Below are 56390 nucleotides of genomic sequence, written 5' to 3' on the forward strand. Positions count from 1 at the left end.
CTCGGCAAGACCACGCTGGCCCTGCACCTCGGGCACGCGCTGCGCGAGGCGCACCCCGACGGCCAGCTGTTCGCGGAGCTGCGCGGCTCCACCGTCCCCGCCGACCCCGCCGAGGTGCTGGCGGAGTTCCTGCGCGCGCTGGCCACGCCCGAGGAGGACATCCCGGCGACGCTGGACGAGCGGGCCGCGCTGTTCCGGTCCGCGTGCGCGCATCGCCGGCTGCTGGTGGTGCTCGACGACGCCCGCGACGCCGCGCAGGTGACGCCGCTGCTACCGGGCGCCGGCGGCTGCAGCGTGCTGGTGACCAGCCGGCCGCAGCTGAGCATGATCCCGGCCGATGTGCAGATCGACCTCGCGCTGTTCTCCGACGACGACGCCTACGAGCTGCTCGAGTCGATGGTCGGCAGCGATCGCCTGGCCGCGGAGCCCGAGGCGACCGCACTGGTCGTGAGCGCCTGCAAGGGCTCGCCGCTGGCGTTGCGGATCGCCGGTGGGCGGCTGGTCACCCGCCCGGCCTGGCCGATCGACCACTTCGCGGAGCGGCTGCTCGCCAGCCGGCTCGACGAGCTGGAGATGGGCGACCTCAGCGTGCGGTCCATGCTGACCGCGTCGGTGCAGGGCCTCGACCCCGCCATCGCGTTCCGGTTCCGGCTGCTCGCGGCCGTGCCCGGTCCCGCCGTCGACGTCGAGACCGCGGCCGCCACCTGGGACGTCTCCGCCGACGACGCCCGCGGTGTGCTCGAGCACCTGGTCGACGTGCGGCTGATCGACTCCGCCGCGCCCGACGAGTACCGCTGGCACGACCTCGTCGACGACCACCTGCGCGCCGTCGCCGACTCCCACCGCGTCACCGCGGCCCGGCGCCGCCTCGTCCGGTACTACTTGCGCTGCCTGCACAACCTGTGGCCGGTGCTGCGGCCGGGCGGCACGGCGGTCGAGCCCGGGGCCTGGTTCCCGCACGAGGTCACCGGGCGGTCGTTCGCCGACCGCGCCGAGATCCACGCCTGGCTGCACCCGCACACCGCGCTCATGACCTCGCTCGGCCTGGCCGGCCTGCACTCCGACCGGCAGGACGTCGTCGACGAGTCCGCCGCGCTGCTGCTGGCGCTGGCCCGGGCCCGGTACGAGTGCTGCCGCGAGGCGCACACCGAGGACCTCTCGCGCGCGGTCCTCGACGTCCCGCCCAAGCTCGGCGACCCGGTACTGACGGCGCGCGCCTGGCACGCGCTGGCGCTGTCGCTTGGTGCGCAGAGCCGGCGCGACGAGGCGCTGGAGGCCGGCGCCCGCGGCCTGGCGGTCCGCCGCGAGCTGGGCGACCGGTACGGCGAAGTGATCATGCTGCACAACATGGCGGTCTGGCACGAGCTGGACGGACGGTACGACGAGGCCGCCGAGCTGTTCGAGCGGTGTGCCGACTCCGACGACGTCCTCTCGCCGGAGGTCCGGCGACGCTGCCGGCGTAACCTCGCCGACGTGCAGATCAGCCTGGGCCGCTACGACGACGCCCGGCGCAACCTGGAGCTGACCGGCGAGGGGCTCGGTGACGAGCCCGGCATCGAGCTGTTCGACCAGCTGCTGGCACTCGGGCACCTCGCGCTCGAGACCGGTGCCGCGGGCGACGCGGTGGCCGGGTTCGAGCGCGCCGTCGCGGTCGCCGTCGAGCTGGGTTCGGTGCCGCTGCAGGCCACCGGCCTGGTCAAGGAGGCCAACGCGCTGCGCCGCGCCGGTCGCGACGGCGGCGGGCCGGCCGCGCGCGCGGCGGCGCTGGCCCGCGAGGGTCATCTCGCCGACGTCGAGGCCGAGGCGCTGGCCGAGCTCGGCCACAGCCGCTCGGGCGACGGCGACGACGAGACCGCCCGGGCGCACTGGGCGGCGGCGCTGCGCATCTTCGAGTCACTCGGCTCCCCGCGCGCCGACGAGTTGCGTGACCTGGTGGCGGAGCGGCGGTGACCCGCACCCCGGACCTCGACGTCGGGCCGCGCAGCGGTCCGGCCGAGGTCGCGGGGCCGGAGGTGGGGCTGGACGTCCGGCTGCTCGGCGCGGTCGAGGTCCGCCGCGACGGAGTCCCGGTGCCGGTGCCCTCCGGGCGGCCGGCGGTCATCCTGGCCGCTCTGGCGCTGCGTCCCGGCGGCGTCGTCTCGCATGGCACGCTGGCCCGGCTGCTGTGGACCGACGCCCAGCCCGAGCATCCGCGGGCGGCGCTGCAGACCCACGTGGCCCGGGTTCGCGCGGTGCTCGGCCGGTCCGCGGTCGGGTCGACCGCCGACGGCTACCGGCTCGTCCTGCCGCCCGACGTCGTCGACGTCACGCGGTTCCGCGGGCTGTCCGCGGCGGCGCGCGCCATGGACGACCTGCCCGGGCGGCTCACGCTGCTGGACCGGGCGCTGGTCCTGTGGCGGGGCAACCCGCTGGCCGGCCTCTGGCCCGACGTCCTGACCCGCCAGAGCGCGCCGTCCCTGCTCGACGAGGTGCTGACGGTGGCCGAGCGGGCGCACGAGCTCCGGCTGATGCTGCACGGTCCCGGCGACGGCGTGATCCGGGAGCTACGCGAGCTGGTGACGGCGTACCCGGAGCGTGAGGGCGCCGCCGGGCAGCTGATGATCGCCCTCTACCGCGAGGGCCGCCAGGGCGACGCCCTCGGCGTCTTCCACGACACCGTCCGCGCCCTGCGCGCCGCCGGCCGGCGTCCCGGGCCGAAGCTGGCCGCCGTCCACGCCCGCCTGCTCAGCGGCGGTGAGCTCAGCACCGACGACCCCGATGGCGACCCGGCCGCGACGGGCGCGACCGGCACTTTCCCGGCCCCACCCGCGCCCGTCGCAGCGGCCGCCTCGGCCGCACCCGCTGCCGCGGGGCCGGGCACGCGACCCGCGCAGCTGCCGTCCCGGCCGCGGTCCTTCGTGGGGCGGGCCGCGGAGGTCGCGACCCTCACGGCCGCTCTTCGCGACGGCCGCGGGCCCGTGGGCCGCTGCCGGACCGTGCTCGTGTCCGGACCCGGCGGCACCGGCAAGACGACGCTGGCGCTGCGCGTGGCGCACGAGGTCCGCGACCGCTATCCCGACGGCCAGCTCTTCGCCGATCTGCGCACCAGCACCGACGCCGCCGCACAGTCCCATTCCCCTCGTGGGACTCGCCGCCGCCTGGGACCTCGCGGTCAGCCTTGGCACAAGGGCACCGACGCGCTGGCCGGGCTGCTCCGCGCGCTCGGCGTCGGAGGCCCGGACCTGCCGCCGCGCCCGCGGGAACGGGCCGAGCTGTTCCGCCGCCTGTGCACCGGCCGCCGGCTGCTGGTGCTCATGGACGACGCCGATCCGGACACCGTGGCGTCGCTGCTGCCGGCGGAGCCGGAGTGCGCCGTCATCGTCACCAGCCGGCGCCGGATCCCCGGCCCGCCGGTCGACGCACGTGTCGACCTCGGCATGTTCTCCGAGCCGGAGGCCCGCGAGCTGTTGGCGTCCGTCGTCGGCGCGGACCGGCTGGCCGCCGAGCCCGACGCCACCACCGTCGTCCTGGACCGGTGCGCCGGGTCGCCGCTGGCGGTGCGGATCGCCGCCGGGCGGCTGGCCACCCGGCCGGCCTGGCCGATCGGGCACTTCGCCGGGCGGCTGCGCGACGGCGACCGGCTGGGCGAGCTGCGGGCCGGCGGGCTGGCCGTCCACGCGATGCTCGACGCCACCTACGTGAGCCTGCAGCGGGTGCAGGCGCAGCGGTACCGGTTGCTCGCGGCGCTGACCGGCACCACCGTCGACGCCGAGACCGCCGCCGTCGTGTGGGAGGTCGACGTCGACGAGGCGCGGCGGCTGCTGGACCGGCTGGCCGACATCCGGCTGCTCGAGCCGGACGGCGACGGCGGCTTCGGCTGGCACGACCTCGTCGACGACCACATCCGCGCGGTGTGCGACCCGGTGACGGCACGGGCGGCGCGCCGGCGCCTGCTCGGCCACCTGTTGCTGACGCTGCGCAACGCCCGGCTGCGGCTGCGGCCCGTCGACCGCGTGCCCGGCGTGGTGCGGCTGCCGGAGGGCTGTCCGCCCGGGCGGCCGTTCGCCGACCGGGGCGAGATCCACGCCTGGCTGCACCCGCGCCGTACGCAGCTGATCGCGATGGCCCGCGCCGAGCTGGCCACCGGCGAGTACCCGGCCGTGGACCACGCGGCCGGTCTGCTGGTCCTGCTCGACGCCGTCGCACGCGAGTGCTGCGACAGCGGCGACGACGAGGAGACGGCACGGACGGTGCTGGGCGCGGCCACGCCGCCGTCCGAACCCGCCATCAGCGCGGCCGCGTGGACCAACCTCACGCTGACCCTGGCCGCGCAGCACCGGCTCGACGAAGCACTCGTGGCGGCCGATCACGCCGTCGAGCTCCGCCGCGCCCTCGGCGATCGGTACGGCGAGCTGATCATGTTCGAGAACCAGGCCTGCATCCACATCGAGGCCGGCCGGTATCAGGAGGCGGTAGAGGTCATCGCCCCGTGCGTTGCCGACCGTGAGTTCCTGTCGCCGCAGGTCCGCGCCCGGTGCCTGCGGACCCGCGCGCGGGCGTACGCCGGCCTCGGCCGGGCCGCCGCGGCCCGCGCCGACCTCGCCGCCGCGGACGCCGTCGAGACGCCGGCCCCGGTGTCGTACGACGCGCACTACGCGGCCTCGGTGACGGCGGCCGTGCACCGGGCCGCCGGCGACCGGGCCGAGGCGCTGCGCTCCTGCCGTCACGCGGTCGACATCGCCGTCGCGCTCGGCTCGACCTGGATGCGGGCGCTGTCGCTGCTCGACACGGCGCGGACGCTGCGGCATTTCGGTGCCGACGGGAGCGCGGCCGCCGCTGACGCCGTCGCCGTCGCCGTCGAGAACCGGCACGTCCGGCTGGCCGAGGAGGCCCGCTCGGAGCTCACCCTGGCCACGGCCGGACGCTGATCCCGGTCTTTGTCCGGATTTGAACGGACAAGCGTATCTCATCGATTCTTCGGCAGAAATGTTCCCGGAATTCGGCGTGACCACTTGGCGATGGCGCTGTCACGTCGCAGTCGACTTGTGTAACGTGATCTCGCCCGGGTTTCCGCACGTCAGATGCCAGATTCCGGCTGAATGGGTGATTCGGGCAACGCCATGTCAAATGGAGTATTTGGAGAATTTGTGAGCGCAATGCTGCCGCGTCGGCGAAACGCGGCACGGTTCGCCGGGGTGCTCGTCGCCTCGGCCGTGGTGAGCGGGGGCGTCTTCGCCTCCAGCACCGCGGCCCAGGCCGACGAACAGATCCCGGTCACCGTGCCGTCCTTCGCCGCCGACGACTTCATCGAGCTGGCGGCGCAGCTGCCGGCCACTTTGCGGGAGGCGATCGAGCGCGATCTCGGCGTCGCTCCCGAGCAGTACCTGGCCAACGCGGAGCGGGCACGCGCCGCCTCCGACGCTGCCACGGTGCTGCGCGACCAGGGCGTCGAGGTGCTCGGTGCCTCGATCGACGGCCAGGACGTCACCATCAACGTCGCCAGCGAGGCCGACGCCGCCGCTGTCGAGGCCAGCGGCGCCCGTGTCGTCGTCGGCCCGCTGGACGCTCTGAACAGCGAGCGTGAGGTCCAGCCGGCCCGCGACCACAAGGGCGGCTACGGCTACGCCTACCAGATCAGCGAGCCGGACGAGACCGGAGCGTTCGACCTGAGCCGCTGCTCCGTCGGGTTCAGCGGCTACGACCCCGACGGCAACTCGCGCTTTCTGACCGCCGGCCACTGCGGCGTCAGCGAGGAGACCGGCGAGCAGTTCACCTACCCGGTGCACCACATCGAGCTGGATGGCCCGATCTGGGCCACCGAAGACTGGGCGGCGCAGTTCCCCGGCCCCGACCTCGGCGAGTTCGTCCCGGGCTCGTTCCACTACGGCGAGGAGCACGATGGCGGCCTCGTCGACATCACCGACCCGGAGTGGACCGCGGTGCCGCAGGTCGCCGGCTGGGGCGGCGGCGCGGGCGCGCCCGACGACGCCTCCGTCACCATCCGCGGCCCGATCGACGCCGTCGCCGGCGCCCAGGCCTGCAAGTCCGGCGCCACCTCGGGCTGGACCTGCGGCGAGATCCTGGTGCCGGTGCAGAGCACGCCGGTCGGTGAGCAGGCCGTCACCGGCTTCATCTTCAACGCCTGCATGCTCGGCGGCGACAGCGGCGGCTCGGTCGTCGTCGGCAACTACGCGGTGGGCGTGAACTCCGGCTCGACGCACGACGGCCGGACCGACTGCGACAGCTGGAACCCGGCACAGTCGCCCGACACCGGTGACGCCGACTTCAGCATCGGCTACTCGCTGGCGACCGGCCAGTACAACGCGCTGACGCTGCTGGGCAGCGACTGGGAGCTGGCGGTCGCCATCAGCACCCCGGTGGTCACGTCGCCCGAGGACGGCGGCGAGACCGGCCCGCGGCCGACCTTCACCGGCACCGTCGAGGCGGCCCGGTCGACCCACAAGGTCAGCCTGGTCATCGACGGCGAGCAGACCTACGAGGGCACCGTCACCGACGACGGCGCCTTCTCGGTGGCCGTCACCGAGGACCTCGCCCCGGGTGAGCACACCTACGAGATCACCGCGTCGTACGGCCACTTCTCCCGGTCCGCGCCGGCGGAGGGCACCTTCACCTCGACCGAGGTGCAGGCCGAGGAGCTGACGGTCTCGTCGCCCAGCGACGGCCAAACGACCGGCAACGCCCGGCCCAGCTTCACCGGCACCGGCCAGCCCGGCGCCACCGTGACGTTGACCGTCGGCGACGAGGTGCTCGGCGAGGCCACCGTCGGCGACGACGGCAGCTGGACCATCACCCCGTCGGCGGACCTGCCGGTCGGCGAGCGGTTCGACGCCACCGTCATGCAGGAGTTCGAGGGCGACAGCCAGGCCGTCACGGTGGCCGACCTCGGCATCACGGTGCCGCCGGTCACCATCACCGAGCCGGAGGACGGCGCGACCGTCGCCGGTGACGTCGTCTTCGGCGGCACGGTCTACCCGGGCGCCACGCTGACGCTGGCGATCGAGGGCACCGTCACCGAGTCGTCGGAGCGTGTCCAGACCGCCGCCGACGAGTGGCCAGGCGAGCTCGAGATCGCTGAGGACGGCACCTGGACGTTCACCCCCGACGAGGCGCTGGAGAACGGCGAGTACACGCTCACCGCCTCCGCGGCCGTCGAGGGCGGCGACCCGGAGTTGACCGCGTCGGAGACCTCGGTCTCGTTCACCGTCGCCTCCGAGGGTGACGACGACGGCGACGAGCTGCCCGACACCGGTTCGTCGAACGTCTGGATGATCGTGGTCGGCGTCGCGCTGCTCGCCCTGGGCGGCGTTGCGATCGCGATCCGCGCCCGGCGCAACGGCACGACGGCCTGAGGCGCGTCGTACTGGTACTGACACCGGCGGCCCCGGGCCCTGCGATGTTGGCGGGGACCGGGGCCGTTGTCGTGCCCAGACCGGCCGTCTCCGCGCCCTTCGAGTGTCGTCGGGCCGGGCATGGCTCCAGGTATGGTCACCTTGGCTCGGCGCCTTGCACCGACGATGTCGAGGAGACCTCCGGCCCCCTCTCATCGCCGGTCTGCCCGGCCCTCCTAAGTGCTGACCAGCAGTGAATGCGCGATGAAAGCGATCTGAAAGCGGGCCTGCCTAGTGTTTGAGCCAGCGCAGGACACGAGGAAGTCCTCCACCGCCTCGATCCCGCGCTCGCCAACGGGCGCTTCCACGGGGGAGCTGTCCCGGATATAGACCGGCCCCGCAGGTCCGTGCCCGGCCTGCGGGGCCGCCTTATGTCGCTCTTCTGCTGCTTCCGTGGGTACGGCGCCCGGCGACTGGTCGGCGTGACGTCGGTCCGGGCGAGGACGGGCGACGCACCCATCCAGTGTTGATCTTGGACTTGTTCGGCCATCTATCGGACATTTCACCGCACAATCGCCGAACAACTCCAAGATCAACATCGGAAGCCCGGGCCCTCAGCGAACTCACATCATCAGCACCGAACGTCGCAGCGATCTGACACCGTCGCGGCCACGCACCCACGGATGAAGCAGACGTGCCCCAATGTCTACGGCCGGTCCGGGCCGGCTTGTCGGCCTTGGACTAAGAGCCCCGCCGCCGCGTCACTCCGCGCGCTTGGCCGCCTTCTTGGCCTGCTTCAGCGTCATGTCCTTGGTCTCCTCGGGCAGGCGCCACACGTCGATGCCGCCCATGAGGTTGTACGCGAGGATCCTGATGCGCGGCGCGCCCGCCCGGGCCGGCCGCCGGCTGCCCCGCTCGCCCGTGCCGCCCATCAGCGAGAACCCGCCGACGTCGACGTCGATGGTGTCGGGCACGTAGATGTCCATGCCGCCCATGATCGTGATCGCGACGATCGTGGTCTCGTCGGAGTCGAGCTCCGCGTGTCGCAGGTCGATGTCGTGGCCGCCCATCACGGCGACCGCGTTGACCCGTTCCGCCGCCCGCCAGCGGCCGCGCTTCTCCGTCCCGCCCATGAACGCGACGATCCACTTGGTGGCCGAGCGGCGGGCGGCGTTGTCCGGGCGGACGACCGGCCCACCGGCGGCCGGCGCCAGCTCGCTCGACCCCGGCAGGTCCGCCGTCAGCTCGGCGAGGTCGTCGCGGGTGACGGACCGGTACGCCAACCCGATGCGCTCCTCGAGCTCGGCCAGCGTGAGCCGGCCGGTGGTCGCGTGCTCCGACAGCGCCTCGACGACCTGCTCCCGCTCGGCGTCGGACGCGCGGACGCCGGGCATGACATGCGGCTCCCTGGGCTGGTCGGCGGGTTCGGGCGCGGTGGTCATACCGGCCAGGCTAGTGCTGTTCGCCGGGCGGCGTCGTCCACCGCTCAGTTGACCTCGGAGCGGCGCTCCGGCCCGCGCCGTCAGGCCCGCGCGGATGGGCAACCCGCGATCAGCGCCTCCACCACGGTGACATCCGCCGGCAGCCACGGCACACCGGGCCACTCGCCGGGACCGAGCCAGCGCAGCTCGTCGTGGTCCTCCAACGGCGCCGGCACGCCGTCGGCGACGACCGCGAACCACAGCCGCATCGTCAGACCCGGCCCGAGCGCCCACCGTCCGTCGTACGGACCGGTGAGCTCCGCGCCGACCTCGACGGCGATGCCGAGCTCCTCGCGCAGCTCGCGGTGGAGCGCGTCCAGCGGCTGCTCGCCCGGCTCGACCTTGCCGCCGGGGAACTCCCAGCCGCCGGCCAGCTCGGGCGGTTCGCTGCGCCGCGCGGCCAGCAGCCGGGTGGGCAGCGCGAGGTCGTCGACGATCGCGGCCGCGACGACGAGCCGCTCCGGCGGCGCCTGCTGTTCGCTCATGCGAGACATCTTCGCCCACGGTTCGATTCGGTCACTTCTTTCAGATGGGTGTTCACCGGTATGACCTCGGCACTCTCGGTCGATGACCGCCCTTGTTCACAGGTGTCTTCCTTGATCGATGTTTGAGATGGGCGGTTCGTGGACAAAACTGGGCGATGGCTACGGAATGTCGGTTCTCGTGAAATGACCGGGACTCGGTGCGCTGCAGCCGGCCCGGATGGAAAGGATCTGCCCCCGTGAGCTCGAACCTGCCGCGATACAGACAACGGCGTGTCCGAGAGGTGCCACTGCTGGTCCGGGCCGGCCTCGTGCTGCTTGTCGGCTGCCTGGCGGTCGCCGGGCTGGTCCTGGCGATCACGGACGGTCCGCCCGTGCTGCACGCGCGCGCGGAGGGCGGATCGCGGGTCGACGACTTCACGGGCGACGAGACGCCCAGGCCCGAGTCCGGCACGAGCCCGTCCGGCACTCCCACCGAGCCCGCGGAGACGCCGTCGCCATCCGGGTCGGAAAGCCCGTCGCCGGAGGAGTCCGACGACACCGACGGCGAGTCGGGCGGCGGCTTCGGCGGGTCCGACGACGACTCCGGGTCGCACGAGGACGACCTCACCGCCACGACGCCGCCGCGCGAGCCCGACTCGCCGCGGCCGACGGACTCGCCCGAGCCCACCGACGAGCCGTCCGAGCCGTCGGAAGAGCCGACCGACGAGCCGTCGGAGGACCCGTCCGACGAGCCCACCGACCAGCCGACGACCGAGCCGTCGGAGGAGCCGACCGAGGATCCCGATCCGCCGCTGATCGACCTGTTCAGGTCGGAGGAGCAGCTGCTGGAGTCCGCCGACGAGTCGCGTGAGGAGGCCGGCTGCCCGGCGCTGCGGATCGACCCGCGGCTCACCGTCGCCGCCCGCGAGCACAGCGAGGACATGCGCGAGCGGCTCTACTTCTCCCACGTCAACCCCGACGGCGAGACGCCGCAGGACCGCGCGGCCGACGAGGGCTACACCGCGCCGGTCGGCGAGAACCTGTCGCACGGGCTGCGCAACGCCGAGCAAGTCGTCCGCGACTGGAAGGGCGAGGAGCGCGACCGGCTGCTCGACTGCTCGTACACGTCGGCCGGCGTCGGCGTGGAACGTGGTCTGCTCACCTCGTGGTGGACGCTGATGCTGGGCACCGGCTGACGGTGGTCCGGGCGGGTCGCGGCCGCGGAAATTCGCTCGCGGCGCAGTGCGGCGCGCCCTTACGGTGTCCGCCATGAGCACCGTCGACCTCGAGCCGCTCGCGGTCCGGGCCGCGGCGCCGGCCGAACTGCCCGCGCTGCCCGCCGATGCCGGTCTGAGTTGGCGGCCGCTGACGCCCGGCGACGTCCCCGCCTGGTACGCCCTGTGCTCCGTGGTCGACGACCACGACGACGCGATCGAGCGGGTGGCGGAGTATGAGCTGGTCGACCGGTTCAAGGGCACCTGGCGCGACCCGGCTCGCGACAGCATCGCCGGGTTCGACGCCGACGGGAACGTCCGCGCCTACGCCTGGGTCGACTTCCGATCGGTCACCGAGGGCACGCATGCGCCGACGCTGTTCGGCGCGGTGCATCCGGAGTACCGGCGTCGGGGGATCGGACAGGCGCTGCTGGCCTGGTCCGAGGCGCGCGGGCGGCAGCAGCTGGCCGCCACCACGGTGAACCTCCCGGCTCGCATCCGGGTGTACGTCGACGAGCACCACGCCGCGGCGCGCCGGCTGGCCGAGGCCGCGGGGTTCACGGCCATCCGCTGGTTCGTCGTCATGCGGCGCGACCTCGGTGTCGCGCTACCGGCCGGCGACGTGCCCGACGGCCTGCGCATCGAGCCGTACTCGAAGGAGCGCGACGAGGACATCCGCGTCACGCACAACGAGTCGTTCGCCCGCGACCACTGGGGCTCCAGCCCGATCGACGCGGAGGCCTGGGCGCTCAACGTCGTGGGCGGTGAGAAGTTCCGGCCCGACTGGAGCTTCGTGGCCGTCGAGGAGGCCACCGGCCGCGTCGTCGGGTACCTCATGTCCGGGGCGTACGACCAGGACTGGGAGCCGCAGGGCTTCACCGAGGGCTGGACCGACCTCGTCTCCGTCCTGCGCGAGTGGCGTGGCCGCGGGCTTGCGGGCGCCCTGCTCACGGCCGCGATGCGGGCCTACGCCGCCGGTGGCATGCAGTACGCCGGCCTCGACGTCGACACCGACAACCCGACCGGCGCGCTCGGCGTCTACACCCGGCTCGGTTACGAGCGCATGCAGGGCAGCCTCCTGCTGACGAAGGAGATCTGAGCCGCTCGCAGTTCTGAACTGCGAGGCACTGTCAGTTGACCGTCATCGGCGCTACGATCGGCGCTGATGACCGAGCAGATGACGCGCCCGCTGGGCCTGCGCGAGCGCAAGAAGCTCAAGGCGATGCGCCACATCCAGCGGGTGGCGCTGGACCTCTTCGACCGCGACGGGTACGCGCACGTCACGATCGAACGCATCGCCGCCGAGGCCGAGGTGTCGCCGAGCTCGATCTACAGGTATTTCGGCACCAAGGAGATGATCGTCCTCTGGGACGAGTACGACCCGATCATGCTGCAGGCCTTCGACGACCGGCTGGCGGCGCAGGACCCGATCTCAGCGCTGCGCGAGGTGCTCACGGAGGTCGTCACGGCCGCGATGTTCGACCAGGACGAGCAGTTCATCCGGCGGCGCATGACCTACATGATGGAGGAGCCGTCCGTCCGGGCCAGCATGGGCCGGCAGGCCGACGAGACCGCCGTCCAGCTGCGGCAGACCATCGCCAAGCACACCGGCCGCGACCCCGACGGTCTGGAGCTGCGCGTCGTCACCGTCGCGCTGATCTCCGCGTTCATGGAGGCCATCGCCTACTGGCACGACTCCGGGTACCGTGACTCACTGAGAGAGATCGTCGACGGCGCGCTGGACGTCATCGAGCGCGGGCTGCGGGTGGGGTGAACCGTCTCCCCGATTCAGCGGGCCAGCCGGGCGCGCTCGAGGAAGGTGAGCACGGCGGCGTTGAACGCGGCCGGCTGTTCCATCGTCAGCGTGTGGCCGGTCCCGGGGACGACGGCGCTGGCGGCGAACTGCGCCTCGGCCTCGATGCGGCCGGCCACCGTGTGGATGTCGGACGAGTCGAGGTCGCCGACCAGCACCAGCAGCGGCGTCGTCAGCTCACCGAGCCGTTCCAGCGCGCCAAGCTCGCGCAGCGCCCCCGACCCCGACGCGTGCGCGTCGACGACGTCGCGGGCCATCTGCCGGCAGCGCTCCCGCACCTGCGGGTCGAGCGCGCCTGGCGCCCGCTGCGGGCCGTCGACCCACGCGCGCAAGAAGAACTCCACGTACTCGTCGACATCGCGGGCCTGCGCGGCCTCGGCCTGCTGCCGCATGAGCGCGAGGATGGCCGGGTCGGTGAACTGCATGCCGCTCACACCGGGACTGGCCAGCACCATCATTTCGACGGCGTCCGGGTACGCCAGCGCGAAGTCGATCGCCGTCCGCGCCCCGTACGACAGCCCGACGAGCGACGCCCTGCTCACGTCCAGGCCGGCGAGCAGCTCACGGAGGTCCTCGTACGCCGCGAAGTCCGACTTCGGCGTGGACGATCGGCCGTGCCCGCGGGCGTCGTACCGGATGACCCGGTAGCCGGCGCGGACGAACGGCGCCACCTGGCCCTCCCACATGCGGTGGTCGAGGGACCCGCTGTGCAGCAGGACCAGCGGATGCCCGGCACCCCGCTCGTCGAAGTACAGCTCGCCGTCGCGGACCGGGACTCGGCCACTGGTCATTGCACGCATCTCCCGTTCGGTCGTCGGTGAGCCAAGGCGACCCTGACGCAAGGTATGACACCACGAGACGACCTCGGTAGCGTCGTCCATCTCGTGGGCACCCCACGGCTGCGGCCGGGCTTGCAGGAACAACTGTGTCGGACCGAGCCGCGATGATGGGCGGGATTGCTCGGTTCGGGTGGTCTTTTTCGGGTTGACGAGAGGTGGTCCGTGTTCGCGCACGACGGCGACCGGCAGCGGCCGGTGACAGCTCAGGTCGTGGCCGAGTGGCTGCTCGCTGTGGCCACCGACGGCCTGCGCCGCGGGCCCGACGGTGTCGCCGCCGGCGTCCGCGCGGTGTCGGCCGCCGTCCCGGCCCGTCTGGTGGATGCGGCGGTGGCCCAGGTCCTGCGCGCCCAGGTCGACCGCCTCTGGGCGTCCGGCTGGCTCCCCGTCGATCTCTACGAGGTCACCCGGCGCCAGGCATCGGCGCCTGCCCTTGTTGTCGCCGCCGACGCCATGGCCGACGCCGCGGCCCAGTACCCCGCTGCAGCGACGCATCGGCGCTGGCTGGCGCAGCTGGACGAGGTCGGCGCGGAGCCGTGGTGGGACCGTGCCGCTCCCTATCCCGCGCAATGGGCCGACCACCACGGCATCGAGCGGTCGGCGTTGCTCGAGGCGGCGCTCGAACTGGTGGGTGTTGCCCTTCGGTTGCCGGCACTGCAGCTGATCCTCCCGCCGCCCGGACACGCGACCGCCGCGCCGCCTGATGCCGACGACGCTGCTGCGCGTCTGCGGGCCACCGCCGGGAACGGCGACCCGCATGGGTCGGCCGCCGACACTGGTGGTCCCGACCGTCCGCGCCCGTCGCCCGAGAAGGTGCTCGGCCGGGTGCGCGCCCTGCTGGCCAAGGCCGAGTCGACGCCCTATCCGGAGGAGGCCGAGGCGCTGTCGGCGAAGGCGCAGGAGCTGATGAGCCGCTACTCCATCGAGCAAGCGCTCGCCGACGCCGTCACACCCGAATGCCGCACCACCGTCGCGTCGGCGCGTCGCATCTGGCTGGACGCTCCGTACGTCGGTCCGAAGACGCTGCTGGTCGCCGAGGTCGGCTCGGCCAACCACTGCCGCACTGTCTCCAGCGAGAAGCTCGGCTTCGTCACCGTCCTCGGCACCGACTTCGACCTCGAGGTCGTGGAGGTGCTGTCCACCTCGCTGCTGGTCCAGGCCGCCCGGGCGATGCTGGCGACCGGCTCCCAGTACTCCCGCCTCGGCACGTCGCGTACCCGGTCGTTCCGGCACTCGTTCCTGCTGTCGTACGCCACCCGCATCGGCGAACGGCTCCGCGACGCAGCCGCCCATACCGCCGCAGCCGCCGGAACCGACCTCGTCCCGGTCTTCGCCGACCGCTCCCGAGCCGTCGACACGCTGTTCGACTCGCTGTTCGCCTCCACCACCGTCCGCCGCTCGTTCTCGGCCGGCAATGCGGCGGGCTGGGGCGCCGGCCGAAGCGCCGCCGACCGCGCAGTGCTCACTACGGAGCGCCGCGCGGTCCGGCAGGCTCGCAGGCCCTGACCCGCCGCTTGCCACAAGTTGACGGCGAGCCTCTTGGCCTCGCCCCGGCCGTGGGTCGGAGCCGCGCCGGATCATCTCTGTCCGGCGGTTTCGGCGAGTTCGACCCGGGCGACCAGCCAGCCACCGGCCGCGGCGCGATAGCTGAGGCCGACCTCCAGCACCATGCCGGTGTCGTAGGTCAGCCTGCCGTGCGCCTGCGCCGCCGGGCCGGGGTCGGCCACCTCGATCTCGACGAGTTCGCCGGTGGGGATCGTATCGATGGCGACATCGCGATACTCGGCGGCCTGCTCCGGCGTGAGCCACGACGACATCGCCGCGAACCAGGCATCGCGGCCGACGCTCGTGCGGGTGAACGCGAGTCCGAAGCCGCGCGTCACCTCCGACCATCCAGCCGGTACGCCACCGGCGTCCTTGGATGACGGCGGTGCGCGGTCGCCGGCTCCACCGTCGTCCGCGGCACTACCAGTGCCGTGCTCGCCGTCCGGAGCGCTGCTGCCGCCACCACCGTCGCCATTGGGAGGTGTGCTTGTGATCGGTCCGGTCGGTTGGGCGAGCGGCACGTCGGTGGCCGCCGCTTCCGGTGGCAGGATCGCCTCGGACGACGGGCCGGAGGTCAGGATCGCCGCGATGATTGCCGCGCCGCCCACCGCGACCGCCATCACGAGCAGCCAGAGCATCTGCTCGAGCCGACGGTGTCGCGCGGCCGGGTCGCGGGACGAGCCCAGCGTCGTCCAGGCGCCATCATCCGGTGCGGTCGCCGGGTCAGGCGGCAAGACCCTCCGCGGCGGCCGCACCGGCGCACTGTTCCCCTCTTCCCTTGCGTGGATCCCGGCCGCCTGGGACCTCGCGGTCGGCGGCTGGCTAGGGTGAGGCGCGCCGACGTCAGGAGTGTCGGTCCCGGCCATGTCCGTCACCCTTCCGTCGACGCGCCTCACCTTCTATGGGTGCTTTCGCGAAGCCGAATGTGACAGCGCCGGCGAAATTTCTCTGATCGATTTCCGGGAGCGCTGCGTCAGTCCAGGCCGACGGCGTCGGCGAGGGCGTCCATCTCCAGCGCCAGGACCGCGGCCGGCCGGGTCTGGCATCTGCCGACGGCTCCGGCGGTGTCGACGCGGCGGGTGCACGAGCTGATCGCCGAGGTCACGGGCCGTCCCCTCGCTGTCGACGTGCTGGCCGAGCCGCGGCCGTGGGGACCGTTCGACGACGTGTTCATGGCCGAGTATGCGAAGCTCTTCTACCAGTACCTCGAGCCGCAGGTCATGGACTCGTCGACGTTCGAGCAGGCCTTCGGCGTGCAGCCGACGCCGCTCGCCGCCGCGGTGGCCGAGACCGTCGCCTGGTACCCCGCGACGCTGCGCCCGGCCGCCGGCTGACCCTCGACCTTGTCGGACCCGCGCGCCACAATGCGTCGCATGGTGACGATCGACGACGTGCGGCGGCACGCGCTGTCGCTGCCCCGGACCACCGAGGGACTGGTCCGCGACAGCGTGAAGTTCCGAATCGGCAGCATCGTGTACGCGGCGGTCTCACCCGACGAGACGATCATGGGATTCGGCTACCCCAGAGAGGAGCGGGCCGACCTCGTCGCGTCCGATCCGTCGAAGTTCCTCATGCCGCTGAAGTCGGACGAGCGGTACCAGTGGGTGCGGGTGCGGCTGGCCGCCATCGACGAGGACGAGATGCGCGAGCTGCTCACCGACGCCTGGCGCATGTGTGTGCCGAAGAAGGTGGCGGCCGCCTACGACGAGTTCGGCACGGAGGTCCCGCCGGGCTGACCGGCTAGTCCAGTCACGATCTCGACGCTGGCCTCGCCGGTTGCCTCCAGGGTCGTGATCCCGATGAGCGGCAGGATCGCCGCCTGCTCGGTCGCCTCGGTCCGCACGACGATCGTGCTGCCGTCGACGGTGACCGTGCCGCTGATGCCGGCGGTGGCGAGATGCTCGCGAGCCGCGGCGACCGCCCGGGCCCGGTGGATGCCCGGCGACCCGATCAGCGTCGACCCGTCGATCTCCTGGCCCGCCGCTCTGGCCGCCTCGGCTGCGACAGCATCGGCGCGCTGCTGCGCGGTCAGCTGCCGCCGTCCGTCGTAGACGATGCCGGCCATCGCCAGCAACGCGATGGTCACGACCGCGAAGATCAGAGTGAAGCTGCCGGTCTGGTCGTTCAGGCGGCGCATCGGCTCACCTCTCCCGGTAGGTGTCGACGGGGCTGACGGCGGTCGCCGTGAGCGTGATGGCAGGCACGGCCAGCGGCAGGTCCGCGACCCGCAGTGGGCAACGGACGGTGACGGTGACGCGGCCGCGCTGCCCGGGCGGTGCCCGCAGTCCGGACACGTCCACGTCGATCTCGGTGCGAATGCACGACAGTCCCTGATCGGTCAGAGCGGCGCGAGCGACCTCGGCCGCGGCATCGCGACCGGCCGACGGGGTCCGCTGCAACGAGGCGGCCCGGGCGCCCTCGGCGGCAGCCTGATCGACCGCTCCGTCCGCGATGGCGTGCCGGCCGGCCAGCGCGATCAGCGCGATGAGCAGGAGCAGGCCCGGTGCCAGGATGGCGAGCTCTAGTGTGGCCGAGCCACGGTCCGGCCCACCGGCGGCGCCACGGCTCATGGGGCGGTCCATCGGCGGATCGGGGCGGTCGCCGACTGGCTCACGTCGACGCGCCAGCCGGGAATGAGCGTGGTCGACGAGCCACTGACGGTGACGGTGACGGTGTCGGTGTCGGCCACCTCGTGGATGTCGCCGACCCGCATGACCCTGCCATCCGTCGTCGCGGTAAGGAAGTCCGCCGCTCGCGCCGCGCCACCGGTGCCCCCGGCCATGCTGGCCGCCCGGGCGCCCTCGCGTGCCGCGGAGAGGGCGATGTTGCGGGCGTGGAACCAGAGGCCGGCATGCACGATGCCGAAGATCAGCACGAACACCGCCGGCCAGAGGACGACCGTCTCGAGGGTCGCCGAGCCGCGCTCGGAGCGTCGTCGGGTCATGACGGTCACCCGATCCGCATCGCGACGGGAGCGGCCAGGATCAGCATGAACACGACCGCCGTGGCCGCCAGTGGTGCCGTCGCGCGCTCGGTGCGCGACCCGGCCCGCGCCTGATCGGTGGTCAGCAGCTCGCTGCGCATGGCCGACGCCCGGGCACGGAGCACGTCGTAGACCGTGGCGCCCTCGCGTGCGGACATGCGCATGACGTCGCCGGTGTCGGTGAGCTCGGGCAGCCGGAGCTCGCGCCCGACCGCCCGCAGCGCTTCCCAGGCCGGGACCCCGGCCCAGCGGGCGTGCGCCAGTTCGTCGCGCACCCGCCGGAACGCCCACGACTCGCCGATGCGCGCCGCCGACTCCAGCGACTGCGTGGCGCCGGAGCCGGCCGCTCGTTCGAGGGCGACGAGGTCGACGTAGGTGGCCATGGCTCGCCGGAACTCCGCGCGCTTCGCCCGGGCGAGGTCGGCGACCGTGTACGGCGGCAGGTACGACAGCAGCACTGCCGTGACCAGCCCCGTCACCGCCGGCACGACGAACGGCAGCCACACGCCACCGATCGCGAGCGCAGCCGTGGCCGCCGTCGGCAGCACCAGACCGATGGCCGCCCAGATCGCCCGCTCCCCGAGGAACTGCGCCGCGCTGCGTCGCAACAGGGCGAGGTCGCGGTACGGAACGTGCAGCACCGACGACCCGGCGCTGCGCCGCAGGACCACCCGCCCCACCCGTCCCGCCAGCCCGCCGGCGCCGGCGAGGTCAGTGGCGCCCGCGAGGTCGCCGCTCGGATCGGCCGCCCCGGTGAGCCGCCGCGCCGTGTCAACGGGATGCGGCAGCCGGCACACAGGCCCGACCAGCTCACGGATGATCACCAGAAGCCCCGCACCCCCACCCAGCCCGAGCAGGACCGCCAGTCGCGTCGTCGTCATGGCACACCGTCGGCGACGAGGATCCGCGGTTGCCGTGGCGTGGCCGTGATGCGGCGCATCCACACCAGACAGCCGATGTAGGAGGTCAGCAGGCCGATGAGCAGCAGCTGGCCGGACCCGGCGCGGTACGGATCGGCATACGGGGTCAACAGCATGAGGCCGAGTCCGCCCGCGGTGATCGCCGTGACCAGCCGGGCCGTCGTGCGTCCGCGCGCCTGTTCCGCATCGACGGTGCGCCGGATTCGGACGTCGTCGCGGACCGCCCCGGCCAGACCGTCGAGCACGCTGCTGAGCTGGTCGCCGCGGCGCCGGGCGCCGAGGATCAGCGCCGCGGAGAGCAGGTCGCCGGTCGCGTCGTCGAGGTCGTCGGCGAACGCGCGCAGCGCCGTTTCGGTGTCCCAGCGCGCCTGGAGCCGGGCGACCAGTCGGCCGACCTCAGGCCGGATCGGCTCGGGCGCGGTGAGCATGCTGCGGGCGACGGCCTGCTCGATGCCGACCCCGACGCCCAGCACGGTGGCCAGGTTCTGCGCCCAGTCGCTCATCGCCTCGAGCCGGGCGATGTCGGCCTTCGCCGCCGAGGTCTGCAGCAGCACGGGCAGTCCCCAGACGGCGACGGGGATGAGCACGACGGCGAGCACCCAGCCGGTGAGCAGCCAGACCACGAGCCCGACGGCCGCGGCTGCGCTGACACGACGCCGGGAGCGGCGGGCGGCGGGGGTCGCGCCGCGCAGCGTCCTGACCCAGCGGGCGACGGAGGCACGCTGCGGCGCGGCGGGATCGTCGAGCGCGCCGACCAGGCCGAACCCGGCGGCGGCGAGTCCGCCCACCCCGGCGACCGCGGTGATGGCGGCGACGACCGGTCTCATGACGGACGCCCGGATCGCTTGGTGCTCCTGAGCTGTGCCCCGCGGGCCGGCGGAGTGCCCTGGGCGGTCGCGGTAGGCGGGCCGGCCCTCCAGCCGGCGCTGTCCGGCGGCGAACTGGCCAGCCAGGACGGGACGGAGTCGGCCCCCAACCGCCCATCGGGCCCGAGGCGGAAGACGTCGGTGATGGCCGGCAGCCCGCGCTCGCCCGGCTCGAGCGCGATGATCTCGGTGACCAGCCGGCGGCGCCGTGCGTCGTCAGGGGTGGTACGGCACTCGACATGGATGACGAGGTCGACGTGCTGGGCGATCTGGCGGTAGGCGAACTCGGCGGAGACGTGGTGGCCGGCCTCCATGGCGCAGGTGACCAGGCGTTCGATCGACGCGCGAGCGGAGTGGGCGTGGATGGTCGACAGTGATCCGGCGCCGGCCTGCATGGCCTTGAACATCGGCAGCACTTCGCGGCCGCGCACTTCGCCGACGATGAGGCGGTCGAGGTTCATGCGAAGCGCGTCGTAGACGAGGTCGTCGAGGCTGATCTCGCCGACGCCGCGGCCGTCGGGCCCGCGTTCGCCGCTGCCCGGGCGGGCCTCCCAGGCAATGATGCGCCGGTGCCGCTCGCGCAGGTGGTGCAGGCCGAGCTCGTACTCGGTCTCGATGGTGCCGAGCTTCTCCTCCGGGTCGATCTCGTTGGCCAGCGCGCGGGTCAACGTGGTCTTGCCGGCCCCCATCGACCCGGACACCACGATGCTGCGGCGCGACCGGACCGCCGCCCGGAGGAACGTCGCCGCCTGAGTGGTCAGCGTGCGGCGTTCGACCAGGTCGTCGAGGTCGATGTCGACCAGCCGGTGCCGCCGGATCACCACGACCGGCTGATGCGTCGTCCATCCGGACGCGGCCAGCCGGTGCCCGCCGTGCAGATGCAGATGCAGGCTCGGACTGGCGGTGGAGAACGTGCGCTCGCTGTTGCCGCCGCGCGAGGCGAGGAACGTCAGCATGTCGACCAGTTCGTCGTCGGACTCGACGACCGGTGGCCGCCGGGTGATGCGGCCGTCGCCGTCGATGACGACCACCGGCTCGGCGCCGTAGACCTCGATGTTCTCGACGGCGGGGTCGTCGATCAGGGGCTGCAGCCGGCCGAGGCCGAAGAGCGCGTCGAAGATCGCTTGGGCGAGTGCGGCCTGCTGGTCGACGCCGACGGCGGCGCCGCCGGTGGTGACCGTCTGGCGAACGTGCTCGTCGAGCAGCTGGGCGATGAGCTCGCGGCCGGCGGCGCGGCGGTCGGCCTCGGTGGTGGTCTCGTCGACCTGGTCGGACAGCCGGGCGGCCGCCTGTTGACGGAATTCGCGGACCAGCGCCCAGTCGATGCTCGGTTCGCTGGGCGGTGTGGCCGGCGGGAGCGCGGCGAGCAAATCTCGGACGCTGCGCCGCGGCGTGTCGGTGGCATCGGCCGCGAGGCCGGGCGGCGGCGCGAAGATGGGCAGTCCGGTGATCCGCGCGTCGCTCATCGGACCCCCTTTCCACCGAGCACCGTCGTCTCGAGCGACAGGTCGAGGCGGCGCCGCCGGTCGTCCGCGGCGAGGAGCTCCGCCACCGCGTTGCGCCCGGAGCGGATCAGCCGTGACGACATCAGCCGCGACAGGGTGGTACGTAGGCGTTCGCGGCCGTTGAGGCGCTCGGCGGCGACGGGATCCCAGTCGACGGTGGCCCAGACCGGCAGTGTCGTGGCCTCGGCGGCTTCGCCGGCCCGGTGCGGCCGGGCCTCGCCGACGAGCAGCAGTCCGCGCCGACCGAGCGCGCCATGGCAGCCACCGTCGGGCAGCTGGTCGGCGTTGGCGCGGACGGCGACGAGATCGTCCAACGCGGTGCGGCACACCACGGCGAGCAGATCCGCCGCCTTGAGCAGCGCGTCGGGTCCGTGCCGCATGCCGAACCGGCCGCCGTCGACGATGACGTCGACACCGTGCCGCGTGACGCTGCGCAGCAGGGTGGCGAGCGTGGCCCAGAAGTCGTCGGTGAGGCTGGCGGCCTGCGCCTTCGTGGCCAGGCCGGGGAGCGCGAGCCGCGTGCCGTCCTCGGTGAGGGCGATGGTCTGGCCGCGCAGCGTGCTGAGGCTCAGCGCGCCGTTGCGATGGGCGAGCGCGAGGTTGATGAGGCCGAGCTCGTGGTCGACCTCGCCGCGCAGATGCCCGGCCTTGATGCTGCTGCTCCCGGTGACGTCGGCCTCGACCAGCAGGACCGGACGGGGCCAGGCCAGGGCGGCGACCAGTGCGGTCGTGGTGACGCCAGGAGCGCCCCGGACCGACGTGAACGCGAGCACCGTCATCGGTCGTCACCACCCTGTGCGTCGTCCACAGCGGCGTCGAGCACGATGGCTACCCGTCCGGTGGCCACCTTTGCGACCAGCGTGCCGGCGACGTCCTCGGCCACCACGACGTCGACCACCACGTAACCGGAGTCGAGCACGTCCGAGACGCTGACGACCGTCGCCACGACCGAACGGGGCGGCTCCGACGGTGGCGCGTCGCCCGGGTTCGGGGTGCCGAAGACGCGTACGTGGTCGCCGGGGACGAGTTCGGCCTGCGGCAGTTGCGCCTCGGTGACCGCCACCCCGACGACGCTCTGCCCGGCGACCGGCATGTCGGCCCGCGTGAGCGCGGCCTCGGTGAGCAGGGTGCCAGCGGGCAGGTCGGTCGCGGCCACCTGGCCGACGACGGCGGACAGCTCGCTCGCCGCGACCGGTCGCAGCGCGGGATCGGGCGCCGCCCGCGCCGTGGTCAGCCGCGCGGCGTCGAGGACCTCGCCCCGGTGGACGGTGTCGGTGACCGCCAGGACGGGAACCGTGTCGCCGGACGACTGCGCCAGGTATGCCGCACCAGCGCCGCACGTGGCCAGCAGGCCGACGCCGAGCCCGATGAGTGCCGGCCGGCGTCGGTAGCGCCGCACCGGTGCGCCGGGCGTGCTGAACGGCGGATCGAGCGGCTGGTCGAACGGATCGTCGGTGATCTCTAGCCCAATGGTCTGCGCCATGGTGTCCCCTGGGGGTCGGATCGTCGCGGTCGCTCACCCGTTGATCGACTACCTGGCGAGCCGACAAAGGTTCGTGAGCGGGTCGGAGTTGTCAACGTGGATCGCCTTCTTCCCGAGTGCGGCGTCCGCGGTCAGGCCGCCGTCGTCAGCGCCGGTCCTCGGGCCTGGACGGCGACGGACAGCCGCTGGATGGCCCGGCTGCAGCGCTGCCGGACGGTGGCCGGGCTGAGACCGAGCTCCCGGGCGACGAGGTGTGCGCCGCCGAGCTGGCCGGGTAGCGGGCAGTAGACGCGGACCAGCAGCTCGGCGTCGTCGGCGGTGATGATTCCCTTGCCGATGCCCCAGGTCAGGGTGGCGAACACCTCGACGACGGGTGCCGGAGCGTGGTCGAACACCGGCTCTGCGGTGTCGAGGACCGTGGTGTCGACGAGGTCGGGTGCGTCGTCCTCGAGCGCGAGGTTGAAATGGCGCAGGGCGTCCATGCAGAGGTTCACCGCCACCTTGTGCCGCCGTCTGTCGACCGGATAGGTGGCGATGGCGTGCCAGAGCGCGGCGACGGCGGCCGCTGTGAGCTGCGGGAGGTCGCCGCGGACACCGGTCGCGCCGAACCGGTGCGCACGTCGGGCGAGGTTCACCGCGCGGCCGAGCATGACCTGCAGGACGAGGCGGCCGGCGAGGTGGTCGTCGCGCTCGGTGCGCTGGTCGAGCAGGCCGATCAGCAGGCCGTCGGCGACGGCCGGCTGATGTCGGCGGGTCCGCCCGATGATGTCGGCGGCGTCGGCCAGCACCGCGCACTCGGCGAGGCCCGGCAGCGGCCAGCGTTTCGGGATGGGCCGGGCGCCGAGCCGACGCCATTCGGCGTTGAGCTGATCGGTGACCAGGACGGTCGAGCGGGCGGGGATGGCGAGTGTGTTCACCAGCGGGCTCCCAACGCGGATCGGAGGGTGATGACCCGCAGCAGTCCAGCCCGAGCGGTTAGCCCGGAAGTTAGCCCTCACGCCCGCCGAGCCGGCTCGAGCGGTTGCCCGTTTTTCCGGCGGGTGTCGGATTCCGCGTGCATGACCGTGACATCTCGTGCATTCTGGAAGGCTTTGTCCGTCCCGGCTGTCACATTCGCCGGCCCGAGTGCACCCATAGTCAGCAGACGGGTGTGCTGGAGGGAGTTGCACGTGATCGCTTCGTCGACACCGCGTGCCGTGATGCGTGGCTTGGCGGCGCTGCTCGGCCTCGCCGCCCTGGTTGCCGGTGTGCCGGCGGTGCTGTGGGCCGCCGGCGGGTCACCGCTGCCAGGCGAGTGGCCCTCGCCGGCCGACATCCGCGCCGCCGCCGTCCGTCCCGACGACGGCTCGCTGTTCCTGGCGTTGCTCATCGTGGCCGGCTGGCTGGGCTGGGGCACGTTCGTCCTCAGCCTGGTCGTCGAGGTGCCCGCCGCACTGCGCGGCCGGCCGGCGCCCCGGTTGCCCGGACTCGGTGCGCCGCAACGAATGGTGGCCGGGCTGGTAGCGGCGGTGGCGGCCGTCGGCGCGGGCGGCCAGGTCGCAGCCGCCCCATCGACGTCGCTCGAACCTTGGGAGCCGGCGCCGCCCGTCACCACCGACCTGCTCACTGCGCACCAGCGTGCCGGCATGCACGTCGTCGTCGACGGCGACACCTTGTGGGAGATCGCCGGCGCCCGGCTCGACGACCCGCTCCGTTACCCGGAGATCGTCGCGGCATCGTCGGCGACGGTGCAGCCAGACGGCCGGCGGCTCACCGACCCCGATCTCATCGTGCCCGGCTGGACGCTCACGCTCCCCGGAGCGGACGACGCCGTGAGTGGCCTGCCGGACACCGGCGGACCGCCGGCAGACAGCGCCGGCATGGTGACGAGCCAGGACGACGTGGCGTCCGGTTCGGCCGGCGGCGCGTCGGATTCCGTGGGCGGCGCGCCGGACTCCGAGGGTGCTGACGGCCTGCCAGAGCCCGGCATCGACGACGGCGAGCTGCTGCGAACCGCGGGCGGGGTGGGCGCGGTGCTCGCGGCGGCGCTCGTCGGTGTACTGGCCGGCCGCCGCGCTCGGGAGCAGCGTCGTCGCGGTCCGGGAGACCGGCTCGGCGCGGTCAGCGCGTCCGATCAACGCACCGAGACCGAACTGCGGCAGGCCGCCGACCCCGTCGCCGTGGAGGTGGTCGACCGCGTGCTGCGCGGGCTCGCCGCCCGGCTGGCACGGGCCGGCCGCGGGCTGCCGCCGTTGCGCGCCGTCCGGTTGACCAGACGCACGCTGGAGCTGTACCTCGCGGCGCCGGCCGAGCTGCCGCCGCCGTTCGCCGGCACCGCGCATGGCGGCGTGTGGACGGTGTCGCTCGACGAGGCCATCGACGACGACCCGGGTGTGCCGGCGCCGTACCCGAGTCTCGTCACCCTCGGCCATGACCACGACGACGCGCTGGTGCTGCTCGATCTCGAGCAGGTCGGGACGCTGGTGGTCGATGGTCCGCCGGAGCTGGTGCGCTCGGCGCTGACGGCGGTCGCCGCGGAGCTGGCCACCAGCGCATGGGCCGACGATCTGCGGGTCACGCTGGTCGGCGCGCCGGCGCTGGCCGACCTCGACCTGCTCGACACCGGCCGGGTCCGGCACGTGACCGATGTCGAGCAGTTGCTGGACGAGCTCACGGTGAGGGTCGCCGACGACCGGCTGCTGCTGGCGACGGCGGGCGTCAGCGGCCTCGGCGCGGCGCGCGCCACGCAGGTCGCCGACGCCGCGTGGACGCCGGAGATCGTGGTGATCGCGGAGCCGCTCCCGACCGCCCAGTGGGCTCGGCTCGAGGCCTTGATCGTCACGGCGCCGCGCGTGGCCGTCGCGGCGGTCGTCGGCAGCGGCGATCCGAATGGACTGCCGTCGCGCGGTCACCGGCTGAGGGGCCGCGTGTCGCACTCCGGCGGCGGGACGTGGGTGCTGCGGCTGGACGGTCCGCCGGAGCGGCCGGTAGCGGTTCTCGATCCGCTCGGGGTGCCGATCCGTCCGCAACTCCTCGACGACGAGACGCGCGGCAGATTCCTCGGACTGCTGCGTGCCACCGCCACGGACGAGAGGCCTGACGCGGCAGCGGCCGGCGCTTCCACCCGCCGCGGCTCGGCGCCCAGCGGCGCCGCGAGGCGCCAGGCGGCTGACGGCAGCTCTGCGGAGGCCAGAGTCGCGAATCACCGGGCGGCGGGCCGCGCCTCGTCCGGTGGTGAATCGGGTCGTGAGGTGTCCGGCCGGTCGAGCGCCGGTGTTCGTGGGCCGGAGCGGGTGCTGCCGCGGCTGTTGATGCTCGGCACCGTCGAGGTGCAGAACGCGGCTGAGCTGGGTGAACAGACGAAGCTCGGCCAGCTCACCGAGCTGGCGATGTTCATCGCGCTGAATCCGGGCTGCGACTCGACGGCGATCGACGAGGCGATCTGGCCGGGGTCGGCGGTGACGAAGACGACACGGGGCACGGCGATCTCGAAGCTGCGTCGCTGGCTCGGCACGGACTCGACGGGATCGTCGCTGCTACCACGCAGTGACAGCGGGTACACGTTGCGGCCGGGCGTCCGCAGCGACTGGGACGACTGGTGCGACCTGCTTCCGGACGGTCCGGCGCGGGCCACTACCGCAGACCTGCGCGCGGCGCTCGAACTGGTGCGGGGACGGCCGTTCTCCGGTCGCGGCCGGCGCCGGTACGCGTGGGCCGATCACCTGGCGCAGGAGATGATCGCCAGCATCGTCGACGCCAGTCACGAGCTGGCGCTGCGCGCGCTCGTCGACGGAGACCCGTGGGAGGCGCTGCGCGCGGCGCTGGTCGGACTCTCCGTCGAGCCTGGGGTCGAGCTGTTGTGGCGCGACCGGCTCAAGGCCGAGGCGGTGCTCGGCGATCGTGACCGTCTGCTGGACACCATCGAGAAGCTCCGGGCCACCGCCGCTGACCTCGGGGGCGATCTGGAGGCCGAGACGGAGGAGCTGATCGAGCAGCTCCGCTCCGGCCGGGGTACGGCGGCCGCGGAGTCCGGTGTGCGCGACGACGACGGCGGCGCGCCGGCTGGTCGCGCTGGAACGGCCGGTCGCGGGACGACCGAGCGGCCGGCCGGGCCACATGGGTCGGGCCGATCCCGGTCACCGGCGGGGAGGTGAGCACCGGCATACGCTTCTGGACCCTGTGGAGGACCGTGCATACCGGCGACGACTGGGGGCCGGAGGCTCCCACGAGTCGTCGGTCCGGGGCAGGAGTGGATTGGAGCCAGTGAGTTGAGGTGCATGGCCCGACACGTAAGAGTGGAGCAATGACCGTAGAACGCGGCGTCGAGGCCCTGCGTGACTCGGGGCTGGCCCATCGCATCGTCCGTCATCCGCCGGTGAACAGCCTCGAGGAGGCCGCCGCCGCGCGCGGGGTGGAGCCGGCCGCCGTCATCAAGACGATCGTCGTGCGGCGGGCCGACGACGACTACGTGTTCGTGCTGGTGCCCGGTGACCGCACGATCGCCTGGCCCAAGCTGCGCACCTTGCTCGGCGTCAACCGGCTGTCGATGCCCGACGCCGGGACGGCGCGCGACGTCACCGGGTACGAGCGCGGCACGATCACGCCGTTCGGGTCGACTCGGGCGTGGCCGGTCATCGCGGACGAGCGCGTGCTCGGGCGGACGGTGTCGATCGGCGCCGGCGCGTTCGGGGTGTCGGCGACGGCCGACGGCGACGAACTGGTGAAGACGCTGGACGCGACGGTCGCCGACGTCACGGAATGACGGCTGGGCCGGGGCGACGGCCCGGCGGCGTCAGCGGGCGACGGCTGAGGCGGTCAACACCGAGGCCAGCACGGTGAGGACGGGCGAGCAACCGGCGTCGACCTTGACGGCGGCGAGATCGTCGCCGCGGGTGGTGCCGCGGTTGACGATGATTACCGGCCGGCCGCTCTTGTGCGCGTGCCGGACGAACCGCAGCCCCGACATGACGGTGAGCGACGACCCCGCGACCAGCAGCGCCGCTGCGGAGTCCACCAGCGCGTACGCCGCCTCGACCCGCGGCTTGGGCACGTTCTCGCCGAAGTAGACGATGTCAGGCTTGAGGACGCCACCGCACGCCTCGCAGTCGGCCACCCGGAAATGCGCCGTCGCCTCGATGACGGCGTCGGCGTCGGGCGCGATCTCAGCGTCGGCGACCTCGTCGGCGAAGTCCGGGTTCAGTGCTGTGAGCCGGGCGGCGACGTGGTCGCGCGCCACGACCCGGCGGCAGCCCAGGCAGATGACGCGGTCGTAGCGTCCGTGCAGGTCGATGACGGTCCGGCTGCCGGCGGCGTCGTGCAGGGTGTCGACGTTCTGGGTGATGACGCCGACTGCGGCGCCGCCGGCCTCCATGCGGCTGACGGCGAGGTGGCCGGGGTTGGGCCGGGTGCGGTGGACATGGCGCCAGCCGACGTGGTTACGGGCCCAGTAGTGGCGGCGGCGGTCCGGGTCGCCGACGAACTGCTGGTACGTCATCGGCGTGCGGGGCGGGGAGTCGGGGCCGCGGTAGTCGGGAATGCCGGAATCGGTCGAGATGCCGGCCCCGGTCAGCACGGCGACCGGACGGCCGGACAGCACTGCGGCCGCCTCGCCGACGGCCGGCCAGGCCGGGTGGCCGGGGTCGATGCGGTCGAGCACGCTTCGAGCCTATGTCGACGACGACGGCCGTGTGGTGGTGCGGGCGGTGGGTTCGAGGAACCCGGGCGTGCCGGTGACCTTGCGGTGAAAGTTGCGCGGATCGAGCTCGACCCCCAAACGGCCTCGTAGACGGCGCGCAGCTCGCCGACCGCCACGAACCGGCTGGTGCTGAGCTGGGGCCAGCAGCTGTCCGTGGGCGTGGCGGACGCGACGCTCCGCCTGGTGACCGGATGAGCGTCAGCTGAGGTGGTGCGCCAGCACCTTGCGGTGGGTATCGCGGGCCTCGGCGTGCCGGGAGCGGCCGGCCTCCGTCGCGGTCACGAACAGGGCACGGCGGTCGTCCATGCACAGCGACCGGCCGACGAGGCCGGCCCGCTCGAGCCGCGCGACGGTGCGGGAGAACGCGCTCTGGCTGAGGTACATGCCCTCGGCGAGCTCGTGCATGCGGAGCTTGTCCTGGCCCGACTCGATGAGCCGGTCGAGCGCCTCGAACTCGCTCAGACCCAATCCGTGCTGGTCCTGCAGCTCGCGATCGAGGTCGCAGGCGACGTTGTTGTAGCAGGTCAGGAGGTCGCGCCACTTCGCGACGAGCTCCTGCTCCTCCGAGCCGCTCATGGAGCGCACTCTAACACCGCGCCGCAAACGATGCAAGGGCATTTAATGCTTGTGCATTTGATGCATATGCATGTAACGTCTCGCCCGTGACTGCTACCGCCACACCGCCTGCTTCCTCCACCTCACACGACGACCAGCGCTGGACCCCGCGCCTGTGGGGCGTCCTCGCCGTGCTGTGCCTGGTGATGTTCCTCGACGGCCTCGACGTGTCGATGGTCGGCGTCGCGCTGCCGTCGATCGGCACCGAACTGGGGCTGTCGACCACCTCGCTGCAGTGGATCGTCAACGGGTACGTGCTCGGCTACGGAGCGCTGCTGCTCCTCGGCGGGCGCACGGCCGACCTGCTCGGCCGTCGCCGGGTGTTCCTGATCGCTCTCGCCGTGTTCGCCGCCGCGTCGCTCGTCGGCGGTCTCGTCGACGACGGCACGCTGTTGATCGTCACGCGGTTCGTCAAGGGTGTCGCCGCCGCGTTCACCGCGCCCACGGCGCTGTCCATCCTCACCACCACGTTCCGCGAAGGACCGGCGCGCAACAAGGCGTTGTCGATCTTCGCCGTCTTCGGCGCAAGCGGGTACTCGTCCGGGCTCATCCTAGGTGGCCTGCTGACCAGCGCCGGTTGGCGATGGAACTTCCTCATGCCGGTGCCGCTCGCGATCCTGGCGCTGGTCGCCGGCATCGCGCTGATCCCGCGTGACCGTCCCGCCGACGCCGGCGGTCACGACCTGGCCGGGGCGGCGACGCTCACGGCCGGCATGCTGCTCGCCGTCTATTCCGTCGTCTCCGCGCCGGAGCGGGGCTGGGCCGACCCCGTCACCATCCTGCTGTTCGTGCTGGCGATCGCGCTGCTGGCGGCGTTCGTCGTGATCGAGCAGCGGATCGCGCACCCGCTGGTCCGGCTCGCGATCCTGCGGATCGGCACGATCGTCCGGGCCAACCTCGCGATCATCGTGCTGTTCGGGTCGTACCTGAGCTTCCAGTTCATGCTGACGATCTACTTCCAGGCCGCGCTGGGCTGGTCGCCGCTCCGGATGGCGTTCGCCCTGCTCCCGGCCGGGTTGATCGTGGCGTTCGTCTCGCCGTACATGAGCCGGGTGATCAACCGGTACGGCACGCAGCGGCCGATCATCGCCGCGCTGGTGTCGCTGAGCGTCTCGTACGTGTGGTTCCTCGCGTTCGGCGGGGATCCGACGCCGAACTACGCGGCGGACATCCTGCCCAGCGTGCTGCTGATCGGGGTCGGGTTCACGCTGGCCTTCTCGTCGATCATGTCGCAGGCCACGGCCGGGGTCGAGGACTCCGAGCAGGGGCTGGCGGCCGGCCTGGTCCAGACGTCCGGGCAGATCGGCGGCGCCGTGGTGCTCGCGGTGACGACGGCGCTCGTGACGGCGGGATCGCACTCGGCCGACGGCGCCGCGGTGGCGACGTTCGAGCAGTACCGGCCCGGCCTGATCCTGGTGACGGGGGTCGCTCTCGCCGGTCTGGCCGTGATGCTCCTCGGAGCCGGCCGGCGTCGCCGTGACCCGGAGCCCGAGCCCGTCGAGGACGACGTGCTCGAGCCGGCCGTGCCCTGACGGGCGGAGCGCCCTCCCCGAACGCAGCGATGGGCGAAGAGGTCGACGAGCCTAGGTTTTTGGCCGTCGCTGCGTTCATGGGAGGGTGCGCGCCGTCAGCGGACGCGGGAGAGATTCGGGGTGCGCTGCGCCGGGATGGCCGCGCCGCCCGCGGGGCCGGCATCGCCGTCGGCGGCGTCGTGGGCGTCCTGGATGGCCGCCTGCACGGCGCGCTGCCGCTTGATCCGCTCGATCAGCACCGCGACCCCGAGTCCGGCCACGACCACGGCACCGCCGACGATCGCGTCGACGACGTAGTGGTTGCCGGTGAGGACGATGGTGGCGAACATCAGCAGCGGCATCGTCGCGCCGATGATCCGGACCACCAGGACGCGCGACAGCGCCACCCAGGCGATCCCCAGCAGCAGGATCCAGCCGAAGTGCAGGCTGGGCATCGCGGCGTACTCGTTGACGAACGTGGGCGAGTTCATCTCGCGGTAGGTCGGCGCCTCGAGGGAGATCGTGTCGACGAACCCGTGCCAGGCCAGGAACCGCGGTGGCGCGAGCGGGTAGAACGCGAAGATGACCAGGCTGAACGCGCCGGACGCGAGCAGCGCATTCCGGTAGAACGGGTACGCCACCGGCCGCCGGGCGATCAGCCAGACGAGCGTGAGCACGAACACCGGCCAGTAGCCGTAGATGTAGAAGCCGTTGGCGGCGTCGATCGCCCAGTCGTGGTCGAGGATCAGGCCCTGCAGCTCGGTCTCGACATGGATCCCGAGCGACTTCTCGAACGAGATGACGTCTTCGGCGTTCCGGAACGCGGCGTCGACGCGGTCACTGGTGAGGCCGCGGACCAGCGTGTAGAGGAGGGCGGCCGAGAGGAGGAACGCGATCTCTTTCGCGGCCGTGGCGAGTTGTGAGTGGATGCGGACGCGGCGCAGCGTGGGTGGGCGCCGGGACAAGGTATCCGAGGCCATCGGTCCTCCATGCTGGCGACGTGCGAGGAGCGCCAGCGCCCCCTTGAAGTTGCCTCTACTTGTCGGCCGACAAGTGCTGTGAGTCTCACGCTACGGCCGCACTTGTCGGCCGGCAAGTAGTTAACGTATTGTGTGGCCGCCCTCACTTCCCGATCAGCGAGGCGGCGACGGAGATGAACGACGAGGGGCGTCCCGGCACGGATACGGCCGGAAACATTCGTGAGGTCGCGCTCGACCTGTTCTCTCGGCAGGGCTACGAGCGTTCGACGCTGCGCGAGATCGCCGACGCACTCGGTATCACCAAGGCGGCGGTGTATTACCACTATCGGACGAAGGTGGAGATTCTCGACGACCTGTTGCGGCCGATGATCGACGGCGAGGACTGGATCATCGCCGACGCCGAGTCCGACACCGCGGCGATCGGCAGCCCGGCCTGGCGGCTGACGCTCGTCGAGCGCTACATCGACCTTCTGCTGACGCATCGGCGAGTCGCGACCTACGCGATGAACGACCTCGCCGGCGTCGCGAACTCGACGCTGCTCGACCGCATGCGGGCCAACGACGCGCGGCTGGCGGCGCTGCTGGCCAACGGCGATCTGTCGGTGGAGCAGCGGGTGCGCACGTCGGCCGCGCTCGGCGTGATCGTCGCGATTCTGGCGTTGCCCGATGTCTCGAACGCGGAGCTGCGGCCGCAACTGCTGCGGGTGGTGCGCGACGTGCTGGGACTGACCGAGCAGGCGCGGGACGCCGCCTCGGCCTGACGCGACGACACGTCGCCGGACGCCACCGAGCGGCACCACCCCGGGGGGCGAGAATGGTGCCGCTCTTGATACGAGGCTATGTCCGGCCACCGTCGAACGCGAAGGGAACGAGGAGAAAACTTGGCCAGCTCCGTGACACGTGGGGGAACGGGGAGTTGTGTGCTTGTCGTGACTCTTGCGGTCGCCTTGCCGCTCGCGGGCTGCTCGGGTTCCGGCCCTGATTCGACGGAGACCGGCTCACCCTCCGCCGGGGCTACTCCCGAGGACAGCCGGGCGAACGCCTCTCTGCCGCCGAGTGGGCCGTCGCCTGATTGCGACGGCCCGTGCTACGGCGAGCCGGACACCGTCGGGACCCTGGCGGAGGAGACCGTCGTCGAGGTCAGTGGTATGGCTGCGAGCGTCCGCACACCGGGCCTCTACTACGTCGTCAGCGACGAGCCCGGCACGTCGGAGGTGGCGGTGGTCCGCGAGGACGGCACACCGGTCGCCCGGCTCGAGCTGGCCGGGATGGACGCCGAGAACGCCGAGGCGCTGGCCGTCGGCCCGTGCGACGACGACCCGGACGCGTCCTGCCTGTACGTCGGCGACATCGGCGACCACGTCGGCCGCGACCACGTCACGGTCTACCGGGCGCCGGAGCCGGACCTCGACGACCCGCCGGCATCGGTCGACGCCGACGCGCTGGAGTTCGGCTACGAGGACGGGCCGACCGACGCCGAGGCGTTGTTCGTCGACTCCGACGGCCGGCCCTTGGTCGTCAGCAAGGCGCCGTTCGACCGCGACACCGGCGAGACCGGCGGCACCCGGCTGTACCGCGGTCCGGCGGACGGCGGTGAGCTGGCGCTGCTGGCCGAGATCGAGCTGCCGGAGCCGGAGAACGGGTTCCTCGCGGGGCTGGTCGGCAACGTCGTCACCGACGCGTCCGCCTCTCTCGCGGCCGGGCGAGTCCTGCTGCGCACGTACGACGAGGTGCTGGAGTACCGCGCGCCGGAGCCGGGCGCCGACGTCGCGTCGTTCCCCGACTGGCCGCTGCGCCGCGTCCCGGCCGGCGACGTGCTGCAGGCCGAGAGCGTCGCGTACACCGTCGACGGTTGCGGGTACCTCACGACCTCGGAACTGACCGGCGCTATCGACGCGGTCCGCTGCACCGGCTGACTCAGTCCTGGGGGCGCGGCCGGCGGGTCCCGAGGAGCAGGAGCGCGCCGAGCCCGATCAGCAGTGCGCCGGCCAGCATGGCAACGCCGCCGGATCCGGTGCCGGTGTCCGGCAGCGCCGGATCGGCGGACGGAGCCGGGGTCGCGGACGCCGGTGGCGACGGCGACTCGGGCGGCGACAGCGTAGGCGCGTCTGATGGCGACGCGGTCGGATCCGGCGTGTCCGACCCCGTCGGCGTGGGCGACTCCGTGGGCGACGGCGACTCCGACGGACTCGGCGTGGGCGACTCCGTGGGCGTCGGGGAACCCGGGCTGGTCACCGTGATCCGGTGCGTGGCCGCATCGCTGCGTCCAGCGCCGCCGTCTCGCCGACGACCACCATGCCGAATGCGAGCGCCGTCGACGACACCTCGATCGCCGGCACGCCGGTGCCGGTGAGCGAGACGGTGTACGGCACACCCTCGACCTCAAGCCCCAGCTCGACGATGTCCGCGCCGACCTCAGCAGGTGTGTAGGTGTACCGGAACTCGCAGGTTCGTCCGGCGCCAGCTCCGACCCGTCGCACGTCGTCGATCCGAACGGGCCGCCGCCGTCCGCCAGGCCGCCGCTGACCACCGGCGCCAGCGACCTGTCGGCGATGTTCCGGATGGCCAGCACCTCGGTCCCGGTTTCGCCGACGACCACCGAGCCGAAGCCCATGGTCGTCGAGGTCAGGCCGACGTCGTCCGGACCGGCGAGGGCCGGCGGCGCCACCATCGCGACCGCGCCGATCCCGATGCACAGCGCCCCGACCGGCCGCGTCCACCGCGCCGTCCGCTTCGCGTCCACCGGGCCCATGACGTCCTCCACCCCACCGCGACGTCGCGGTCCCACCTTCGCGGCCCGGGCCGTCCGGGCGCGTCGCCAGCGACCGTAGCGACCCCGATGCGCGCCGATCATGAGACGACGCTGAGATGTTCTTTACGCATTCCGGGCATTCGGTGCGGTCGAGTGTGGGGACGTTCCCACAACGTCGTAACGTTGGTTCCCGGCCCGCCCCGGACGCCGGCGGGCGCGCATCGCAGTCCATCCGACGGAGGCTGGAATCCCGCATGCATGACAACCGCGCCCTGGTCGAGAAGCGCCTGAAGCGAGTCCTCAACCAGCGCATCAAGCCGGCCGTCCACCGCACGGTCGCCCCCTTGTCCCTGACGGTCTGGCACGTCGACGGCGGCCAGGGTGAACCGGTGCGGCCGCAGGTCGCGCTGCCCGGCGGCGAGGCGGTCGCCGACGGCCGGTACGTCCCGGTCGACGTGGGCGAGCGCTGGGGCCCGCCCTGGGGGACGTCGTGGTTCCGGCTCACCGGCGAGGTGCCGGCAGAGGCGGCCGGCCGCCGGGTCGAGCTCTTCATCGACCTGGGCTGGGAGAACCGGTTCGCCGGTTTCCAGGCCGAGGGGCTGGTGTACCGGCCGGACGGGTCGGTGGTGAAGGCGCTGAACCCGCGCAACCTGTGGGTGCCGGTCGCCGACCCGGCCACCGGGGCTGAGCGCATCGACCTCTACGTCGAGGCCGCCGCCAACCCCCGGCTCGAGGGCGACACCCCGTTCGCCATGACCCCGCTGGGCGAGAAGTCGACCGCCGGCAGCGAGCCGCTGTACCGGATCAACCGGGCCGACGTCAGCGTGTTCGAGCGCGATGTCTGGGAGCTCTGGCAGGACCTCGAGACGCTCGGCACGCTCATGCCGGAGCTGCCTGAGGGCGAGCCGCGCCGCTGGCAGATCCTGCGTGCCGTCGAACGCGCACTGGACGCGCTGGACCTGCAGGACCTCGCCGCGACGGCGGCGGTCGCGCGAGAGCAGCTCGCCGACGTGCTGGCGAAGCCGGCGAACGCCAGCGCCCACCTGATCTCCGCCGTCGGGCACGCCCACATCGACTCAGCGTGGCTGTGGCCGGTGCGGGAGACCGTCCGCAAGGTCGCACGGACGACGTCGAACGTGGTGAGCCTGCTCGAGGAGCACCCGGACCTCGTCTACGCGATGTCGTCGGCGCAGCAGTACGCCTGGATCGAGGAGCACCGGCCCGAGGTGTTCGAGAAGGTCGCCGAGCAGGTCAAGGGCGGCCGGTTCGTACCCGTCGGCGGCATGTGGGTCGAGTCCGACACGAACCTGCCCGGCTCGGAGGCGCTGGCTCGTCAGCTGGTGTACGGCAAGCGGTACTTCCTCGAGACGTTCGGCGTCGAGACGCAGGAGGTGTGGCTGCCGGACTCGTTCGGCTACTCGGCGGCGCTGCCGCAGCTGGTGACGCTGTCCGGCTCGCGCTGGTTCCTCACGCAGAAGATCTCGTGGAACAAGCAGAACGCGTTCCCGCACCACACGTTCTGGTGGGAGGGCCTCGACGGTACGCGCGTCTTCACGCACTTCCCGCCGGCCGACACGTACGGCGCGGAGCTGTCCGGCACCGAGCTGGCCCACGCCGTCCGCAACTTCCGCGACAAGGGCGACGCGAACCGCTCGCTGGTGCCGTTCGGCTGGGGTGACGGCGGTGGCGGCCCCACCCGCGAGATGATCGCCCAGGCGCGCCGGACGGCGGACCTGGAGGGCTCGCCGCGGGTCGCCATCGAGAAGCCGTCGGACTTCTTCGCCGCCGCGGAGGCCGAGTATCCCCACGCGCCGGTGTGGGCCGGCGAGCTGTACCTCGAGATCCACCGCGCCACGTATACGTCGCAGGCCAAGACCAAGCAGGGCAACCGGCGCAGCGAACACCTGCTGCAGGAAGCCGAGCTCTGGTCGGCGACGGCGGCCGTGGCGGGACTCGTCGACTACCCGTACGACGACCTGGACCGGATCTGGAAGCTGGTGCTGCTCAACCAGTTCCACGACATCCTGCCCGGCTCGTCGATCGCCTGGGTGCACCGCGAGGCGCGCGACCAGTACGCCCGCATCGGGGCCGAGCTGACCGAGATCATCGAGCGGGCACAGAACGCCCTGGCCGGCGACGGCGACACCACGGTCGCGTTCAATGCCGCGCCGCACAGCCGCCGCGACGTGCCGGCGCTCGCCGCGGCGCCGGTGGCGCTGTCCGAGCCGGCGCAGTCGACCGCCGTCACACCCGCCGAGGGCGGCTACGTCCTCGACAACGGCCTGCTGAGGGTGACCGTCGACGGCCGGGGACTGCTGACGTCGGTGCTCGACCTCGAGGCCGGCCGCGAGGTGCTCGCCGGTCCGGGCAACCTGCTGCAGCTGCACCAGGACCTGCCCAACCAATGGGACGCCTGGGACGTCGACGAGTTCTACCGCCACACCGTCACCGATCTCGTGAACGTCGACGAGCTGAGCGCCGACGGCGGCACCGTCCGGGTCGCACGGGCCTTCGGCGACTCGCACGTCGTCCAGGAGATCAGCCTGGAGCCCGGCGCCAAGCGTGTCGACGTCACCACCGAGGTCGACTGGCACGAGCGGGAGAAGTTCCTCAAGGCGGCGTTCCCGCTGGACGTGCAGACGCAGCGGGCGGCGTACGAGACGCAGTTCGGGCACCACTACCGCCCGACGCACGAGAACACGTCGTGGGACGCGGCGAAGTTCGAGGTGTGCGCGCACCGGTTCGTCCACCTGGAGGAGCCCGGCTACGGCGTCGCGCTGGTCAACGACTCGACCTACGGCCACGACGTGCGCCGCGGCGCCGCACCCGACGGAGGGACGACGACCACCGTGCGGCTGTCGCTGCTGCGGGCGCCGCGGTACCCGGACCCGGAGACCGATCAGGGCGTGCACACGCTGCGGTACTCGCTGGTGCCCGGTGCCACGATCGACGACGCGGTCCGCGAGGGCTACGCGCTCAACCTGCCGGCCCGGGTGGTCGAGGGAGCGGGGAACGAGGTCGAGCCCTTGGTCCGGATGTCGGGCCGGTCCGTGGTCGTGTCGGCGGTCAAGCTGGCCGACGACCGCTCCGGCGACGTCGTCGTCCGGCTCTACGAGGCGCGCGGCGGCCGGGCGACCGCGACGCTGACGCCGTCGTTCGCGGTGTCCGGCGTCGAGGAGACCGACCTGCTGGAGCGGCCGGTCCCGGCGACCGCGCTCACCGGCGCCGATGGCGGCTCCGTCACCCTCCGGCTGCGGCCGTTCCAGATCGTGACGGTTCGCCTCCGCCGCGCCTGATCGGAGGGTGATGGCGCCGGCGTGCCGGCGCCATCACCCGTTCACCCCGTCATGACGTGGGGACGAACTTCACCGCGCTGGTGCGCAGATAGCCGCGGCCGGCGGCGTTGGAGATGGTGACGTCGCCGCCCATTCCGGCCGCGAATTCGTACCGGCCGAGTTGGATCCACTGGTTGCCGCCGGTGGTCTGGTCGATGTCGACGCTGTTCGATCCAGCCTCGTGGGTGACGGTGTACCGAGCGGCGGTGGTGCTGTTGGCGTGGTTGGGGACCCAGGCGTACACGTCGTAGCTGCCGGCCGTCGGCAGGTCCGGCCGCCAGGTGGCGGTCGCCGTCGTGACGTTGGTGGTCCGCGTGCTGGAGCGCAACCAGCCCGGCACGCTCGACCCCGTCCACGTCCCCTGCTCGGAGTATCCGGCGTCCCCGATGCCGATTATGCTCATCGGCAGCGGCGTGACGGAGACGGTGGCCGGCAGCGACTCGTTGCCGGACAGGTCGACGGCGCGGATCTCCAGCTGATGCGCCTGGTTGTTGGCCAGCTCCTCGACCGGGAGGCCCAGACGGGTGAAGCTCGGGTCGGCGATGTGCCCGACCGGTCCCTTGGTGTTGACCAGCTCGCCGGCGGCGTAGACGTTGTAGCCCAGCAGGTCGACCTCGGCGTTCTGCGACCAGTAGAGGATGGCGCGTCCGTTCGCCGCCTCGCCGACCAGCCCGGTGGGTGCGGCGGGTGCCCGGGTGTCGACCGGGATGCGCACCGGTGCCGGCCGGGACGGAGCCGACTCGCGCCCGGCGCTGTCGACGGCGGTCACCGTGATCTCGTAGCGCTGGCCGGCCAGCATCTCCCGCATCCGGAACCACGGACGCACGACCGGCTGCCAGCTCACCCGCTGCCCGTCGAGATAAACGTGGTAGCCGACGACATCCGGCTCGCGGACCTGCTGCCAGTGCCAGGTCAGCACCGCGTCGCCGGTGACCGGAATCGCGTTGACGGTCCCGTTCACCCCGGTCGGGGCCGGCGGCGCGGCGTCGCGGGCCGTGGGCACCGGGACGAACTTCACCGCGTCGGCGCGCAGGAACCCGGTGACGCCGTAGTCCTTGCCCAGCTCGACGTAGCCGCCGGTGCCGGCGGCGAACGAATACCGGCCGAGGTGCGTCCACCGGTCGACGACGCCGTCGGCCGGCACCACCGTGGTCCCGCCGGCGTGCGCGACGGTGAACCGCGCCTTGTCGGTGTTGAGCTCATTGCGGGGAGTCCACGCGTAGACGTCGTACGTGGTGCTCGCGGGCAGGTCGGGCGTCCACCGGGCGGTCGAGCTGGAGCCGCTGGCGTAGCGGGTGCCGGTCCGCAGCCACCCGGTCACCGTCGACGACCCCGCCCACGTCCCGGACTCGGTGTAGCCGGGGTCGGCGTCGTCCACGACCACCGCGGGGGTGAACATGGCCGCGTCGGCGCGGAGGGTGCCGGTGCCGGCCGGATCGCCGGCGACGCGGACCCCGTGGCCGCTGCCCGGGGTCAGCTCGTAGGAGCCGAGGCTGACCCAGCGCTGGCCGGCCGTGCGCTGGCTCACCACGACGTCGGCGCTCCCACCGGCGTGCGTGACGGTGTAGCGGGCGGCCGTGTGCCCGGTGGCGAGGAAGCTGGGGTTCCAGACGAAGACCTCGTACTCGCCGGCTTCGTCGACCTCCGGAGTCCACGCCGCCGTCGCGCCGGACTCCGTCGAGCGGCGGGTCTCGCGGTCCTGGTAGCCGAACGCCTCGCCGGTGTCCTCCCAGGCGCCGGTCTCGGCGTAGCCGGGCTCGCCGTTGTCGACGACGATGCTGCCGGGCGTGCCCCGATTGCCGTCGTCGGTTGGCGCGTAGTAGCGGAAGTAGTCCCACGTGGTGACGCCGGGCAGGTTGCTCTCGTCGACCGGCGCCGTGTAGCCGAGCGTGGTGAGCCAGATGCTCTGCAGCCCGTGCGGGCCGGGGTACGGCTGCACCCGCGCGAGAACCCCGTCGACGTAGTAGCGGATCTCGTTCGGCAGCCACTCGAAGCCGTACGTGTGGTAGCCGTCGGAGCTGTCCGGGCCGACATAGACGCCGCCCTGGTTGCCGATGTGCCCGGGCACAAACCAGTGCGAGTGGTGCTGGATCCGATCCGGCGCGTGCGAGTCGATCTCGAACCCGTCGATCTCGTTCACCCGGTTGTTGGGGCCCTTGTAGAGCGGCGTGTCCGGCATGCTGTCGCCGAGCCCCGTCGTCCACATCGCCGAGTGGAAGCCCTGGTCCCCCCAGAGCTGCGCGCGGGTCTCGTAGTAGCCGTAGCCGAACCACTCCTTGCTGATCACGCCGCCGCAGGTGTACGGCATGCCGTTGCGGTCCTCACGCTTCAACGCGATGTGGAGCAGGCCGCCGGAGACCGTGACGTTGTCCGGGCTGTTGGAGCAGATGACCTTCTCCCCCTCCCGGTAGTACCAGTCGTCGGTGGCCAGGCCGGTGCCGTCGGCGTTGACGCCGTCGAACTCGTCGGCCCAGGCCAGCTCGTATCCGGGCAGTGGGGCGACCGGCCGGCCTGCGGCGTCCGTCGCTGTGGTGTTCGGGGCGGGTTCCGCGGCGGTCGCCGGTCCCGGCGCGGCGGTCAGCGACGCCGCGCTCAGGGCGGCGACGGCGATCCCGGTCAGCGTGGACCAGGCCCGGGCGGACCGGGGCAGGGCGGTGACGATCACGTGATGACCTCCTGGACGAGCTGGATAGGGCTCATTGACGGACGAACTTGACGGCGTCGGCGCGGATGCAGCCGGCGCCGGTCCGCTCGACGCGTACGGTGTAGGGGCGGTCCTCGGTCAGCGTCAGCGCGCCGCCGATCGGCACCCACGCGTTGCCGGCGGGGCCGAAGTCCACCGAAGCGCTGGCAAGCGTCGTGCCGCCGTCGGATACCGTCACCGGCGCGCCGGCCTGCCCGCCGTCGCCGCCGACCCGGTAGAAGTAGGCGCGGTAGCTGCCGGTGGCCGGCGGGCGGACGGTCCAGTGCGCCGACGTGCCCGGGTCGCAGCTGTACCGGCTGGTCAGCCGGCCGAACGCCGGCAGCCCGGACGTGCCCCAGCCGGTGCCGGACTCGGCGTAGCCGCCGGTGGGCGAGTCGTTGTCGCCGTAGGCGTCGCGCTCGTAGAAGCGGAAGTAGTCCCACTGCACCTTGCCCGGCAGTGCGTCGTCGTCGACCCCTGGGCTGCCGTTGCGGCCGATGGCGATGGTCGTCAGCCAGATGTTGAGGAAGTTGTGGACGTACGTGCTCGGCGCGTAGTCCGTTTGCCAGACCTGCGTGCCGTCGACGTAGAACACGACCTTGTCCTCGGTCCACTCGAAGCCGTAGACGTGCCAGTCGGCCGAGCTGTCGAAGCCCAGTGCCCTCAGCTTGCTGCTGAGGTGGCCGCCGTGGTTCCAGGCGATGACGTTGTACATGGCCTGGTCCGGGATGTGCGAGTCGATCTCGAAGCCGTCGATCTCGGTGAACGCGCCAGTGGCTCCGACCTCGGCCGACCAGAACGCCGAGTGCCAGCCGCTGCCGACGTTGGTCCGCACGCGGGTCTCGTAGTAGCCGTAGCGCGGCTTGGCCTTGCTGATCAGCCCGCCGCCGGTGTAGTACGTGGTCGCGCTGGTCGGAGTGCACTCCGGGCCAGATGTTTTCTCAGGGCACAGGTGGATCGTCATGACGCCGCCGCCGACGCTGACGTTCTCGGGCAGCTGCGTGCTCCAGCCGTCCCAGGGTCTGCCGGTGCGGTAGTCCCACCGGGTCGTATCGACGGACGTGGTGTTGAACTCGTCGGCCCAGGACAGCTGGTAGCCCGAAGGGGCGGCGAGGATGCCGAGGCCCGCTGACGTCGCGGCTCGCGCAGCCGCCGGCTCGGATGAGGTTGCCGGCGCCGCCAGCGCCAGAGTGCAGGTGGCGACGGCGAGCGCCGCCGGGATCGACGTCCAGGTGCTGAGTGCTCGGACCCTCATGGCGACCTCCTCGTCGCGGCCACGGGCCTGCTGCTCGTGACGCAGGTTTCCGAAGAATGACCATGAGTGTACGAGTATGTGACCGTAATGTCTACGATATGAATATCAGGTTCACACTGTGCAAGGGCCGGTCGCAGACGCACCCGAGCCCGGGCGCTTTGTGCGCCCGGGCTCGGGTGTCGATCCCGGTATCGGTGTCGTTCAGGTGCGGCGCCGGCCGCTCCGCGGGCCGGCGCTCGGTGCTACTGCCCGATCTGACGGTTGCGCCGGCCGCGCAGGCGGCGACGCTGGGACGGGTCGAGCATGAGGTAGCCGGCGACCGGGATGCCGATCAGCAGCACGACGAACAGCCAGAAGGGCAGCAGCCACAGCGCGAGGATCACCGCGGCTGCACCTCCGACGATCCATCCGGTGTTCTTGCCCATGGCGTGTCCTTTCTCGGGGCGTTGCTCTTCCATTGTCCCCCGGTGAACGGCGTTTCGTCTCCACCCACGGAAGGGCTCGTCCCCTACGGGACCGACCAACACGTGGCGACCTCTGTCGGTCATGGGCGGTCGGCAGGTAACGTCTGCGGCGATGAAGGTCGTCGTCGCCGCCGAAACCCGTGACCATGAGCGCCGGGTTGCGCTGGTCCCTGACCTCGTCGCCCGGCTGACCAGCGCCGGGCTGGACGTCGCGGTCGAATCCGGGGCCGGCCTGGGCGCGCTGCATCCCGACGAGGCCTACAAGGCGGCCGGCGCGACGATCGCGAGCGGCGACGTGCTGGCGGGTGCCGACGTCGTGCTCTCGGTCCAGCCGCTGACGCCGGATCGCATCGCGCGCCTGCGCACCGGCGCCGTCACGGTGTCGCTGCTGCCGGTGAGCCAGGAACTGGACGTCGTCCAGGCCGCCCGCGACGCCGGCGTGACCGCATTCTCGCTGGAGCTGGTGCCGCGCATCTCGCGGGCGCAGTCGATGGACGCGCTGACGTCGCAGGCGCTCGTCGCCGGGTACCGCGCGGTGCTGGTGGCGGCGGAGAAGCTGCCGCGGTTCTTCCCGCTCTCGATGACGGCCGCCGGGACGATCCCGCCGGCCGAGGTGCTGGTGCTCGGCGCCGGCGTGGCCGGGCTGCAGGCCGTCGCGACGGCGCGCCGGCTCGGCGCCCGCGTGCAGGCCTACGACGTCCGCGCGGCGTCGGCCGACGAGGTCCGCAGCCTCGGCGCGCGGTTCGTCGAGCTGGACCTGCCCAGCCTCGAGGGTGCCGGCGGCTACGCCCGAGAGATGACCGAGGAGCGCGCCCAGCTGCAGCGCGACCTGCTGGCGCCGTACGTGTCCGCGTCCGATGTGCTCATCACGACGGCGGCCGTGCCGGGCCGGACAGCGCCGCTGCTGGTCCAGCGGCCGGCGATCGAGGCGATGAAGCCGGGCAGCATCGTCGTCGACCTCGCCGCGGAGTCCGGCGGCAACGTCGAGGGCAGCGTTCCGGGCGAGGAGCTGCAGGTCGGCGGGGCGTTGCTCTGGGGAGCGCGGAACGTCCCGAGTCAGCTGCCGGTGCACGCGAGCCGGCTGTTCGCCGCCAACGTCGTGAACCTCGTGCTGCTGATGACGGTCGACGGCAAGGTCACGCCCGACTTCGCCGACGAGATCGTCGACGGCGCCGCCGTCACCCACGACGGTGTCGTCCGGCACCAGAACGTCCGTGATGCGCTGGGAGAGGGGAGCTGATGGATCCGTCGATCGCCCTGCTCACGGTCTTCGTCCTGGCCATCTTCACCGGCTACGAAGTCGTCTCGAAGGTCTCGTCGACGCTGCACACGCCGTTGATGTCGGGTGCCAATGCCATCCACGGCATCATCCTGGTCGGTGCGGTCGTCGTCACCGGGCACGCCGACGGCGCCGGCGAGGTCACCATCGGCCTGATCGCCGTGGTGCTCGCCACCTTGAATCTGGTCGGCGGCTTCGTCGTGACCGACCGGATGCTCGAGATGTTCAGCGGCAAGCGGCCGCCGGCCGACACCGAGGTCGCGGCCGGGAAGGGCACCGAGTGATCCCCGTCTGGGCGCAGGTGACGTACCTGGGTGCGGCGGCCTGTTTCGTGCTCGCGCTCAAGGGCCTCTCGTCGCCCAAGACCGCGCGCGCCGGCAACCTGCTGGGCGCTGGTGCGGCCCTGGTGGCGATGGTCGTCACGTTCATCGTCTATGAGCTCGACAACCTCGCCCTGATCGTCGCAGCCATCGCGGTCGGCTGCCTGATCGGCGTGCCCGTCGCCAGGCGCGTCGCCATGACGGCGATGCCGCAGCTGGTGGCCCTGTTCAACGGCGTCGGCGGTGGCGCTGCCGGCTTGGTGGCGTACCTGGAGATGTCCAGCGCGCCGACGGTGTTCCCTCTGGCGGCCGCCGTGGCGACGGTCGCGGTCGGGAGTATCGCGTTCAGCGGCTCGGTCGTGACCTTCCTCAAGCTGCAGGAGCTCATGACCACCCGGCCGGTCACCCCGCCTGCAGGCCCCGCCTTGTTCGCGATCTCCCTCGCCGTCACGGTCGCTCTGGGTGCTGCCCTGTATGCCGACGACGGTGCCGGAGTGTGGCTGGGCGCGCTGCTTGGTGCGGTTGGGTTGATCGTCGGGATCTTGTTCGTGCTGCCGGTGGGCGGCGCCGACGTCCCGATCGTCATCTCGCTGCTCAACGCGTTCACCGGATTGGCCGTGGCCGCGAGCGGCTACGTGATCGGGAACGCCCTCCTGCTCATCGGCGGCACGCTGGTCGGCGCGAGCGGCACGATCCTGACCCGGCTGATGGCACAGGCCATGGGCCGCTCGGTCGTCTCGATCCTGTTCGGCGCGTTCAAGGGTGGCTCGACGGCCGGCGGCGGTGCGGCGTCAGCCCGCCCGGTCCGCTCGGCCGGCCCCGATGACGTCGCGATCATGCTGGCGTACGCGAGGCGGGTCATCGTCGTGCCGGGGTACGGGCTGGCGGTCGCGCAGGCGCAGCACACCATCCGCGAGCTGGTCGACCTGCTCGAGAAGCGCGGCGTCGAGGTCGGCTACGCGATCCACCCGGTGGCCGGCCGCATGCCGGGTCACATGAACGTGCTGCTCGCTGAGGCCAACGTGCCGTACGAGCAGCTGCTGGAGATGGACACCGCCAACGGTCAGCTGCGCACGGCGGACGTCGCGCTGGTCGTCGGCGCGAACGACGTGGTCAACCCGGCCGCGCGCACGTCGCCGGGCTCGCCGATCTACGGCATGCCGATCCTCGACGCCGACCACGCCGGCGCGATCGTGTTCCTCAAGCGGTCGATGCGGCCCGGGTTCGCCGGCATCGAGAACGAGCTGCTCTTCGACCCGAAGACGACCCTGCTGTTCGGCGACGCGAAGGCCTCGCTGACGGCCCTGGTGACGGCGCTCAAGTCGCTCTGAGCGAGGCGGGTCAGCCGACCACGCCGTACAGCCGATCGCCGGCGTCACCGAGGCCGGGGACGATGTAGCCCTTTTCGTTCAGCCGCTCGTCGACCGCCGCCGTCACGACCGTGACCGGCACGCCCAGCTCACGCGTCTCGTCGTCGAGGTGCTGCACGCCCTCGGGCGCGGCCAGCAGGCAGACGGCGGTGATGTCGTCGGCGCCGCGGTCGACCAGGAACCGTACGGCCGCCGCCAGCGTGCCGCCGGTGGCCAGCATCGGGTCGAGGACGTAGCACTGCCGCCCGGTGAGGTCGTCGGGCAGCCGGGTGGCGTACGTGGTGGCCTGCAGGGTGTCCTCGTCGCGGATCATGCCGAGGAAGCCGACCTCGGCCGTCGGCACCAGCCGGGCCATGCCGTCGAGCATGCCGAGGCCCGCGCGCAGGATCGGGACGATCAGCGGCTTGGGCGAGCTGAGCTTCACGCCGGTGGTCGGCGCGACCGGCGTCTCGATCTCGACAGTGTCGACGCGCGCCTCGCGGGTGGCCTCGTAGGCCAGCAGCGTGACCAGCTCGTCGGCCAGCCGCCGGAACGTGGGCGAGTCGGTGCGGGCATTGCGCAGCACGGTGAGTTTGTGCGCGACGAGGGGGTGGTCGACGGCCAGCAGACGCATGCGAGGAACTTATATGAATCGTCCGAGGGCCGACCGCAGGGTCCCAGACGGCGGCGAGTCCCACATGGGGACAGTGAATACTGGGCACGCTCTCGACCAGTTGGGTCTGCTGGTGCTAGCGTCCCCCGAGTGTGCAGGGGTTGCGTCTGAAGAACGGAGGCCAGATGCCCGAGGGCGCCATCGCCGAGCCTGTCGGCTCGGGTGCAGACGATCCCCCAGCCCCCAGCGGTGAGCTCGTCACCGACGCCGCACGCCTGCGTCAGCGGGCCGTCTTCCTGCGCGAGCTGGCAGAGGCCCGCGCGCTGCTCGCCCGCTCCACCGCCTGGCACGGCCGGACCGCCGGCCTGCGCCGGCGGCTACGCCAGAGCACGTAGGGGCCGCTCCGTCGTCGAGAGGTTCCGGTGGTGTCCGACGGTGAGGGCGTCGTCGACTTCGTGGTCGTGGCCTACCGCGAGGAAGGACGCTGGCTGGTCGAGACGGTGCCACGCCAGCTCGGACACGACCTCGGCAAGCTCGTCGACCTGCTGCGCCAGCGGCCGGGCGAGAGCGGGTCGCTGGCGTTCGTCTCCGTCGACGAGGACTTCTTCTACGCCGTCCGGCTGATCGGCGGCGAGCTGCGGCTGCTGCTGTCCGACGTCACGGCCGCCACCGACTGGCCGATGGCCCGCGACGTCGTCAAGCGGCTCGAGCTGCCGCTGCCGGACGACGACGACCCGGTCCAGCCGGCCGGTGACCTCACGATCTTCGCCGACCTGGGCGTCGACCCGATGGCGCTGGCCGCCATCTGCGACGACCTCGACAGCTACCCCGACGAGATGCTCATGCAGATCGCCGCCCGGGCCGGCTTCGGCCCGCAGCTGGACGACGTCCTGCCCTGAGCCGGTGGGCGCGGCGTCAGTCGCGGCCCTGCCAGGTCGCCAGACAGGAGCGGTTCCCGTCGGCGTCGGCCAGCACCCAGAACGACGGCGCATGCGTGTCGTCGACGACCCGGCCTCCGGCAGCGAGGCAGGCCGCGATGCGCCCCTCGACCTGCGCCGGGTCCAGCCATACGTCGAGGTGCCAGCGCTGCCGCGGTTCCTCCGCGCCCGACGGCTGGAACCACAGCGACGGCAGCCGCCCGGCCGGGTCGCGCAGGATCGGGCGACCGGGCCGGTCCTCGTAGGCGAGGAACGCCCGCCAGAACGGCAGCACGCCGTCCGTGGCGGGTGTGTCGAGGGCGAGGTTGATCCGAGCGACGGAGGCGTCGGGGCGGAGCCCGGCGTCGGTCACCAGCCCGGTGATCGTGCGGACGAGCGCGACGTCCTGGTCGGTGACGCCGGGCAGGCCACGGCCGCCCAGCGCGATGTCGACCTGCGTGGTGTGCAGGCTCAGGTCCGGCTGGAGTCCGGTGCGCTCGACGTCCGCGTGGACCACCGCCGCGCCGACCGCGGTCACCAGGGCCAGGCCCGCGGCGAAGTCGGGCGTCGCGACCCGGGTGTACAGCCCGTTGCCCAGATGCGCCCAGCCGTCCAGGCCCTCGGCCGCCACCTCTCGTCCAGTGAGGATCCGCATGCGCAGATCGTCGCACGCGCGTCAGCGGCCACCGCGGCCGCTGCCCTTCAGAGGCCGCCGCGCAGCTCCAGCGCCGCCGCGACGCGGTCGACGGCGAGCGCGTAGGCCGCCTGCCGATAGCTGCAGTGGTGCTCCTCGCTGAACTCCGCGACCTCAGTGAACGTCCGCTCGATGCGGCCGCGCAGCTCCGTCGCGAGACGCATCTCGTCCCACGGCACGCCGGCGACGCCCTGGGCCCACTCGGCGTAGGCGGCGATGGCCGCACCGCCGCCGGCCAGCAGGTCGGGGATGACCCTGACCCCGCGGGCGTCGAGGACGGCGTCGGCCTCCGGGGTGACGGGGTGCGCGGCGCCCTCGACGACGATGCTCGCGCGCACGCCGTCGACGTTGAACGCTGTCAGCACCTCGCCCGTCGCCGCCGGGATCAGCACGTCGCAGTCCAGCGTCAGCAGCTCGTCCGGCGCGATGCGCTGCAAGGGCGCGCCGGAGTCGGCGACGGAGTACCCGGCGGCGGTCGCGCGCAGCAGCTCGCGGACGTCGAGCCCGCGCTCGTTGAGCACAGCGCCGCCCGCGTCGCCGACGGCGACCACCCGCACGCCGCGCACGAACAGTTCGCGCGCCACCCACGAGCCGACGTGGCCGAAACCCTGGATCGCCACCCGCTGGGCCCCGAGATCGAGTCCCCAGCGCCGGGCCGCCGCCTCGAGCACGTACACCAGCGCGCGCCCGGCCGCCGCCTCGCCGCCGGGCACGCCGCCGAGGCTGATCGGCTTGCCCGCGACCACGCCGGGCGCGTGCCCGTGCCGGCTCCCATAGGCGTCGAGGAACCACGCCATCACCCGCGCGTCTGTGTTGAGGTCGGGCGCGGCGATGTCCAGCCGTGGCCCCATGATGTGGCTGACGGCGAGCGCGTAGCGTCGCGTGAGCGCCTCGAGCTCCGTCGTCGAGAAGTCCGCCGGATCGATCAGAAGGCTGCCCTGGGCGCCGCCGAACGGCAAGCCGTGCAGCGCCGAGCGCCACGTCGTGAGCGACGCAAGCGCGCGGGTCTGGTGCAGGTCGGCCCGCGGATGGAAGCGGAGCCCGCCGAGGTAGGGCCCGCGCGCGCCGCTGTGCTGGACGCGGTACCCCTGCACGACGGCGATGCTGCCGTCGTCGCGGCGCAGCGGCAGTTGGACGCCGAGTTCGCGGTCGTGCAGCTTGAGCAGCTCGTTGACGCCCGGACGCAGTTCGAGCAGCTCCGCCGCCCGGTCCACCGAGCCGTTGACGGCGATGTCAGGGGTGAGGCCGCGATCGATCATCGAGAGGGAGGTGAGGGTCATGGAGTCTCCCGTAAAGCGAACGCTCGTTCTTCTTAGTTTCGCACTGGCTGAGTGTCTCGTCAAAGGGTTTCTTGTCATTCCTGTGGCCACGCTGAGAATCTCCGGTCGGCCCGGGCTCGCACCTGTTCGGTCTGGACAGTAGACGTGGGACGCGGGTGCTCTGTGACAGGCGGGCGGCCGGCTCCCGTTAGGGTCGGGGCATGTCCGCGGGACCCGCCGCCCGGCGCTACGAGCCGCTCATGCGTCACGCGCTGGCCGACGCCGAGCTGGCGCCGGCGACCGGCGACGTGCCGATCGGGGCCGTCGTCGTCGATGCGGGCGGCGTGGTGCTGGGCCGCGGGCACAACCGGCGGGAGGCCGACGCCGACCCGACGGCGCATGCCGAGGTACTGGCGCTGCGGTCGGCGGCCGCCGCAGCCGGCTCGTGGCGGCTGGAGGGCTGCACGCTGGTCGTCACGATGGAGCCGTGCCCGATGTGTGCCGGCGCCCTCGTCCTGGCCCGCATCGAACGCCTCGTCTATGGCGCGCCGGACCCCAAGGCCGGCGCCGTCGGCTCACTTTGGGACCTCGTCCGCGATCGGCGGCTCAACCACCGCCCGGAAGTCATTTCGGGCATCCTCGCCGACGAGTGCGGCGCGCTCGTCCGCGACTTCTTCGCCCGCCAGCGCTGACTGCCCGGTCTCAGCCCGGCCGATTTCCTCCAGCACCGGGGGCTCCGGTACCCTCGACGGCGGTAGCGTGTCCGAGCGGCCTAAGGAGCACGCCTCGAAAGCGTGTGTGGGGGCAACTCCACCGTGGGTTCAAATCCCACCGCTACCGCCAGCGTGTCAGAGCCCGCCCCGGCATCGGGGCGGGCTCTGTCGCTCCCACTGTTCGTCGCGCGACCAGGGCCGACCGCGCTCTACGCTCTAGACCTGCCGCGATGCGGCTCGCCGACAGGGGACGGGGGTGCGGCGTGACCGTCGACTCGCTCAACGTCTTCCTGCTCGCCGGTGCCCTGGTGCTCATCACCGCCGTCGTCGCGGTGCGAGTGAGCGTGAAGCTGGGGCTGCCGAGCCTCGTGCTGTACCTCCTGATCGGGGTGGCGATCGGCGAGTCGGGGCTCGGCATCCAGTTCTCCGACCCCGACGTCGCACGGTCGTTCGCCTACGCCGCGCTCATCGTCATCCTGGCCGAGGGCGGTCTGACGACGCAGTGGGACGAGGTGCGGCCGGTGTTCGGCATCGGCTTGTCGCTGGCGACCGTCGGCGTGGTCGTGAGCACCGCGGTCGTGGCGGTCATCGGGCATTATCTGCTCGGCCTGGACTGGCTGCCGGCGATCCTGCTCGGTGCGATCTTCGCGCCGACCGACGCCGCCGCGGTGTTCTCGACGCTGCGGCGGCTGCCGCTGAAACGACGGCTGTCCGGCGCACTCGAGGCGGAGTCCGGCCTCAACGACGCCCCGGCGATCGTGCTGGTGACGATCCTCAGCGTCAGCCACGGTCCCGACGAGGGCTTCCTGATGATCGGGCTGACGGTGGTGTACGAGCTGCTCGGCGGCGCGGCGCTCGGCTACGTCGTGGGACGGGTGGGTGCGGCGATCCTGCGGCGGACCGCGCTGCCGGCGTCCGGGCTCTATCCGCTCGTCGTGCTGACGCTGACCGTTCTCGCGTACGGCGTCGGCGCGTTCGCGCACATGAGCGGGTTCGCGGCGGTGTACATCGCGGCGCTCGTGCTGGGCAACTCGCACCTGCCGCACCGCGCGGCCACGCGGTCGTTCGTCGAGGGGCTGGCCTGGCTGGCGCAGATCGGCCTGTTCGTCATGCTCGGCCTCCTGTCGTCGCCGTCCGACATGCCCGGCGCGTTCGTGACTGCGGTCGTCGCGGGGGCGGTGCTGACGTTCGTCGCCCGGCCGATCTCGGTGTGGGCGGCGACGGCACCGTTCCTGATGTCGGTGCGGGAGAGGGTCTTCCTGTCCTGGGCCGGGCTCCGTGGCGCGGTGCCGGTCGTGTTCGCGACCATCCCGCTGGCCGAGGGCGTCGAACGGGCGGACTGGCTGTTCGCCGTCGTCTTCATCGTCAGCGTGGTGTACACGGTGATCCAGGCGCCCACGCTGCCGTGGCTGGCCACTCGCCTCCGCATGGTGCCGGCCTTTCCCACCCGCGACGCCGACGTCGAGTCCGCGCCGCTGGAACGGCTGGACGCCGACCTCATCCACGTCCGCGTGCCGCCCGGCTCGAAGCTGCACGGCGTCGAGATCGCCGAGCTGCGGGTCCCGCCCGGGGTGGGCGTCGCGCTGATCGTCCGCGGCGACACGTCGATGGTCCCCGGCCCGCGGACCAAGTTGCAGCAGGGCGACGAGATCCTCATCGTCGCGCCACGGGCGCTGCGCCGCGCCACCGAGGCCCGGCTGCGCGCTGTGGGACGTCGCGGCCGCCTCGCCGGCTGGTTCGGTGAACGAGGCGGCGCCGAGCTCGACGAGGACTAGCGCGACGGCGTCAGGGCGCGGCCTCGCAGGGCGGCAGGCCGGCCGCCGGCGTCGCGGGCGGCGCCGCCGGATCGGACAGCGCCTCGAACGCGTCGCCGAGCACGAGGTCGATGGTCGCCTCGGTGCGCTCGTCCGGCACGTACACCGCGCCGGGGACGAGCGTCGCGACCAGCTCGGCGGCGGCCTGGTCGTCGGCCCGGGACCGCACCTCGGCCGTCCCGGTGATGGCGCGGTCGAGCGGGTCGTTGTCGACGTCGACGACGACGAAGCCGCGCTCGCGGACCTGCCGGGCGACGGCGGAGGCCAGCCCGTTGCGCTCGGTGGCGTTGTAGACGTTCACCTGCACGTTGGCCGGTGCTGGCGCGGACGTCGGCGCGCCGGGAGCGCACGGCTCGCCGGTGGGCCCGGACGCGGCGGTCTCGCCGTCGTCGACGACGTTGTCCCAGCTGTACCAGGCGGCCCCGATGACCACGCCGATCAGGACCAGTAGCGTCACCGAGGTACGGATGCGCCGCCAGCGGCGCCGCCGGACAGCCTCCTCCTCGGTCAGCTGCTCATCCTCGAACGCCATGGGTGCTCCGGGGTCGGCGGCGCTGCCGCGCGGACGGGGGTCGTGGTGATCTGGTCAGCCTAGCTGTGAAGCTCCCGTTTCCGCTGGTCATGCCTCGGTGTCGGGGAGCAGCAGGACGCGCGCGTGGATCACCGGCCGCTGCTGCAGCGCCGCGCGGAGTGCCCGGTGCAGCCCGTCCTCGAGGTAGAGCTCGCCGCGCCATTCGACCACGTGGGCGAAGAGGTCGCCGTAGAACGTGGAGTCGTCGGCCAGCAGGGTTTCGAGGTTCAGCGTGCGCTTGGTGGTGACCAGTTCGTCCAGACGGATCTGGCGCGGGGGAAGCTCGGACCACGCCCGCAGACCCGTGTCGTGGTCCGGGTAGGGCTTGCCGTCTCCGACGCGCTTGAAAATCACCTAGCGCAGTCTAAACTGCGGGCGTCGTTTCGCCAGGCATATGCTGCTCCAGGTGCGGAACCAGGGCGACGATCTCGTGTCGGCCGTGCGGCAGGGCTACGCCTTCGACGGCGCCTGCCTCGAGCTGGGAGCGCTCGTGGCCGACGGGGCGCCGCTGGCCGACGTCCAGGTGCGGGTGCCGTTGTCCATGCTCAACCGGCACGGCCTGATCGCGGGCGCTACAGGCACCGGCAAGACCAAGACGCTGCAGGTCATGGCCGAGCAGCTGTCCGCCGCCGGAGTGCCGGTGTTCGCCGCGGACATCAAGGGCGACCTGTCCGGGCTGGCCTCGCCGGGGTCGTCGGACGAGAAGGTCGCGGCCCGCGCCCGGTCCGTCGGACAGGAGTGGACGCCGGCGGCCTTCCCAGTGGAGCTGCTGCGCCTCGGCGACGACGGCGTCGGCGTGCCGGTCCGCGCGTCGGTGACGTCGTTCGGCCCGACGCTGCTGGCGAAGGTCCTGGAGCTGAACGCGACCCAGGAGAGCTCGCTCGGCCTGGTGTTCCACTACGCCGACACCGCCGGACTGCCGCTGGTCGAGTTCGCCGACCTGCGCGCCGTCATCCAGCACCTCACGGCGCCTGAGGGGAAGCACGATCTCGAGGGCCTGGGCGGGCTGTCGAAGCAGACGGCCGGCGTGATCCTGCGCGAGCTGGTCAACTTCTCCGCGTCCGGCGCCGACTCGTTCTTCGGCGAGCCGGAGTTCGAGGTCGGGTCGCTGCTGCGGACCGCCGATGACGGCCGCGGCGTCGTCACGCTGCTGGAGCTGCCGTCGGTGCAGGACCGGCCGGTGCTGTTCTCGACGTTCCTCATGTGGCTGCTGGCCGAGCTGTTCGAGGAGCTGCCCGAGGTGGGCGACCTGGAGAAGCCGAAGCTGGTGTTCTTCTTCGACGAAGCGCACCTGTTGTTCAAGGACGCGTCCAAGGACTTCCTCGCCGCCCTGATCCAGACGGTCCGGCTGGTCCGCTCCAAGGGCGTCGGCGTGTTCTTCGTGACGCAGTCGCCCAAGGACGTGCAGGAGGACGTACTTGCCCAGCTCGGCAGCCGGGTGCAGCACCAACTGCGCGCGTTCACGCCGAACGACGCGGCCGCGCTGCGGGCCGCCGTCCGGACCTACCCGACCTCCGCGTACGACCTGGAGGAGTTGCTGACGACGCTCGGCATCGGCGAGGCGGTCGTCACCGTCATGTCGGAGAAGGGCGCGCCGACGCCGGTCGCGCACACGATGCTCCAGGCGCCGCGGTCGCTGATGGCGCCGTCGTCCCCGGACGTGCTCGCCGGTGTGGTGGCGGCGTCGCCGCTGGCCGCGAAGTACGGCGAGCGGGTCGACCGCGAGTCGGCGTACGAACTGCTCAGCGGGCGGATCGCGGCCGGCCCGGGTGCTCCGGTCGGGTCACCCGAGCCACTGACCAGGGAGGAGGAGATCAAGCGGCTGGAGGCGGAGATCCGCGGCCTCCCGGTGCCCGGCACGGTGCCCACCGGGTCGCCGTCGCCGACATCGTCCTCGCCGGCACGGAAGCCACGGGCACATACGGACAGTCCGCTCGATTCCTTCTTGAAGACGGCCGGGCGCGAGCTGGCCAAGGAGATCGTCCGCGGCGTCTTCGGCACCCGCCGCCGTCGCTGAGTCGGACGCCGTCAGGACGGGTCGACCTCGGCCAGCCGCCGCGCGAGATAGCGCCGCTCGCCGTCGTTGCCGGCCGCCGCCAGCGCCGCGCGATACTCGGCCGCGGCCGCGACCTTGTCGCCGGCCCGACGGAGCAGGTCCGCGCGGGTGGCGGGCAGCAGCCGGAAGTCGTCCAGCTCGCCGGCGACGGCGTCGACCTGCGCGAGCCCCGCGGCCGGACCGTCCGCCATCGCGACCGCGACCGCCCGGTTCAGCCGGACCACCGGCGTCGGCTGGTGGTCGAGCAGCTGGTCGTAGAGCCGGACGATCCGTGGCCAGTCGGTGTCCTCGGGCCGGGCGGCGACCGCGTGACAGGCGGCGATCATCGCTTGCAGCTGGTATGGGCCGGGCCGCTCGTGGGCCAGCGCCCGCCGCAGCAGTCCGACGGCGCCGGCGATGGCCGCGCGGTCCCAGCGGCCGCGGTCCTGCTCCTCCAACGGAACCAGCTCGCCGCCGGGGCCGGTCCGGGTCGCGGCGCGAGCGTCGTGCAGCCGGAGCAGCGCGAGCAGGCCGAGCGGCTCGGGTTCGTCCGGTATCAGCTCCACGACCACCGCGGCCAGGCGGAGCGCCTCGCGCGTGAGGTCCGGACGCATCAGGCCGTCGCCGCTGGTGGCGCCGTAGCCCTCGTTGAACAGCAGGTAGACGACGCCGAGCACCGCGGTCGTCCGCTCGGGCAGCTGGTCCGGCGGCGGCACGCGGTACGGGATCGCGGCGGCGCGGATCTTCCCCTTCGCCCGGACCAGCCGCTTCGCCATGGTCGCCTCGGGGACCAGGAACGCCCGCGCGATCTCCGTCGTCGTCAGGCCGGTCAGTGTGCGCAGCGCCAGCGCGACCTGCGCCTCGAACGCCAGCGCCGGATGGCAGCAGGTGTAGAGGAGGCGGAGCCGGTCGTCGTCCGGCTGCTCGCGCCGCTCGCCGGGCGGCTCGTCCGCCGTCGCCGCGAGCAGCCGCAGTTTCGCCTCGCCGGCTTTCGCCCGCCGCAGCCGGTCGAGCGCCCGGTTGCGCGCCGTCGTGGTCAGCCAGGCGCCGGGGCGGTCCGGGACGCCGTCGCGCGGCCAGGTCTCCAGCGCGGCGGCGAAAGCCTCGGCGGCGGACTCCTCGGCGACGTCCCAGTCGCCGGTGCGGGCGATCAGCGCCGCGACGATCCGGCCCCACTCGTCGCGGAACGCATCAGCGACCGCCGCCTGGACGTCGGTCATCGGACCGGGCGGATCTCGACCTGCCCGAACCGCGCGGCCGGGTGGCCGGCGGCGATCTCGACGGCCTCGTCGATGCCGGAGCACTCGATCAGCGCGAAGCCGCCGATCTGGTCCTTCGTCTCCATGAACGGGCCGTCGGTGCGCAGCACCTCGCCGTCGCGCACCCGCACGGTCGTCGCCGTCCGGCTCGGGTACAGGCCCTCGTGGGCCCGCAGCACCCCGCGTCGCTCCAGGTCGGCCATCCACTCGTGGAAGCGGCGCATGCCCTCGTCGCTGACGACGTCGGGCTCCCGGTCCTCGTCGGCGCTGATCAGCAACATGTATCGGATCGATTGGTCCACGGTGTCCATCGTGCGCCATCCCGTTCGTCGTGGGGTCGACCCTTCGATACACATACTGCGAGGAGCATGATGTTCACCACCACATCCGCCGACGGCACGACGATCGCCTACGACCGTGATGGCTCTGGCTTCCCGATCGTCTTCGTGTCCGGCGCGTTCAACGACCGGCACACGCTGGCGCCGGTCGCGGCCGAGCTGGCGTCGTCCCACACCGTCGTCTGCTACGACCGGCGCGGCCGCGGCGACAGCGGCGACACCGCGCCCTACGCCGTCGAGCGGGAGATCGAAGACCTCTCGGCTGTGTTGTCGGCGGTCGGCGGCTCGGCGGCCGTGTTCGGCTTCTCGTCCGGCGCGAACCTCGGCCTGCTGGCCGCCTCGCGGGGCCTGCCGGTGACGTCGTTAGTGCTGTACGAGGCGCCGTTCGCGCTGGATCCCGAAGACCGGCGCACTGCGGACGACCTGCCCGGGCGGCTGGCGGGGCTGATCGCGGCGGGGCGCCGCGCGGACGCCGTCACGACGTTCCAGCTGGAGGGGATCGGGCTGCCGCCGGAGATGGTGGCCGGGATCCGGCAGTCGCCGTTCTTCCCGCAGCTGGAGGCGATCGCCCCGACGGTCGTCTACGACGCGACCCTCACCTCGCCCCCGTACGACGGCCCGACGCCGGAGCTGCGCGCCGTCGAGGTGCCGGTGCTGGTCCTGACCGGTGCGGAGACCTGGCCGGTGCTGCGGCGGGCGGCCGAGGCGCTGCCGTCCCTGCTCGCCGACGCCCGCTACGTCACCGTGCCTGGCGGCGCGGACCACACCATTCCGGCGAAGGAGGCGGCCGCCGCGATACGGGAGTTCCTTGCCTGAGCAGGTCGACAGCTGTAAAGCGGACGCATGCGCATCGGCATCCGGAGCGTCACGATTCGAACCTACTCGAATTCGTGGCGGCATTGGTGCCCGCCCGGGTCGGATGCTCGACAGGAAGCGCACTGCGAAGGCGGGTCGCCACGAGGAGGACAGAGCAATGACCACACCTATGGGCAAGGTGATCTGCAACATCACGATCTCGGCCGACGGGTACTCGGCCGGGCTCAACCAGACCGAGGAACGCCCGTTCGGCGACGACGGCGGTGACGGCTGGGGCGACAAGCTGCACGCCTGGTTCAGCGAGTCTCCTGAGGAGAACCGGGCCGAGATCGACCAGATGACCGCGGCCAAAGCCTTCATCATGGGGCGCAACATGTTCGGTCCGGTGCGCGGCGAGTGGGATCGGCAGTGGAACGGCTGGTGGGGCGACAATCCGCCGTACCACGCCCCGACCTTCGTGCTCACCCACCACCCGCGCGAGCCGCAGCCGATGGACGGTGGCACCACGTACTACTTCGTCACCGACGGAATCGAGTCGGCACTGGCACAGGCGCGCGCGGCGGCCGGTGACGGCGACGTCGCGATCATGGGCGGCGCGACCACCATCAACCAGTACCTCGCCGCCGGCATGGTCGACGAGGTGCGGTTGCACATCGTGCCGATGACGCTCGGCGCCGGTACGCGGCTGTTCGAGGGCGTCCCGCCG

The 56390-nt window shown here is 72.5% G+C and carries 54 protein-coding genes, 1 tRNA gene and 1 pseudogene (1 of these 56 running past the window's edge); 26 read left to right on the forward strand and 30 right to left on the reverse strand.

From position 1 onward, the window contains the following. The 3 genes from E1262_RS20330 to E1262_RS20340 form a co-directional block, all read left to right on the forward strand. The coding region (locus tag E1262_RS20330) for a tetratricopeptide repeat protein (RefSeq protein WP_132104964.1) at positions 1-1950 on the forward strand (1950 nt) is incomplete at its 5' end. Further along, complete coding sequence (locus E1262_RS20335) at positions 1947-4907, forward strand: AfsR/SARP family transcriptional regulator (protein WP_132104965.1); 2961 nt, start codon at positions 1947-1949, stop codon at positions 4905-4907. The genes E1262_RS20330 and E1262_RS20335, both read left to right, overlap by 4 nt. A gap of 267 nt (positions 4908-5174) precedes the next feature. After that, positions 5175-7349, forward strand: coding sequence for an Ig-like domain-containing protein (locus E1262_RS20340; RefSeq protein WP_132104966.1), 2175 nt, complete (start codon positions 5175-5177; stop codon positions 7347-7349). A 740-nt stretch (positions 7350-8089) separates the two neighbouring features. Here the strand turns inward: E1262_RS20340 and E1262_RS20345 are convergent. Together E1262_RS20345 and E1262_RS20350 are read right to left on the reverse strand one after the other, a co-directional pair. Continuing rightward, a complete protein-coding gene (locus E1262_RS20345; protein WP_203454098.1) occupies positions 8090-8770 on the reverse strand; it encodes a DUF1707 SHOCT-like domain-containing protein in 681 nt (226 codons plus the stop codon). A gap of 80 nt (positions 8771-8850) precedes the next feature. After that, on the reverse strand, positions 8851-9294 hold the full coding sequence (locus tag E1262_RS20350) for a (deoxy)nucleoside triphosphate pyrophosphohydrolase (protein WP_132104967.1): 444 nt from the start codon (positions 9292-9294) through the stop codon (positions 8851-8853). 281 nt (positions 9295-9575) lie between these two features. Here E1262_RS20350 and E1262_RS31770 point away from each other — a divergent pair, with 281 nt between their 5' ends. The 3 genes from E1262_RS31770 (at position 9576) to E1262_RS20365 (ending at position 12261) form a co-directional block, all read left to right on the forward strand. Beyond that, positions 9576-10469, forward strand: coding sequence for a CAP domain-containing protein (locus E1262_RS31770; RefSeq protein WP_132104968.1), 894 nt, complete (start codon positions 9576-9578; stop codon positions 10467-10469). A gap of 73 nt (positions 10470-10542) precedes the next feature. Then, positions 10543-11586: a GNAT family N-acetyltransferase gene (locus E1262_RS20360; protein WP_132104969.1), complete on the forward strand. Its 1044-nt coding sequence runs from the start codon at positions 10543-10545 to the stop codon at positions 11584-11586. 66 nt (positions 11587-11652) lie between these two features. Next, positions 11653-12261: a TetR/AcrR family transcriptional regulator gene (locus E1262_RS20365; RefSeq protein WP_132104970.1), complete on the forward strand. Its 609-nt coding sequence runs from the start codon at positions 11653-11655 to the stop codon at positions 12259-12261. A 14-nt stretch (positions 12262-12275) separates the two neighbouring features. Here E1262_RS20365 and E1262_RS20370 read toward each other — a convergent pair whose 3' ends face one another. Continuing rightward, positions 12276-13091 (reverse strand): alpha/beta fold hydrolase, encoded by an 816-nt coding sequence (locus E1262_RS20370; RefSeq protein WP_132104971.1) that lies wholly within the window; start codon positions 13089-13091, stop codon positions 12276-12278. 210 nt (positions 13092-13301) lie between these two features. Here E1262_RS20370 and E1262_RS20375 point away from each other — a divergent pair, with 210 nt between their 5' ends. Beyond that, positions 13302-14642: a DUF2786 domain-containing protein gene (locus E1262_RS20375; protein ID WP_203454100.1), complete on the forward strand. Its 1341-nt coding sequence runs from the start codon at positions 13302-13304 to the stop codon at positions 14640-14642. Positions 14643-14713: 71 nt separating this feature from the next. On the opposite strand, the gene E1262_RS20380 is transcribed toward E1262_RS20375, so the two are convergent. Then, the gene (locus E1262_RS20380; RefSeq protein ID WP_132104972.1) at positions 14714-15319 is read right to left on the reverse strand and encodes a hypothetical protein; all 606 of its coding nucleotides are present in this window, start codon (positions 15317-15319) and stop codon (positions 14714-14716) included. Positions 15320-15654: 335 nt separating this feature from the next. Next, on the reverse strand, positions 15655-15786 hold the full coding sequence (locus E1262_RS31775) for a hypothetical protein (RefSeq protein WP_275261794.1): 132 nt from the start codon (positions 15784-15786) through the stop codon (positions 15655-15657). Here E1262_RS31775 and E1262_RS20385 point away from each other — a divergent pair. Together E1262_RS20385 and E1262_RS20390 are read left to right on the forward strand one after the other, a co-directional pair. After that, entirely contained in the window at positions 15761-16015 is a 255-nt protein-coding gene (locus E1262_RS20385) for a Rossmann-fold NAD(P)-binding domain-containing protein (protein WP_203454101.1), read from the forward strand. The genes E1262_RS31775 and E1262_RS20385 overlap by 26 nt on opposite strands. A gap of 39 nt (positions 16016-16054) precedes the next feature. Further along, a complete protein-coding gene (locus E1262_RS20390; RefSeq protein ID WP_132104973.1) occupies positions 16055-16417 on the forward strand; it encodes an MmcQ/YjbR family DNA-binding protein in 363 nt (120 codons plus the stop codon). On the opposite strand, the gene E1262_RS20395 is transcribed toward E1262_RS20390, so the two are convergent. The 9 genes from E1262_RS20395 to E1262_RS20435 form a co-directional block, all read right to left on the reverse strand. Continuing rightward, entirely contained in the window at positions 16381-16818 is a 438-nt protein-coding gene (locus E1262_RS20395; protein ID WP_132104974.1) for a pilus assembly protein TadG-related protein, read from the reverse strand. The genes E1262_RS20390 and E1262_RS20395 overlap by 37 nt on opposite strands. Before the next feature lie 4 nt (positions 16819-16822). Continuing rightward, positions 16823-17251 (reverse strand): TadE/TadG family type IV pilus assembly protein, encoded by a 429-nt coding sequence (locus tag E1262_RS20400; protein ID WP_132104975.1) that lies wholly within the window; start codon positions 17249-17251, stop codon positions 16823-16825. Then, positions 17248-17625 carry a TadE family protein gene (locus E1262_RS20405; protein ID WP_132104976.1) on the reverse strand — a complete coding sequence of 126 codons (378 nt, stop codon included), beginning with the start codon at positions 17623-17625 and terminating at the stop codon, positions 17248-17250. The genes E1262_RS20400 and E1262_RS20405 overlap by 4 nt, the downstream gene beginning before the upstream one ends. Before the next feature lie 5 nt (positions 17626-17630). Next, positions 17631-18545 carry a type II secretion system F family protein gene (locus tag E1262_RS20410; protein WP_132104977.1) on the reverse strand — a complete coding sequence of 305 codons (915 nt, stop codon included), beginning with the start codon at positions 18543-18545 and terminating at the stop codon, positions 17631-17633. Then, positions 18542-19411 carry a type II secretion system F family protein gene (locus E1262_RS20415; protein ID WP_132104978.1) on the reverse strand — a complete coding sequence of 290 codons (870 nt, stop codon included), beginning with the start codon at positions 19409-19411 and terminating at the stop codon, positions 18542-18544. Before E1262_RS20415 ends, E1262_RS20410 begins: the two co-directional genes overlap by 4 nt. After that, positions 19408-20916, reverse strand: a complete 1509-nt coding sequence (locus E1262_RS20420; protein ID WP_132104979.1) for a TadA family conjugal transfer-associated ATPase — start codon at positions 20914-20916, stop codon at positions 19408-19410. The genes E1262_RS20415 and E1262_RS20420 overlap by 4 nt, the downstream gene beginning before the upstream one ends. Further along, a complete protein-coding gene (locus E1262_RS20425; RefSeq protein WP_132104980.1) occupies positions 20913-21734 on the reverse strand; it encodes a hypothetical protein in 822 nt (273 codons plus the stop codon). The genes E1262_RS20420 and E1262_RS20425 overlap by 4 nt, the downstream gene beginning before the upstream one ends. Then, positions 21731-22438 carry an SAF domain-containing protein gene (locus tag E1262_RS20430; protein ID WP_132104982.1) on the reverse strand — a complete coding sequence of 236 codons (708 nt, stop codon included), beginning with the start codon at positions 22436-22438 and terminating at the stop codon, positions 21731-21733. Before E1262_RS20430 ends, E1262_RS20425 begins: the two co-directional genes overlap by 4 nt. A 131-nt stretch (positions 22439-22569) precedes the next feature. After that, positions 22570-23355 (reverse strand): RNA polymerase sigma factor, encoded by a 786-nt coding sequence (locus E1262_RS20435; protein ID WP_132104984.1) that lies wholly within the window; start codon positions 23353-23355, stop codon positions 22570-22572. Positions 23356-23607: 252 nt separating this feature from the next. Between E1262_RS20435 and E1262_RS20440 the strand changes: the two genes are divergently transcribed. Next, positions 23608-26571, forward strand: coding sequence for a hypothetical protein (locus E1262_RS20440; protein WP_132104986.1), 2964 nt, complete (start codon positions 23608-23610; stop codon positions 26569-26571). 149 nt (positions 26572-26720) lie between these two features. Further along, positions 26721-27179 carry an aminoacyl-tRNA deacylase gene (locus E1262_RS20445; RefSeq protein ID WP_132104988.1) on the forward strand — a complete coding sequence of 153 codons (459 nt, stop codon included), beginning with the start codon at positions 26721-26723 and terminating at the stop codon, positions 27177-27179. Positions 27180-27209: 30 nt separating this feature from the next. On the opposite strand, the gene E1262_RS20450 is transcribed toward E1262_RS20445, so the two are convergent. The 3 genes and pseudogenes from E1262_RS20450 to E1262_RS20460 all read right to left on the reverse strand — a co-directional run bounded on the left by E1262_RS20450 (position 27210) and on the right by E1262_RS20460 (position 28688). After that, positions 27210-28073, reverse strand: a complete 864-nt coding sequence (locus E1262_RS20450) for an NAD-dependent protein deacetylase (RefSeq protein WP_238992997.1) — start codon at positions 28071-28073, stop codon at positions 27210-27212. Positions 28074-28100: 27 nt separating this feature from the next. After that, a pseudogene (locus tag E1262_RS32160) lies at positions 28101-28222 on the reverse strand (NrtR DNA-binding winged helix domain-containing protein); the annotation flags it as partial. An 88-nt stretch (positions 28223-28310) separates the two neighbouring features. Continuing rightward, positions 28311-28688: a MarR family winged helix-turn-helix transcriptional regulator gene (locus tag E1262_RS20460; RefSeq protein WP_132104990.1), complete on the reverse strand. Its 378-nt coding sequence runs from the start codon at positions 28686-28688 to the stop codon at positions 28311-28313. A 212-nt stretch (positions 28689-28900) separates the two neighbouring features. On the opposite strand from E1262_RS20460, the gene E1262_RS30975 reads away from it, so the two are divergent. After that, positions 28901-30259 (forward strand): MFS transporter, encoded by a 1359-nt coding sequence (locus E1262_RS30975; protein WP_420810549.1) that lies wholly within the window; start codon positions 28901-28903, stop codon positions 30257-30259. Between the two features lie 95 nt (positions 30260-30354). Here the strand turns inward: E1262_RS30975 and E1262_RS20475 are convergent, their stop codons facing one another. Further along, complete coding sequence (locus E1262_RS20475; protein WP_132104995.1) at positions 30355-31218, reverse strand: phosphatase PAP2 family protein; 864 nt, start codon at positions 31216-31218, stop codon at positions 30355-30357. Between the two features lie 59 nt (positions 31219-31277). On the opposite strand from E1262_RS20475, the gene E1262_RS20480 reads away from it, so the two are divergent. Together E1262_RS20480 and E1262_RS20485 are read left to right on the forward strand one after the other, a co-directional pair. After that, positions 31278-31979: a TetR/AcrR family transcriptional regulator gene (locus E1262_RS20480; protein ID WP_132104997.1), complete on the forward strand. Its 702-nt coding sequence runs from the start codon at positions 31278-31280 to the stop codon at positions 31977-31979. Positions 31980-32366: 387 nt separating this feature from the next. Next, the gene (locus E1262_RS20485; RefSeq protein ID WP_132104999.1) at positions 32367-33134 is read left to right on the forward strand and encodes a hypothetical protein; all 768 of its coding nucleotides are present in this window, start codon (positions 32367-32369) and stop codon (positions 33132-33134) included. A 1-nt stretch (position 33135) separates the two neighbouring features. On the opposite strand, the gene E1262_RS20490 is transcribed toward E1262_RS20485, so the two are convergent. Next, entirely contained in the window at positions 33136-33453 is a 318-nt protein-coding gene (locus E1262_RS20490) for an LPXTG cell wall anchor domain-containing protein (protein WP_132105001.1), read from the reverse strand. Then, complete coding sequence (locus E1262_RS20495) at positions 33450-33698, reverse strand: hypothetical protein (protein ID WP_132105003.1); 249 nt, start codon at positions 33696-33698, stop codon at positions 33450-33452. Before E1262_RS20495 ends, E1262_RS20490 begins: the two co-directional genes overlap by 4 nt. 526 nt (positions 33699-34224) lie before the next feature. On the opposite strand from E1262_RS20495, the gene E1262_RS20500 reads away from it, so the two are divergent. Then, complete coding sequence (locus tag E1262_RS20500) at positions 34225-37266, forward strand: alpha-mannosidase (RefSeq protein WP_132105005.1); 3042 nt, start codon at positions 34225-34227, stop codon at positions 37264-37266. 49 nt (positions 37267-37315) lie between these two features. On the opposite strand, the gene E1262_RS20505 is transcribed toward E1262_RS20500, so the two are convergent. From E1262_RS20505 to E1262_RS20515, 3 genes are all read right to left on the reverse strand, one after another. After that, the gene (locus E1262_RS20505) at positions 37316-39970 is read right to left on the reverse strand and encodes a golvesin C-terminal-like domain-containing protein (protein ID WP_132105007.1); all 2655 of its coding nucleotides are present in this window, start codon (positions 39968-39970) and stop codon (positions 37316-37318) included. A gap of 31 nt (positions 39971-40001) precedes the next feature. Continuing rightward, positions 40002-41243, reverse strand: a complete 1242-nt coding sequence (locus tag E1262_RS20510; RefSeq protein ID WP_132105009.1) for a family 16 glycosylhydrolase — start codon at positions 41241-41243, stop codon at positions 40002-40004. Between the two features lie 242 nt (positions 41244-41485). After that, positions 41486-41668: a hypothetical protein gene (locus tag E1262_RS20515; protein WP_119661272.1), complete on the reverse strand. Its 183-nt coding sequence runs from the start codon at positions 41666-41668 to the stop codon at positions 41486-41488. Positions 41669-41819: 151 nt separating this feature from the next. Here E1262_RS20515 and E1262_RS20520 point away from each other — a divergent pair, with 151 nt between their 5' ends. The 3 genes from E1262_RS20520 to E1262_RS20530 are packed head-to-tail and all read left to right on the forward strand — an operon-like array spanning position 41820 to position 44637. Further along, a complete protein-coding gene (locus tag E1262_RS20520; protein ID WP_132105011.1) occupies positions 41820-42947 on the forward strand; it encodes an NAD(P) transhydrogenase subunit alpha in 1128 nt (375 codons plus the stop codon). Continuing rightward, positions 42947-43270, forward strand: a complete 324-nt coding sequence (locus E1262_RS20525) for an NAD(P) transhydrogenase subunit alpha part 2 (RefSeq protein ID WP_132105013.1) — start codon at positions 42947-42949, stop codon at positions 43268-43270. The genes E1262_RS20520 and E1262_RS20525 overlap by 1 nt, the downstream gene beginning before the upstream one ends. Further along, on the forward strand, positions 43267-44637 hold the full coding sequence (locus tag E1262_RS20530; RefSeq protein WP_132105015.1) for an NAD(P)(+) transhydrogenase (Re/Si-specific) subunit beta: 1371 nt from the start codon (positions 43267-43269) through the stop codon (positions 44635-44637). Before E1262_RS20525 ends, E1262_RS20530 begins: the two co-directional genes overlap by 4 nt. 10 nt (positions 44638-44647) lie before the next feature. On the opposite strand, the gene upp is transcribed toward E1262_RS20530, so the two are convergent. Next, positions 44648-45289: a uracil phosphoribosyltransferase gene (upp, locus tag E1262_RS20535; RefSeq protein WP_132105017.1), complete on the reverse strand. Its 642-nt coding sequence runs from the start codon at positions 45287-45289 to the stop codon at positions 44648-44650. Positions 45290-45453: 164 nt separating this feature from the next. On the opposite strand from upp, the gene E1262_RS20540 reads away from it, so the two are divergent. Together E1262_RS20540 and E1262_RS20545 are read left to right on the forward strand one after the other, a co-directional pair. Further along, the gene (locus E1262_RS20540) at positions 45454-45663 is read left to right on the forward strand and encodes a hypothetical protein (protein WP_132105019.1); all 210 of its coding nucleotides are present in this window, start codon (positions 45454-45456) and stop codon (positions 45661-45663) included. 30 nt (positions 45664-45693) lie between these two features. Next, complete coding sequence (locus E1262_RS20545) at positions 45694-46167, forward strand: tRNA adenosine deaminase-associated protein (RefSeq protein WP_203454103.1); 474 nt, start codon at positions 45694-45696, stop codon at positions 46165-46167. 16 nt (positions 46168-46183) lie between these two features. Here the strand turns inward: E1262_RS20545 and E1262_RS20550 are convergent, their stop codons facing one another. After that, on the reverse strand, positions 46184-46840 hold the full coding sequence (locus tag E1262_RS20550; RefSeq protein ID WP_132105023.1) for a VOC family protein: 657 nt from the start codon (positions 46838-46840) through the stop codon (positions 46184-46186). Positions 46841-46887: 47 nt separating this feature from the next. Continuing rightward, positions 46888-48159 (reverse strand): Glu/Leu/Phe/Val family dehydrogenase, encoded by a 1272-nt coding sequence (locus E1262_RS20555; RefSeq protein WP_162606010.1) that lies wholly within the window; start codon positions 48157-48159, stop codon positions 46888-46890. A gap of 200 nt (positions 48160-48359) precedes the next feature. Between E1262_RS20555 and tadA the strand changes: the two genes are divergently transcribed. The 3 genes from tadA to E1262_RS20570 all read left to right on the forward strand — a co-directional run bounded on the left by tadA (position 48360) and on the right by E1262_RS20570 (position 50626). After that, positions 48360-48830 carry a tRNA adenosine(34) deaminase TadA gene (tadA, locus tag E1262_RS20560; protein WP_238992998.1) on the forward strand — a complete coding sequence of 157 codons (471 nt, stop codon included), beginning with the start codon at positions 48360-48362 and terminating at the stop codon, positions 48828-48830. 61 nt (positions 48831-48891) lie between these two features. Beyond that, positions 48892-48981 (forward strand) — tRNA-Ser (locus E1262_RS20565). Positions 48982-49114: 133 nt separating this feature from the next. After that, positions 49115-50626 (forward strand): potassium/proton antiporter, encoded by a 1512-nt coding sequence (locus E1262_RS20570; protein WP_203454104.1) that lies wholly within the window; start codon positions 49115-49117, stop codon positions 50624-50626. Between the two features lie 10 nt (positions 50627-50636). On the opposite strand, the gene E1262_RS20575 is transcribed toward E1262_RS20570, so the two are convergent. Together E1262_RS20575 and E1262_RS20580 are read right to left on the reverse strand one after the other, a co-directional pair. Further along, positions 50637-51197, reverse strand: coding sequence for a LytR C-terminal domain-containing protein (locus E1262_RS20575; RefSeq protein WP_132105029.1), 561 nt, complete (start codon positions 51195-51197; stop codon positions 50637-50639). An 87-nt stretch (positions 51198-51284) separates the two neighbouring features. Continuing rightward, entirely contained in the window at positions 51285-51590 is a 306-nt protein-coding gene (locus E1262_RS20580) for a type II toxin-antitoxin system VapB family antitoxin (RefSeq protein WP_132105031.1), read from the reverse strand. A gap of 40 nt (positions 51591-51630) precedes the next feature. Between E1262_RS20580 and E1262_RS20585 the strand changes: the two genes are divergently transcribed. Next, a complete protein-coding gene (locus E1262_RS20585; RefSeq protein ID WP_132105033.1) occupies positions 51631-53253 on the forward strand; it encodes a helicase HerA-like domain-containing protein in 1623 nt (540 codons plus the stop codon). 11 nt (positions 53254-53264) lie between these two features. On the opposite strand, the gene E1262_RS20590 is transcribed toward E1262_RS20585, so the two are convergent. Both E1262_RS20590 and E1262_RS20595 read right to left on the reverse strand, forming a co-directional pair. Next, entirely contained in the window at positions 53265-54491 is a 1227-nt protein-coding gene (locus E1262_RS20590; protein WP_132105035.1) for an RNA polymerase sigma factor, read from the reverse strand. After that, entirely contained in the window at positions 54488-54820 is a 333-nt protein-coding gene (locus E1262_RS20595; protein WP_420810550.1) for a YciI family protein, read from the reverse strand. The genes E1262_RS20590 and E1262_RS20595 overlap by 4 nt, the downstream gene beginning before the upstream one ends. An 81-nt stretch (positions 54821-54901) precedes the next feature. Between E1262_RS20595 and E1262_RS20600 the strand changes: the two genes are divergently transcribed. Together E1262_RS20600 and E1262_RS20605 are read left to right on the forward strand one after the other, a co-directional pair. After that, the gene (locus E1262_RS20600) at positions 54902-55684 is read left to right on the forward strand and encodes an alpha/beta fold hydrolase (protein ID WP_203454105.1); all 783 of its coding nucleotides are present in this window, start codon (positions 54902-54904) and stop codon (positions 55682-55684) included. 157 nt (positions 55685-55841) lie between these two features. Beyond that, positions 55842-56390, forward strand: partial view of a dihydrofolate reductase family protein gene (locus E1262_RS20605; protein ID WP_132105041.1) — the 5' portion only. Its footprint extends 72 nt past the window's final position; the window shows 549 of its 621 coding nt (coding positions 1-549); the start codon lies at positions 55842-55844; the stop codon falls past the right edge of the window.

This window comes from Jiangella aurantiaca (assembly GCF_004349105.1).
Classification (GTDB): Bacteria; Actinomycetota; Actinomycetes; order Jiangellales; family Jiangellaceae; genus Jiangella; species Jiangella aurantiaca.

Coding starts and splice junctions, on each gene's coding strand:
- E1262_RS20345 (WP_203454098.1), bottom strand. CDS start 8,770: ATGACCACCGCGCCCGAACCCGCCGACCAGCCCAGGGAGCCGCATGTC.
- E1262_RS20350 (WP_132104967.1), bottom strand. CDS start 9,294: ATGAGCGAACAGCAGGCGCCGCCGGAGCGGCTCGTCGTCGCGGCCGCG.
- E1262_RS20360 (WP_132104969.1), top strand. CDS start 10,543: ATGAGCACCGTCGACCTCGAGCCGCTCGCGGTCCGGGCCGCGGCGCCG.
- E1262_RS20365 (WP_132104970.1), top strand. CDS start 11,653: ATGACCGAGCAGATGACGCGCCCGCTGGGCCTGCGCGAGCGCAAGAAG.
- E1262_RS20370 (WP_132104971.1), bottom strand. CDS start 13,091: ATGACCAGTGGCCGAGTCCCGGTCCGCGACGGCGAGCTGTACTTCGAC.
- E1262_RS20380 (WP_132104972.1), bottom strand. CDS start 15,319: ATGCTCTGGCTGCTCGTGATGGCGGTCGCGGTGGGCGGCGCGGCAATC.
- E1262_RS20390 (WP_132104973.1), top strand. CDS start 16,055: ATGGTGACGATCGACGACGTGCGGCGGCACGCGCTGTCGCTGCCCCGG.
- E1262_RS20395 (WP_132104974.1), bottom strand. CDS start 16,818: ATGCGCCGCCTGAACGACCAGACCGGCAGCTTCACTCTGATCTTCGCG.
- E1262_RS20400 (WP_132104975.1), bottom strand. CDS start 17,251: ATGAGCCGTGGCGCCGCCGGTGGGCCGGACCGTGGCTCGGCCACACTA.
- E1262_RS20405 (WP_132104976.1), bottom strand. CDS start 17,625: ATGACCCGACGACGCTCCGAGCGCGGCTCGGCGACCCTCGAGACGGTC.
- E1262_RS20410 (WP_132104977.1), bottom strand. CDS start 18,545: ATGACGACGACGCGACTGGCGGTCCTGCTCGGGCTGGGTGGGGGTGCG.
- E1262_RS20415 (WP_132104978.1), bottom strand. CDS start 19,411: ATGAGACCGGTCGTCGCCGCCATCACCGCGGTCGCCGGGGTGGGCGGA.
- E1262_RS20420 (WP_132104979.1), bottom strand. CDS start 20,916: ATGAGCGACGCGCGGATCACCGGACTGCCCATCTTCGCGCCGCCGCCC.
- E1262_RS20425 (WP_132104980.1), bottom strand. CDS start 21,734: ATGACGGTGCTCGCGTTCACGTCGGTCCGGGGCGCTCCTGGCGTCACC.
- E1262_RS20430 (WP_132104982.1), bottom strand. CDS start 22,438: ATGGCGCAGACCATTGGGCTAGAGATCACCGACGATCCGTTCGACCAG.
- E1262_RS20445 (WP_132104988.1), top strand. CDS start 26,721: ATGACCGTAGAACGCGGCGTCGAGGCCCTGCGTGACTCGGGGCTGGCC.
- E1262_RS20460 (WP_132104990.1), bottom strand. CDS start 28,688: ATGAGCGGCTCGGAGGAGCAGGAGCTCGTCGCGAAGTGGCGCGACCTC.
- E1262_RS30975 (WP_420810549.1), top strand. CDS start 28,901: ATGGTCGGCGTCGCGCTGCCGTCGATCGGCACCGAACTGGGGCTGTCG.
- E1262_RS20475 (WP_132104995.1), bottom strand. CDS start 31,218: ATGGCCTCGGATACCTTGTCCCGGCGCCCACCCACGCTGCGCCGCGTC.
- E1262_RS20485 (WP_132104999.1), top strand. CDS start 32,367: ATGGCTGCGAGCGTCCGCACACCGGGCCTCTACTACGTCGTCAGCGAC.
- E1262_RS20500 (WP_132105005.1), top strand. CDS start 34,225: ATGCATGACAACCGCGCCCTGGTCGAGAAGCGCCTGAAGCGAGTCCTC.
- E1262_RS20510 (WP_132105009.1), bottom strand. CDS start 41,243: ATGAGGGTCCGAGCACTCAGCACCTGGACGTCGATCCCGGCGGCGCTC.
- E1262_RS20515 (WP_119661272.1), bottom strand. CDS start 41,668: ATGGGCAAGAACACCGGATGGATCGTCGGAGGTGCAGCCGCGGTGATC.
- E1262_RS20520 (WP_132105011.1), top strand. CDS start 41,820: ATGAAGGTCGTCGTCGCCGCCGAAACCCGTGACCATGAGCGCCGGGTT.
- E1262_RS20525 (WP_132105013.1), top strand. CDS start 42,947: ATGGATCCGTCGATCGCCCTGCTCACGGTCTTCGTCCTGGCCATCTTC.
- upp (WP_132105017.1), bottom strand. CDS start 45,289: ATGCGTCTGCTGGCCGTCGACCACCCCCTCGTCGCGCACAAACTCACC.
- E1262_RS20540 (WP_132105019.1), top strand. CDS start 45,454: ATGCCCGAGGGCGCCATCGCCGAGCCTGTCGGCTCGGGTGCAGACGAT.
- E1262_RS20550 (WP_132105023.1), bottom strand. CDS start 46,840: ATGCGGATCCTCACTGGACGAGAGGTGGCGGCCGAGGGCCTGGACGGC.
- E1262_RS20555 (WP_162606010.1), bottom strand. CDS start 48,159: ATGACCCTCACCTCCCTCTCGATGATCGATCGCGGCCTCACCCCTGAC.
- tadA (WP_238992998.1), top strand. CDS start 48,360: ATGTCCGCGGGACCCGCCGCCCGGCGCTACGAGCCGCTCATGCGTCAC.
- E1262_RS20575 (WP_132105029.1), bottom strand. CDS start 51,197: ATGGCGTTCGAGGATGAGCAGCTGACCGAGGAGGAGGCTGTCCGGCGG.
- E1262_RS20585 (WP_132105033.1), top strand. CDS start 51,631: ATGCTGCTCCAGGTGCGGAACCAGGGCGACGATCTCGTGTCGGCCGTG.
- E1262_RS20590 (WP_132105035.1), bottom strand. CDS start 54,491: ATGACCGACGTCCAGGCGGCGGTCGCTGATGCGTTCCGCGACGAGTGG.
- E1262_RS20600 (WP_203454105.1), top strand. CDS start 54,902: ATGTTCACCACCACATCCGCCGACGGCACGACGATCGCCTACGACCGT.